The organism is Mucilaginibacter polytrichastri (assembly GCF_001911425.1).
In the GTDB taxonomy this organism is placed as follows: Bacteria; Bacteroidota; Bacteroidia; order Sphingobacteriales; family Sphingobacteriaceae; genus Mucilaginibacter; species Mucilaginibacter polytrichastri.
Genome location: NZ_MPPL01000001.1, coordinates 5,232,871 through 5,289,151, shown reverse-complemented (window position 1 = coordinate 5,289,151; position 56,281 = coordinate 5,232,871). Strand labels below are relative to the sequence as shown.

Sequence of the window (56,281 nt, the reverse complement as noted above, 5' to 3'; positions counted from 1 at the left end):
AAGATTTTAACATCTTTGAAAATTGTAATACCATGTCAGAAGCTCAATACTACTCCTTTACTTTAAAAATTCCTAAAGCCACCATAGCTCGCATACACGAGCATCGTCTTATCGATCCATTTAAAGGGTCGAATGAAGCATTTAGAAATAGTTTATGGAAAGATGCACCAGACACTGTTGAGCACCAATTCGGAGGCAGGTACGGTACACAGTTCAAAATTGTAAACGAGGTAGAGTCCTTTCTAAATGCGTTTCATGCGGTGCTTGACAACAGAGGCATCGACAAAATGCACCTTGACCCATTACTATACTTGATTTTATTTCTTCATGAGGACTTTGAGAAGCAGAGTATAGAAAACAACCGTTTTAACAGACTGCTTGACTATGCAAGGTTTATTATGGACTTCTCTAATAACTGTTGGTCGCATTTTGAGATGATGGAGAAGAAGCCTGAGTATAAGAAGGTCTTCGACGCATACACCCAGGAATATTTTTTCGCAAAGACTGAATTGCTTGAAACGATGGAGTATGAAGATCTGATAGAGTTCGTGCCTGAAGAGAAGAACCGGGAAGATATTGTTAAATATTTAAGAGTTGATGTGTTTGGTAAGGAGCTTTATGTTCCCGAAGATTTAACTTTTAATGTTACAGCGAACGAAGAAAGGTTGTTAAGAAGCATTTCAGGGGAACCGCTTAACAGTATTGAACTGCCAAAGAGATTTCGGGAACAACTCATTACCTATACCCTTACTGCAATGTTAGAGGAACATAAGCAGCATAACACGATATTCTACCAGGAGTTCGTTAAAAGCGACTTTGATATCACTGAAATGAAGAAGGTGTACAAGCAGTATAAGAAACGTGCATTAAGCAATCCTACATCGCTTGCAAGGGTTGGTGTCATGGTTGGTGACTACCTTAAAGAACAAAAAATTTATAAGACCAAAGCTGATATCGCCTCATTCCTATTTGAATACTTCGCGTTGTTCAAGGCATTTCGGTTGAGAAAACCGACACCGGTACCCGAAGACTACAGTTACCTCACACGATTCTACATGGATAATGGCATCACTACAGAGACTGTAAGGCTGATGATGAAGGATGTCGGGGAAATTTAGTTTTCAAAGAAAATCTTCACAAACAACTAATTTAAACTATTCTTACTGATAAACAGTGAGTTAATATAGCATTGCGTCCATCTATAGCCGGCTCTTTCAAAATCTTTTTCCCCTAAACTCTTTTGTAACACAGACAGGGACAACAGCTGACAACAAGATTGCTGCAGAGATCTTAATTAGAAGTACATCGGTCTGTCGGGATGTAGACTCTCCCAGGCATAGTGCATGAGTTTCCAATACTATTACAAATGAATAAAGTTTTTATGCGCCTACATGGCGCAAACGCTAAGTCTACCAAAGGTGGTAGCAGTATTGTTTTAACAGCGAAACAATTTCTTGGTAAAGAAGGTGACAAGCCTTACAGTAACCCGGATGAGTTTGTAAAATTTGCAGAAAGGCTCAGAGAGCCTGAGATCGAACAACTCGACGGCGTGTTCGAGTGCATGCAGAATGGTGATCGCACCATAGGCAGTATCGTGACCCGCTTAGACAAAGCAGATCGTCCGTACACCTTTGTTAACTTCCTTAAATCTAATGCTACCGTTGGGTTTAAATACATCCTGGAAGGTAACATGAAACAGTTTCTTAAAGACTATATGGATGGTCAGTTCAAGGTTGGCTTTACGCTCGACCAGTTGGTTGAAGAAGCAATGAACGACTAACAATTCACAATCACACCCGGCAGCGAGTCCGTTGCCGGGTTCCTTAAACATTAACTTAATACTATACCGAACAGTTCACGTGATGGAACTGAAAGCAATCTCATTATAAAATTTATGGAAACTAAAACATATTGGTTAGCACTTAACCAGTTCCTGGGTCAATTAGAACCTTTTAAAAGTGAAGGCATACCAACAAACAGTATCAACAACAAAGAGGTAACAGGATGTGGTGCAACTCACCTCGAATTATTCTTTAAACGCAACAGTCTGATTGTGGAACATAATTTACCTGTCATCATAGGGAAGTGCAATAAAATGAATGGCAAAGCGCGCAAGAACAAAGTTGTATTGGGTGTTTATGAAGATGTAACTGTTCAAGACATCAGGAATTATGTTGCCAACCGCAAAGGATATAAAAAGATAATCACCACACCTGAAAGCTTTTGGAAAGTGATAGAGGCAATCGGTGACAGCATCTATTCGGACTACTTCCTGTTATTCGATGAGTGCGAGAAAGCGGTACAAGACGTGGGCTTCCGCGAAGGTATTATTGATCCTATTGATGCTTTCTTTACTTTTAATGGTAAAGCATTCATCTCCGCAACTCCGATTATTCCAAGTGACCCGCGTTTCAAAGACTTCACTCACATCAACATCAAACCCGCATACAATCACGAGCAAGCGATAACAGTGTTTACAACTAATAACATTGTGTATCAACTTAAGTCCATATTGGATCAGTATAGCAGCACCAGCGCAGACAGAGATAGAAACTATTTCATCTTCTTTAAATCAACCAAGCGTATACGTAACATCATCAAAGGTTTGAAGCTTACCGATTATGCGGTTTACTGCTCTGAAACGAGTGCAAAGGACTTAAGACGAAACGGCATTGAGCATGCTTACGATCAGATCAACGACAAGTTTGCAAAATACAATTTCTTAACCAATCGCTTTTTCTCAGCAGTAGACATAGACTATGAGGATTACCATTGCGACCCCATCATCATTATTCTATCAGATGTAATTGCTGTGGAGCATTCTGTAATAGACCCCGCAACAGAAGCAGTACAGATCGTAGGAAGGTTCAGAAAGCCTGAACGGATAGAAGGTGAGGCGGATATCATTGTTAAAAAAGATGCTTATCACATATCAAATTACAACTCAAAGCTGACTAGCTTCAATGAAACAGAGGTTATGGCGATACTGGAAGATAAGCGAAAACTGCACGAGTTTATCTCAACCTTTAAACCAGTCTCTGATATCGAATACATTAACAGTTTCATTGACGAAATATTGAAAATCAATGGCTTTGGTTACTTCTTAAGAAAGGGAGACAGCAACCTGAATTATTTTATGGTGGACAACTTCAAGTATAAAGAGCAAGTGAAACTCTACTACCAAGCTTCCACTTCATTGATAGAGCGGTACAAAACAGTCTCTCATTTTACTGTTACAGAGGAATCAAAGTTTGTAGCGTATAGTTTAACCGACGAACAATTACAGAACATAAGCGATCAAACCGCTTATACTACAGTGAACGATTTCGTCAGTCAGCGGCTTAAAGAGATAATGGAAAGCGAAAGCACATTCAACCGCAGTGTGAACCTGCCATTATTGAGATTTAGTTACCCGGATCAGATGTCGGTCATAGACCAATATGGCTTAGAGAATGCCTCAAAATTAGATTACAACATCAACAAAATTTCCAAACAGATGGAGCAATCTCAAGGCTTGAAGCGGTTACTACCAATCATCAGGTACATACAGCGAACTTTTAAAATAAAAGGTTACACCAGTAAGGAGATAGAACCGTTACTTACTAAAGGAATTACAGAAACGGGCTTGACCGACCTCAAACCAACTATTCAACTACTTCGCAATGGTGCTATACTATCTGAGCGTACCAGGATTCGTAAAGATGAAAATGGCAACTGGTTAAGAGGGTATGAAGTGTTAGGATACGTTCACAACTTTTAACGTGTCCACTTTGTAAGTAAGGGTATATACCCCGTGTTAATCTCTGGACATAACTAATTGATTGAGTTAATTAATTTAATTAATTTTTTTGATGTCCACTTGTTAACTGAGGGTATATGCCCTTTTCTATTTACTGGACATGGTATCAGCAAATGGTATACCGCAATCTTACTTTTACTAATAGTTTAATCTCAATGGTTAGTGAATACTAATTTCATGATGAGAAAGTGTACTCACTTAAAAGAAGTTCCTTATTCAAGTCGCCTTCAGATACTTTAATTATGTGCTTTCTAATTTCAAAGCTTTCTACTAGTATAGGGCCTCTCATCAATACAGCATTTCTAGTTTTTGGATCTACAATAATCTTACCGGGAATCATTACTGCGCCTATGTAATATGCATCTATCTTGTAAAAGTTATCATGAGTTGTAATGATAACCTTACTGACGTTTCGTTTTGCTTTAAGTTCGTCGATCTTCTGATTAAGTTCTTCTAATGTTGTTATCATATTAGTATTGCGCAAAGTCAAAGTGAGTTGAAGTAATTATAAGATACGTCTAATATAAACAATATTGGAATCTGATAGCATAAAAGATTATATCTTCAAGCATGGCATAAGGGCACACCAGTATTAACGTTATTCTACAATTTTAATGCTAATCACGCAATGCATTAGATCATAGGTACCCATCCACATATGCGTATCTGTATCCAATTTCCCCCGCCCTTGAACTATTTAGAAGCGACTCATATATAGCCCACTGCTTTTGGTAACCATTTACCAATTTGAAAAGTTGTGCATGGTTTGAACATGACACTGGGTCTGATTACACGCCCCGAACCTTCACTCTGGAAAATTCATTTTATATATGGCTTGAGCACGCTCAGGCTGTTTGTCGATCCGCAAAAAGCGGACTTTATAGCGTAGCGCAAAGTTACCTCACAGCCTATCTAAGAAGCATGCCAACTGTCTCATCATCCTTAAAAGTTAACTTTTCCAATCACCCACTAACAACCTTTAACCATGCATTTTGAGTTCAATCCCAACAAGCTCTACAAGTTCATACCCGAAGAGCCTGAAACGCCTATAAGAAAATATCGCGTTGCTAAACGCTGGAAGGTTGCTAAGTACCATCACATGGGCAAGAACAACATTGGCATCAATTGGCTTCATGAGAAGCATTTCATGACCATCCGTAATAAAATCCGCAAGCTCTATGCACAGCAGAATGAATATTTCTATGACAGAGATTGGCGACATGATAACTCTGAGAACCCATGCACTATGCACATCATCGCATGCAGTACCTTATATATGGAATTAGAGTGTAACCATTTCTTTGAGTATGAAATACACTACCACATAGATGATAGTCCGTTTAAAGAGACCATTGCAGCCATGCTTGGAACTGTCGGCAAGGCTAAACCCATCGAACACAGCATGGCAAATTATTTCAAAGACATGAGGCAGTATTACAAAGACGATCCCAAATATTTCTCTATCCTCAGCTTTGATGCTGCACAGCAAGCTTAATTAACCCATTTCACATAACCCAATGAAGCCTGAGCGACAAAACCGTTCAGGCTTTTTCATTTTAAAAGTTAACCTAATGAGTACACCACTATCAGCGATCATCGATAAAATCTCAACCGGCACTTACGTACTCGTAGAGTGGCCATTTGTGCAAGAGCTTATGGAATACGATTGGTTCAGGCAAGAATGCTACTTACATCAAGCCTTTGGAGATCAGCCTTACCTTGATTCTGCCTACTTCGTTCCGCTAATCAGACTAATTGAAATCAACTACTTCAACCAATTACAATAATGAAAAGTACCATCACTACAGACCTACGAGGCTTAACTTATAATGATTGCGTTAAGGCAGCATATTTCGAGGTCTTAAAACAAACTAAAGCGTTATTGGCAACACTGCCTGAAGACCCGCATCGTTACAGCCTGATCCGTGAAGACAAGGTACCAATCATCGAGGGCACCATTGTTCACGAGTTCATCAACCCGTTACTATACATGCGCCTTGAATGTCATAAGGACGATAAGCTTGCCATCAACTTTGGCTGTGACAGCCAGCCCGGCTTCCTGGAATATGAACCATTGTCAGGGATGTTTCTACGCATTCTTTATAAGGTAACTATGTCAACTACCACAGCGATCAATATTGAGGATTGCGTCAGGACAGACTACATTGTAACTGAATGCTCAGAGTTCTACGAGTTCTTAGAGGAAGTCGGTCTGAAGAACCACATCTTCCATCACATTAAGCACAAGCCCAAAGCAATTAAAAGAAAATTGCGCAAGGTCGCTTAACCTATCACTGATACTGTTTACCTTTGCTCCAAATCAACACAGGAGGAACTAAATAGACAGTATCATTACTACTACATATCATTAAGATTATAAAGCGTTGCTTTATTTGTTCTGTACCAGGAATCGGCAAAATTCATAAGTATAACAGAACAAATGAGATCAACGTCCGGCGCGAAGCGTCTGGACGAAGACTTGTTTGTTGTTATACGGGCCCTTTGCCGAGCCTCTGGTACGATAAATTTAGTTTAGTCCAGGCGCTTCCGTGTTATAAACCCACCGATTGAGGACTAATCGGTAATAGAACCTTTTACCAATGTCCGTTAAAACCAAAGGCTGGTTGATCTATGCCTTCCTCGTTGCCTTATTCTATGCAGGCGTTTCTTTTACACAACTCAATTCTGATTTTACGATCTGGTCAGTCACCGCACGAACAGTATTCCTCATCGGCGTTATCCCACTTTGGATCGTCGCCATGTTCATTGCCGACCCTCCAGAATTGAAATAGGTGATCACTTGATAAAACTTCACGTGCTTTAAATAACAATTCTACATACACTTAAACTTTACAGATCAATCCAAATGAAGAAGATCGCTCTACTGGCTCTAACAGCCTTAACACTATTCTCATGCTCTAAAGGTGGCAGCAACGATGCTACACCAACTACACCTACGCCAACCTCCGTTACCATTGGTGGGACAGATTACCCTATTGTCAAAATAGGCACCAAGACCTGGACATCATCAAATTATAACGGTACTGGTGGTGTCAATTACGCATTTAGCTCAACGAACAATGCTACCTATGGTAAGCTCTATACAATGGCACAGGCTAAAGCAATTTCATTACCTATAGGTTGGAGGCTACCAACCCGACAGGACTTTATAGACTTGCTGAAAGCAGCAGGGACAACCTCAACAAATTCTGATGGTGACATTACAGTAGACGGCACCGCAAGTACCAAACTACGTTCCGTAACAGTCTGGACTTATATAAATGGAACGAATATGTTAGGCTTCAATGCCTATCCTGTTGGGGTAAGCTCTTACATTATCACTCGCACACCTCAACTGCCTGCATATTCTGGGGTTGGTCATTACACCGATTTCTGGGCATCTGACGTACTTGCAAGTACAGTGGAAGGTGGAATCAACACAACACATCATTATGCTTTAGAGCTTAGCAATTATAAGTTTACTGATGGTAGTACTGAGGATTATGCCTCAGTATTCAAAGGTAACACCGTGGATCAACTCTACTTTAGCTTGCGCTTTGTTAAAGACAATTGATTACGAGGCTTTACCTTTTAAAAGTTAACACGCAGTAATGGGGAGCTTACCTGATTGGGTAGGCTCTTCTTGTATCTACAGTATAACAAACTTTCAATGGTTTGTGCAAAAATGTTGTATCACCAATATAATATCTTCGGCACCGAGTACTACAAATGTGTAAAGCCGGAATACAAAGTTTGATACACCTACCATAAGCCCACACTTGCCTTCCCCGCTTCTGTTGCTTATATCGAATTGATTCCTTTGATAAAATGCATTACATTAGATGCTGTAATCATTACAGCGTGTTGCAATTATAAATGAATAAGATAACCTTTTGGCACGTATTCCGCTTCGCTTGCATTGCTTTAGTAGTAATTCTGTACTGGGTTAGCAGTAAAGGTCCGAGTGCAAAAGAACTAATACTGCAAGAGGCAGCACTTGAAGCATTTCATGGGACGGCTGACTCGATATATCATCAAACGCAGAACCATAATACTAAGACTGTGAGAGTATCTGATGGACATATTTTAGAACTTTGGTCAGAATGGGAAAATCTTATCGACGTTGGAGATTCGTTATATAAACTGAAAGGCAGTTTTCAAATCAAGGTACTTAAACGAAGTGGGAGGGTAACAGTGTTGGATTATAAAGAGATTGTAAGGACGTTTAAAAACTGAATGCGATCAGAACCATCATGAGCCCTCCCCGCTCGGGTTGCTTACAACGGGAAAGGCTCACTCTGTTCTTCATTGCCATAGCGCAGAGGCCATCCACACACCAGGAAGATAGGTGTTCGTCATTAGTAAGCTCAACATCAATATCGCCAGTCTTCGTTCACTTTAGTAAGCTTGCAGCACACTAAAGGTTCACTGTTAACACAGACTGTCACGATTGCTGCTTTTCGCAAAGTCATTCCTCACGGAACTTATCTCTGCCTTCAATAGCATTCCGCTACGCTGTATTACCATTTCATTCAGACAGTCCCCATATTAGGCTCGCCTGCGCCATCGCAAATGGCTTCAGGCTATGTCACGGGTTTCAGGCCTACGCTCATTCCCTTGCACGTCAAAACCAGCGCCAAGCCTTAGTGAAGCATTCTTCAGATCGCTCTTGCGAGCTTCTTTCTGAAGACCATTTGCTCAACTCGCAGTCGTCTCGCAGAACTACTCCTTTAACAAAATCCCCTCATATCCCCTAATGGACTGAAAACGACTTTGCTAATATTTGCTCAAACTAAATTACCGAACCAAGGTAACTTTAATAATAGTTTAAGCTTACTAAGCAATACTATATGATTCGATAAAGTTTAATATAAACACAAACAAGATGGCACTACATCATTAGGCAGTAATAAGTATTTCGTGCAAATACCGTTAAAACACCATAGTGTTCTTCAGTTAAGATTTTATATATTGGTGCATTAACACTAACTCCTTATTCATATATAATGCGCGTTTTACAGCATAACGATTTAGTCCTTTATTCGTCGATATTATTTAATAATTGTAAAGTCGATATTAATGAATGATTCTTATTCGATATTGCATATCTCAGACCTTCACAGGTCTCTGCATGATCCGATTTCAAATGATGAACTTTTGTCTTCGTTGATTCTCGATAGAGAGCGATATATCAAAGAAAGCCCTAAAATTCCTATCCCTGAGGCGATAATTGTCAGTGGAGATTTTATTCAGGGAGTTTCGTTGGGGTCGGCAAATTATCAAGCTAGTTTAAAAAATCAATATAACACTGCTTTAGAATTTCTCAATGAACTAACTAATAGGTTTCTTGATGGAGATAAATCTAAAGTTGTGATCGTGCCTGGTAATCATGATATTGATTGGAACACTGCCTTTAGTGCAATGAAACGATTAGAGAAAAGTGAAATACCTAAGGACTTTTCCCAACAACTGCTTAACGAACATTCACTTTTTCGATGGGACTGGAAAGAACAGGTTGCTTATAAAATAGTAGATACTGAACTTTATGAGAAACGCTTAGATGAATACTGGAATTTTTTCGAACAATTCTATGCGGGAGTTAGTGGTTTATTAAGTGTTAAGCCAAAGTCTGATGCCAATTTATATAAACTATTTGACGGTAAAATAGCCATAGCTGCTTATAACTCATGTTATGGAAACGATTGTTTTGCTTTTCATGGAATGATCCGTAAAGAAGTAATTGCCCGCAGTTATTTAGAACTAAAAGATATAGGATCATTCGATTTACTTATGGCGGTATGGCATCATAATATAGAGGGACCGCCTTACAGATCTGACTATATGGATATAGATGTTGTTAAGAGTATGATTGGAAGAAATTTTCGATTGGGTGTCTACGGCCACCAGCATAAAGCACAGGTAGCTCCATATCAAGTATGGCTTCCTGATCAGGAAAGAATGGCAGTTGTAAGTGCCGGCTCACTTTGCGCTGGCCGATATGATCTACCAACCGGAGTACCTAGACAATATAACATTTTAGAGATTTCCAAGGATTTAAAAAGCGTAAGGGTTCATGTTAGAGAAATGAGAATTTCCAATTTGTTTTCCCCTGGAAGATTTCATGAATTAGGAGGTAACAGTTATACAGACCTAAATTGGGAGAATTCTAAAAATGTCTTAGGCAAGAACGTAAATGTTGAAGGGGCTAAAATTAGAGAATTGACCGAAAGTGCAGAGTTCCTGTTAATGAATGGTAGCCCTAAAGAAACTATTAAGATTTTACTTAAACTAAACTTAAGTCAAGAAGGCTATCAACGACAGCTTTTCTTAAAGGCGGCCCAATCTGCTTCTGACTGGCCCAGTATACTTTCTGTAATTGACCCACCGTTAAACATCTTTGAGCTTATACTAAAAGTTGAATCTTTCAATAATATCCATAACTATTCTGAGGCAAAAAAAATGCTTGATACTTTTGGTGATAAACTAGGTTTGCCCAAGGCTACAGAAGACGAATTAAGAAAGAGAATTGAAATACAAATACAGATCACAAACCATGGCTGAAGCAAATAATAAAATTCCATTTTCCATAGAAATAAGCAGGGTAATTGAAGTTCTTGCTTCGCAAATATACCCAACACCTTTTGCCTTACTTAGAGAAAATGTTCAGAACTCTTATGATGCTATATTGCTGCGAAAATACCTGGGACAATCTTTCGATGCTCAAATTGATATAACTATTGAGCCTGGAAAAATTACTGTTAGAGACAATGGCATTGGCATGAGTAGTGAAGACTTGAGAAATCATTTTTGGCGGGCTGGCTCTAGTAGTAAAAATACTAAAGAAGCACAGGCAGCAGGTGTAGTAGGGACTTTTGGTATTGGAGCAATGGCTAATTTTGGCATTGCAGAGGATCTTATTGTCGAATCTGAAAGCGCTAAAAATGGAGAGCGAACATCATGTAGCGCTTCAAGATCAACACTCTCAGTAACAGAAGACTGCATAGTCTTTGAAAATATACCAACGACGGGGAATCCAGGTACATTTATTACAGCAGTTATACAGCCCGATAAGTTTATTAATGTTCAAGAAGCAGTAACATATATATCACAATTTGTAGGCCACCTCACAATCAATGTTAATCTTAATGGCATAAATGTAAGTCAAAGACCAATTGAAAATTCAATACCAACTTTTCCATTAACATGGGAGTTTAAAGAAAACAATGTTGATTTAGGTGAAGGTTTCTACGCAAGCATACAACTTACCGGAGCTTTCAATGGAGACATTAGAATAGTAGTAACAAACATCATTTATGGATCTCAGCAACTTGAGGGAAAAATGGTATTAAGACAAGGACAGTCGTCATTACAAACACTTCGTAGCGGTTTCGGACTAGCAGTTACTGCCGTTTCTTCTTCGTATCAATTAGGAGGAATCGCAGACTTTTTGTTTTTACAACCAACAGCGGGTAGAGAGGCTTTAACAACCGATAGTGTAAATTTATTGCAAAGAATAGTTACTCTATTGGACAGATTAATTTCCCTTAAAATTGGCAATAGGCCTGAGAGTAATTCAAACTCCTATTTTGTTTCTTGGGCAGCTCAACATCAACGATTTGATTTATGTTCCTATTTGCAAGCACGAATAGAACCGGGAAATTCCATTGCCTTAAGAGATTTAGTCACACGTTCTAAAATATCTCCCTTATTAGTATATCATGGAACAGACAATGCAACTATTCAACACGCATCAGAAGACCGCCCAATTATAATGATATCGAGAAATTATCCTCGAAGAGATTGTGAGCTTGGTTATTTAAGACAATTTTGTAATATTGAAGAGTTGTCGGATGAACCCAAGGTAATAAAACTTATACCTAATAATGACCTATCCATTTCTCAAAGCGCATTAGCTTTTAGAATTGCTTCAGTTCTATCAGTAGATTATTTTCTTGAAGCCGATATTAAATTCGGAGTAATCACGCATGGGTTACCAATTTTAGTAACCAATCAAAGTGTTCCAATTGAAATTTGTTTAGATCCAAACGGATCTAGCGTTCAATTAATCTTAGGCATTTTTGAAAATGAATACAATGCATTTGGCCACATGGTAAAAGATTTTGTTAGGAATGTCATTTTTCCTCGGGTGGCTGACTTGGTACCGAGTTCAACCAGGCAAGGCGCGGAAGCATTTCTAAAAACCATTAATCGAACGAGAGAAATTTTCGAATACGATAATGAGGATCTTGATAGTCTCACTTCAATCTGGCAAGATTATTTAATTGGAAGAGTATCCTTCCAACAAGCTTCAGATCGCGCTGGAAAGGCCTTAGTGAAAAGTTCCCAAATTTTAGATTTTAGTGCAACTGCTCATGTAAGAGACATTGTTCCTGACGTCTTGGAGAATGAAATAATAATTGGACAAAAAGAAGATGCTAATTTTGGCCCTTTACCTGCTATTCAACGTTTAGATGTTTCAACAGAAAGAAAAGTGTTAACGATTGATATAAATGAACAACCTCTGAAAGGATACAGGTGTTTTTTGGCAATAACAGATAAAATTAAAAATGAACGTGGCGATTTTTTCTTGCAGCCACATAGAACATCTATTGTATGGGGTGGGCAGAAGGCACTCTTTATTTTTGAGCATCATTCGGGACAATTCGGACTTTACTATGATCTTCAAACACAAAATCTCATAAGTGATGGTTCGGGTGGTGGAACATTTGAAACTTGTACCATTATCATGAAGAATAGAATTTTCATTCCTATTCCTCCTGCAATAGAACAGAGTTTCCTACCTCAACCAAACGAAAGAAAAAGATTTGAGGTAAAATGTGACATTTTATATATAGATAAGAATAATTGATAACCATAAATTTATCAACTATTAAAATAAATTGTCCGTGTACAGAAACCAAGCTTTTAACTTGGTTTCTGTATGAAAACTAAATTCGATTGGGTAAATGCAAAAATCTAATCCTTACATAAATCAATTTTCAAGTTTCTTTAGTAATTGATGAATTTCTCCCCATGTAGGTAATTTATTAGCTTCAAAGCTAGATGCATAATCAATAGCTGCTTTTAATTTAAGTTGGTTATGCTTTGACTTCTCTATTTCGAGTTCATCAACCCGTTTAATTAACTTCTCTAAAGATACTTGAAGGTTTTCATCTGATGTAAAGCCTGCTATTTGTTTGGTTTTGAGCATGCCAAGTTGTTTAGGTGTATCTGATTCCATTTTATAAAGTTTATACTTGAAAATACAATTATTAACTTATAATTTGAGTCTTCTAATGAAAAAATTTACATTCAATCGTAACTAATCTATTGCGCACATTTTTAGAGCAAATGGTGTTGGACGAACAGTATATAAATTATTATGTTCGGCACTTAGGTGGCTATCTGCTTATCGTAACTTTTAAAGATTGTAGGTCAGACGGCATGTACCAATCTTACATTTCCAAAATATCAGCTACTACAGTTGACTAAAAAAGGGGGGGGGATATATAACCCTAAAATTGAAGTAAAGTGTAGACTACAACGTGCAATGACATATCGCCACGCAACATTAAAAAGTACACGGTCAAATTGCCACTTAAGTGGTGTTTTAATAGTTATTTACCAATTATTTATCAGACTTAGCTTTTAAAGGATAATGGGTGAATCCTCAATCCTTTCCATCCTCAAATTGAACTTTTCCTACACTTTGACTTTAGGGGGTATAAAACCATGTTTTTCAAGTGAAGTGTAGGTGAAAATATCTCTCTAATAAACTTATTCTAATTCTTCATCCTCAATATATCTGTAGTAATCAATACTTTCTCTTAAAGGTAGTGGCATGCCAGGCTCAACAATAGACGCCGCTAGAAATTCTTTTTGAAACAATTCAATTGGATAATTTCCATCTGTAAGAAGTTCTATACCGAACAGACTAACATTACGCCTGAAGATTTTATAAACTAATTCTTCTTGATAAGATATACTATGATTACCATTCTGCAATGCTTCTTCATATTGTGTATTAATTATAAATCCAGTTCGATTACCAGTGACATCAGTTTCGATTTTAATTGCATCCATTTCCATAAATACAATATACAAATTTTCCTATTAAAAATATTAGGTTATGGAACAAAGGGAAGAATAGAATTATTCAGCAAAGTTACGCTTAATAGCTGCTGTAGCGTGCAAGAGCTTCCCGCATAAACACAGCCTCACTCACAGGCCTTCATTTATTCGTTTGCCATCTTGCACTTGATTGCTATAAGCGTGTAGAGCATCATAATTCTTTTATTCACTTAACTTCAAAACGTATGGGAAACTCACAACCGCTTCTGAAAGCCCTGGGCTTTACTTAACGCAAGCATTACAACAAGACATTCAATTATCGTAACTTAGTATTAATTAATGGAGTGCCGGTACTTTATAAGGTACACAGTTATAAGAAATGTTCGTTTAAACGTCATATAGAGGCTTTTTGGTCGTAGGTTCGAGTCCTGCTCCCGCTACCCAGAAAGAAAAGCCTTAGTAGAAATACTGAGGCTTTTTTGCGTTTAAGAGATTTTTCTTTGCTATTTGTTAATAACCCCTATGAATGTTAAAAACTCTCTCATAGAAGTACAAATCTATTATTCGTAAATTTATTACTTAATAATCTTGATTTAAGGGAATTATGAATAGCAATCTACTAGAATTATCAACTGAAAAGCTTCTTGAAAAATTTGGCGAAGGAAGCCACAAACCCGGCTCTGGCAGTGCAGCCGCCTTTCAAGGATTATTATCAGCTCAATTAATTTTAACTGTGATAGACCTTACAATCGATGAAAAAAGAATCGACTATCAATCTATTCGCCCACAACTTCAGATAATGTCCTCGGAAATCAACACTCGAATCTATCCAAGATTAAAAAAATTATTTCAACAAGATTCTGAGCAATTTGATGCCACCATACAATTACGTATAGCCAGAAATGTTGAAAAACAATTTAAAAAGAAACACGAATTAGAACAACAAGCCAAAGATGCACTTAAGCTGGCTACAGAAACACCAATCGAAATTGCAACCCTATGTATTGACTTAGCGAAAATTGCAACATTTACGTTTAACAATGCTTTTAGATCCGCCAGGGGAGATTCAGGTGTTGCCCTTAATAGTTCGGTCGCTGTTATTGCTGGATGTTTATCAGTGATTAATTTAAACCTTCTTTCTATCGAAGACGAAAAATGGATCAAGAAAACGGAACCTATTATAAAGAACCTAAAATTTCAATATGATGAACTACATTCACGAGCTAAAGACAGTCTTTTAGTCCTTGAAAAAGAAGTTGAAGCCAATCAATCCCTTCAAAAAGAAGTCAAAAGCCTTCAAACAATTAGATTGAAAAATACGAGGTTGAAGAATACTGATATTGAAGAAATCGCCAGAAACGTACAAAATATTTTATGGAAATATCGAAATACAATTTGGAAAAAGAAAAAACCAGAAAATCCACGAAAAATTTTAAACCCCAACATAGCAATTGAAAAATTATTAAATTATCAAGTCTTTAGACGGGAGACACTCGGGGCATATGATATGTTTGGTGAATCTGTAGAGATTGCAGGAATAATTGACAACGATAAAAAGATAGTTGGCATTTCTAAAAAGTTCCCAATTCATGTTCAAAATTTCACGTTAGCACATGAACTCGGACATGCACTTTTGCATAAGGAAACTGTTTTACACCGCGATAGAGCATTAGATGGGTCCAATAATATTCCAAGAGCAACTATTGAATTACAGGCAGATAAATTCGCGTCTTATTTTTTAATGCCAAAAAAGCAAGTAAAAGAATTATTTCAAGGAATATTTCAATTAGAGAGATTTTTTATCAATGAAGATAATGTTTTTGCCTTAACAGGTGGTAGCCTGACTTCATTTAAGTCCCAATGCAGAAATTTGCGAGAATTATCAAGAATTATCGCTTCAGCTGAATCGATTTATGGCATGCCGTTTAAATCCATGGCAGAAGTTTTTAATGTATCAATTGAAACTATGTCTATTAGATTAGAAGAACTTTGTCTAGTAGAATTTGGATCAATTGTTCCCGCTGCAATACCATTTAGCTAAACTTGATGACAATATTTTAGGTCATCGAGCGGCTTGGCCTTAATCCCGCTACCCAGAAAGAAAAGCCTTAGTAGAAATACTGAGGCTTTTTTGCGTTTAAGAGATTTTGTATATTGGCATAAGTGAAAATAAACCAATTAAAAAATTATGAAAGCAATTAACCCCTGGATCAACTTCAACGGCAATGCCGAAGAAGCTTTCACTTTTTACAAATCGGTTTTCGGTGGAGAGTTCGCAAAGATCATTCGGTTCAAAGACTTATCAGGCATGGATTTCCAGGTGCCGGAAAATGAAGCCGATAAAATCATGTACATTGCCTTGCCCATTGGCAGGCACAATGTGTTAATAGCCAATGATGTCCCCCAATTTATGGGTCGGGTAAACGAAAATGAAAACAGGTCGAAAATTGCAGTTAATGCCGACAGCCGCGAAGAGGCCGACAAAATATTTAACGGACTATCAGCAGGTGGAGATATTGAAGGGCCCATTGGCGATAGTCCTTGGGGTACATACGCTGGAATGTTTAGAGACAAATACGGCATCGAATGGATTGTAGAGTTCGACCCAAATAATAATTGACAATTATTCATTAAATACCAAACTTAATGAGATGCCAATCTCATCAGCAATCATATTATTTTGCAATGCGGTAAGTATATTCCACGACTGCTGACTTTCCGGTACATCAATATGCCATTTAACGCGGTTTACAGTTGTTTTGGCAGAAACATTAATAAGCTTGCCCTTTTTTACAATCGTTGCCTCAAATACAACAGGGTTGGTAATGCCCTTTATAGTAAGGGTTCCCGATACTTTATATAATGCTGACTGCCCTACACGGCTAATCTGCGTAATATTTATGGTAGCCGTTGGATATTGAGCCATCTTAAAGAATTTAGGCGTCTTTAGCTCATTATCCACCTTTTGGTTATCAGCGGCCAAAGCATGGTCGGTACTGTGCATATTATTCATATCCAGTGTAAAAGCACCACTATTGGGTTCGCCGCCAGGTGAATAATTTAAACTACCTGAGCTAAAGAGGATGTAACCATAATGGCCGCCCATCGTTTTCCTGGCATCCCACAAAATTTTACTTTGCTGCGTATTTAAACGATAGGTTTGCTGGGCAACAGCGCCAAGTTGCAACAAGACGAGCAGCATTAAAAACAAAGATTTTTTTAACATAATTACCGATATTTGTAACGCAAACCTATTAAGGCACAGCAGGTTTACCGCAATAATTATTGTAAATAAAATTGTAAATTTTGTAAAAATTAACGCCAAACCCCTTGACTACAAAAATCAAATACCTGTTAGGGCTCACATCCCTTTTATTGATCATCACCGTATGTGCGGCTTTTACCCTGACCCAGGAAAACAATTACGGTTTGGCCAGGCAGAAAATATTGTTCAGGGAGATTGGCCACGAAATACTGCTGTATTCGGGCGATAGTACTTCGAGGGTATTACCTGTACAAAAAATAGCCGAAAACGAATATCAGATCAGGTTTGAAAATGAATTTACCTTTCAATCAAACTCATTGGTTAAAATAATTAGCCGTACGCTTGCCAAAGAGAACCTGAGCCATAATTACGTTGTTAACGTATTAAATTGCACCGGAAAAGATATCATATTTGGCTATGCCATGGCAGATAATGTAAAAGATGATATTATGCCTTGCTCGGGCAGAAAGCAGCCAAAAAGTTGTTATGTTATCGATCTAAAATTCCAACAGAAGGGCTTTACCACTGTACAAAAAGGGTATAGTTTCGCAGGTGTATTTTTACTGGCATTTATGGGGCTCATAATTTCCGGCCCGGTGAAAAACAGAAAACAGATTGCACCAGCTAACAATACTGTTAAAGATGGCTATCAAATAGGGCATACCCTATTTAACCCTCATAAACGGCAATTAATTACCAAAGAGATAATCATTGAGTTAACAGCGAAAGAAACTAAGCTATTCCAAATTTTCGCTGGCTCGCCAAATGCCATCATTGAACGCAGCAGGCTTCAAAAAGAAATCTGGGAAGACGAAGGCGTAATTGTTGGCCGGAGTTTGGATGTATTTATCTCCAAATTAAGAAAGAAACTGGAACATGACCATTCTATTCAACTGATCAATATACACGGCAAAGGATATAAATTGAATATTGATGAGGCTACCCAAGTCAAAAAGCTTTAGTCGAAAAATCTGAAGCTTTTTTACGTTTTAGAATAACTATTGCTGAATTTTAAATCAATCAGCAGTGATTCATTCAAATTTAATATGTTTGAGTGTATGAATCAGCAACCTGCCCCTAAAAATTCTGTAACGCGTATCCTTACCGCGAGCCTCATCGGCACCACCATCGAGTTTTTCGACTTTTATATTTATGCCACCGCCGCGGTGCTGGTATTCCCTAAGTTGTTTTTCGCAGCGTCTGATCCTACTTCGGCTACGCTGGAGTCGCTGGCTACTTTTGCGCTGGCCTTTTTTGCCAGGCCACTTGGTGCGGCATTATTCGGGCATTTTGGCGATCGTAACGGGCGTAAAGCCACTTTAGTTGCAGCGCTGCTTACCATGGGCCCGTCAACAGTTGCTATCGGGCTTTTGCCGGGCTATGCCAAAATAGGCATTGCCGCACCAATATTATTGGCCTTGTTTCGGTTTGGGCAGGGTTTAGGCTTAGGCGGCGAATGGGGCGGTGCCGTATTGCTGGCTACAGAAAATGCCCCGGCAAATAAAAAAGCCTGGTATGGCATGTTCCCTCAATTAGGCGCACCTATAGGTTTCCTGTTATCCAGCAGCATATTTTTTATACTCAGCAAAACCATGAGCGAAAGCGATTTTATAAACTATGGCTGGCGCATCCCGTTTATTGCCAGCGCATTGCTGGTTTGGGTTGGGCTATATGTGCGAACAAAAATATCTGAAACGCCGGATTTTATGAAGATAGTTGACAACAACGAACGCTCTAAAGTGCCTTTTGCCGATGTTTTTGTTAAGCATACCAAAGCCATTGTATTAGGTACACTGGTTACCATTACTACCTTCCTGTTGTTTTATTTGATGACGGTATTTACCTTAAGCTGGGGCACCTCGGCTTTGCATTATCCTAAAAGCAATTTCCTGATCATACAAATGATCTCGATGCTGTTCTTCGGCATGGGGATCCCGCTGTCGGCAGTGCTGGCTGATAAATACGGACGCAACAATATGCTGATAGTGGCAACCATTTGTATTATGATATTCGGGCTAATTTTTGCCCCTTTATTTACTACAGGCAGCCTGGTAGTAACTGCGGTATTCCTGTCGCTGGGCATGTTTTTAATGGGGCTTACCTATGGGCCTATAGGCACCGCCCTGGCTGGTATATTCCCGGCCTCGGTACGTTATACCGGCGCATCCTTGGCCTTTACACTGGCGGGAATCCTGGGGGCATCGCTCACGCCTTACCTGGCAACTACATTGGCACACAATTACGGGCTTGCTTATGTGGGCTATTACCTAACGGTGGCGGCTGCGGTTACACTATTGGCTTTATTGGGCGCTAAGAAAATGATGAAACAGGAAGCCTGATAATTAAATATACTCCCACAACCCCATAAAGAAGCCTTAGCAGAAATACTGAGGCTTCTTTATGGGATTTTAAAGCGCATTAACAATTGCTTACAACCTTGATCCGAATTTAAAACAGCTAAAATTTTGGCTAAATACTTGTGTATTAATACATATCTACTTATTTTAGGATGTTGTTAAAACGATCTTTCCGCTGCTGCTATCTTTTTTTGAGTATGCTATTAATTGGCAATAAACATCTCAACAATTTAAAAGCCATTTTATGAAACGAAATTTATTTTTAAAATCATGCCTCACTTTGGGTGCTATCGCTGTTACTCCAATTAACATTATTGCAAAAACCATCTCAAAATTTAGAGTAAATGCCGGTTTTATGGTGGATGCCGGTAAAAGCCGGACTGATAAACCCATCTCCCTTTTTGAAGGCGATACCTTTATTACCAAGGTAGCAACAAAGGATACCGATGGCGATATATACGTTTACGAGTCATCACGAGTAAAAGAGGGCGGCCCCGCACATCACGTTCATTTTAGCCAGGACGAATGGTGGTACGTGCTACAAGGCGAGTTTCTGATTAAAATAGGAGACACAACCTATCAGGCTAAAACAGGCGACAGTGTTTTTGGGCCGCGCATGATACCACATAGCTTTGCCAAGATTGGCGAGGGAGAAGGCCGGTTATTACAGTTTTTTCAGCCGGCCGGCAAGATGGAAGAGTTTTTCACCAAATTAAGCGAAGGCATAGCTAAAACTATGACCGAAGAACAACAGGATAAATTTAGGGAAGAACATGGGTTTAAAAGAGTTGGCCCGCCGATAAAGAATTTTAAAAAAATGTAAATAGCCTCCCTATCTGATAAAGCCTCCTGCTTTTAAGCTGCTCACATACTGGAATAGTATTTGCATACATCACCACATGAAAGAGGAAACTATTAAAAAAGCGGCCAGGATACTGCTAGGCGCCAACCTTATATTTGCAGGAATAAGCCACCTTACCTTTACCCGCAAAGCATTTAAAGCGCAGGTGCCAGATTGGGTTCCTCTAAAAATAGACGATACTGTTGTAGCCTCGGGCATAGTTGAAATTGCCTTGGGCAGCGCCCTGCTGTTTACACCAGAAAAGCACCAGGAAACTGTAGGCAAAGTTGCAGCAGCCTTTTTTGTGGCTGTTTTCCCTGGCAATATTTCTCAATATACCCACAAGAGAAGTGCTTTTGGTTTAGATACCGATAAGAAAAGATTTTTAAGATTACTATTTCAACCCGTACTGGTTTACTGGGCGTTGAAAAGTACCGGCAAATAGTAGCAATACTTATTGCAAACCAAAGTATCATTATATCAATTTCAGACAACCGTTTATGTATAAACGGTTATGCTATTAATGCTGAATTCTTCTACGGTCTATTGTTCGCTGTTCGTTCCAGTATATTTTTCTTATTTCCGTAGTAAACTAAAATCTTTATTATTGTTGCGTCGAAAAAACGCAATACCCCCTTCACATTGCGTAAAACCAATTATATTTTATACCCGTTGGCTGCTGATAAGGCAACGACTAACCTTTAACCAATTTTAGCTATTTTACCGCAATGACTAAAGCTCCTGCTTATATCGAAACAAAAAACCATTATGAAATTCTCGACGGTTTACGTGGTGTAGCTGCGTTAATTGTGGTTATGTTTCACGTTTTCGAAACCTACTCGGGTACACGTTTCAAACAAATAATTAATCATGGTTATTTGGCTGTCGATTTCTTTTTCCTGTTATCGGGTTTTGTGGTAGCCTACGCTTATGATGACCGCTGGGGCAAAATGACACAGTGGGAGTTTTATAAACGGCGCCTTATCCGCCTGCAGCCTATGGTTATTATGGGCACAATAATTGGCGCTGCATTCTTTTACTTCCAGGGCGGGGCAACCTTTCCGCTGATTAATGAAACGCCTGTTTGGAAAATGCTATTGGTTATGATAGTTGGTTTCACAATGATTCCGCTGCCTATGTCGATGGACATACGTGGCTGGCAGGAAATGCACCCACTGAATGGGCCAGCCTGGTCGCTGTTTTTCGAATACATTGCTAATATTCTTTACGCGCTGGTTTTTCGCAAATTCTCTAAAAAAGTGCTTGCTGTATTTGTACTAATATTTGCTGTTATGCTTACCCATTATTTAGTATGGGGGCCGCAAGGCGATGTTATTGGCGGCTGGAGCATTAATGGCGCTCAGTTTAACATTGGCTTCACCCGGTTACTGTATCCATTTTTTGCAGGCATGCTGCTTTGCCGCATGGGCAAGCTCATCCATATTAAAAATGCCTTTACCATCTGTAGCTTATTAATTATCGCTATATTTTTTATCCCAAGAATTGGCGACGAGCAACACCTTTGGATGAATGGTTTGTATGAATCATTTTGTATTATTTTAATGTTCCCGCTTATTGTTGCCATAGGGGCCGGCGGTAATATAACCGGCAAGTTTGCCAAAAAGGTTTGTAAATTCTTAGGCGATATATCTTACCCTATTTACATAACCCACTACGCCTTAATTTATACTTATACCGCCTGGGTTGCAGATAATAAAATCCCGATAGGCTATGGCCTCGAAATTGGTACATTGCTTTTTGTAACAGCTGTTATTATTGCTTATGCATGCCTTAAACTTTATGATGAACCAGTGCGCGAATGGCTTAGAAAGCGTTTCTTAATGAAGCGTGCTTAATTTGATTGAATTATAAAGCCTCGGTTTATAATCGGGGACTTATTCGAATAAGCTTATCTTGTTATCAATACCTTTCTATTACTACTTAAGTATCGCCTCACAGGTATATCATAAACTACCATTACCAAATACGCTACGCCAACCAGCAGCAGCACGCTTGGTATAATAATGTAAAACATTTGGGCTATACCTGGTTTGTGGCTGTTAAAATAACTGGCCCATACCCATAATACGGCATAATGTGTCATGTATAACGGATAGGATATTTTACCGAAAAAATTACAGAGCTTTTTAAACCCGGCAGTTAATGCAGACCCGGCGCCCAGGGCAACCAACAGCGGAAAGTAGAATAATATAACCAGTGGCTCGGTAAGCCAGTTCCAGGTAGAAAACGGCATAACGAAAGCCAAGACCAATAATATCGACAGTGAGATAAAGCCCAGCTCGTTTTTAATAATCCAATTGGAGCGATACACAAGCAGCCCCGCTAAAAACGAATAGAAGATACGCGCACCACCATGCCAAAAGGTATCACCACTCCAACCGCCCATTAAGTTGCCTGCTTTATAACAAACCAAGCATAATATTACTGCCGCAGTTATGGTGAGGCCCATCAGCCATTTACGGCCAACTTTATACAGTATAAAAGCATAAAAAATATTAGCCACATATTCCCAGAATAACGACCACGCCGGCGCATTAAAACTAAACAGATTAAAATACCGGCCCGGCATAGCCGGATAGGGTATCAACAGTATAGAGCTTATAAATATCAGTATGAGTTTACCGGTGCTAAGTAATTCGGGCTTTATGTTAAAAGGGTCGAACAAATAGGTTAACAAGCCCAATATCGAACCCAAAATAACCAGCGGATGAAGGCGTATTATCCGCGACTTAAAAAATTCTACGACACCCATTTGGCCAATACGGTCGTCATAGGCATACCCAATTACAAAGCCGGACAAACAGAAAAAGAAATCGACCGCTAAAAACCCATGCCCTATAAAATCCTGACTATAGTCGCTAATTGCCACTTCCATAAAATGGAAAGTTACAACTGCCAGTGCGGCCACGCCTCGCAAGCCATCTAATATTTCAAAATGCTGCTTGGGTTTCAGAATTTTAAGGCCGGCTATTGGTGCGTTCATTAATTGGTTACTATCAAATTAATTTTGATAGTACAATAATATCATGAAAAAGCCCCTCGTCAAATTTTAAACATCAAAACCTGCTGTTATTTTCAGTCCGGTTAAAAAGACTCATTCAGATTCAGGAAGAATCCCCTGTTTCCAAATTTACCAAAGGCATAATCGAGCGCCAGGTTGGTACGTGTTGCTTTATTAAACAATACCCGTAAACCGGCACCATAACCCGGCTGAAATGTCTGGAATAGTTTGGTGCCCTGCTCGTCATCAGCGGTTTGCATGCTGGCAAAAGCAACCCCGCTCAAAAATTTATTTTTTGTAATCGGGAACCGGAATTCGGCTTCGGTATCGTTAAATTTTTTACCCTTAAAATACTGCGAAGTGTAGCCCCGGCCACTTCTAAAAGCGCCGTCGCGGGCTGTACCCGGCAGTTCCAGGTAAGGCACTTCGCCGCTAACCAGGTAAGAACCCCAGTTCCAAAAGGCGAGTACCGTTTCGGGATTCTCTTCAGACAGGCTGAAATATTTTCTGAAATCGGTTGTTATTTGTACCGCGCTTTTGGTGCTACCCATCCAGGTTTGGTTAACCCGCAAACCCAAATCTGCGTAAATACCTTTATAGGCACGGTTCTGATTGTCTCGGGTGGTGTATTGCATGTTAAAAAGCAGCCCATTTGCCGAATACTGTTTGTCATTAAAGCCGTGCTCTTTGTTATAAATTTTATATGGGGTTAAAGCGCTTGTATCTTTTTCGTTTATGCCTTTACGCACATCAAAAGACGCGCCCGCACCAATAAAAAGGCCTTCGGCAACTTCTTTATAAACCTTTTCCCTAACGTTGTAAAAGGTTGAATTAAGTACACGTACCTTATGGTTTGGGTTGGCCAATATTTGCTGAGCCTCCGTACCTCCCGAAACCTCCCTGCCAATGCCTAAGCCAAAATCGGGCGTAACAGATTTTGCCACTACGATATTACCCTGAAAATTCCATTTGTTACCGGGCGTGTAAATATTATGGTTGATGTAGAAATAAATGATCCCCTTGGTGGTGATAGATGCCGACGTAGCAGCCACCGACATAAATGTTGTTGGGTCTGTACCCAGCTTTCTGCCTGCTACTGCCTTTATACCTACCTGGAACCCAATAGTTGGGTTAGCCGCGATGTTTGGTATAATGGTGATGCCCGATGGTTTATGAAGCGAATCTGGCTTTTTATGGGGATGAATAATATCGCTCACCAGGTTGCCAAAATCATATTGTGTAGCCAGTGCGGCTTGTTCTTTTTGGTGGGCAATAAGCGCTTTTTTATGCAGGGAATCTTCTTTTAATGAATCAACCGCGGTTGCTACCTGGCTAAAAGCAAACTGATGGATGCCTGCAAACAGAAGCAGTAGTAACAAAAATTTATAGTTGGTGTTATACTGCACTTTGTAAAATAATAAATGTTCGAATTTCAAATTGTAGATCATCTTATACCAAATTCAAACCACTAAATACCCAGAATGTTTACAGTACCGCAACCAACAATACTTATATTATGGATTCTCAACGTTCAGAAACAGATATTTGATCTTTTAACTATAGGGTATTTATTATATTTAGTGCATAATTAACTCAAGCCCAATCAAACAATATTTCCAATATCACAAATGAACAAATTTGTAATACTATTCTTTCTGCTAATAGCCGTTAATACTTCAAGGGCACAAATAAATGCACTCACAGAGAACGGCAGGCAAGTTGTTTTATTTGATAATGGCACCTGGAAATATAGTGCAGATAGTACAGGCGGCAATCTTACCGATACAATAAAAACAAATCGGGCTAAGTTTGTAAAATCACCTTATGCTACCTTTCTTGTAAAAAGCAATACCGTTAATGTTGGTGTTTACATTAACCCGGCTAAATGGACATTCTCTCCGCATCGCGATAATGAAATAGTACCAGAATACCGGTTTAGCCTAAAATCAGGTAATGGGCAGGCGATGCTCGCCACAGAAAAAACACCGATTAACCTCAAAAACATGCGCAATATTGCATTAATTAATGCGCAAAAAGCGGCAGCGGATGCCCGGATTACCGGCCAAGAGTACCGGATTACAATAATCAAAAGATGCTTTATTTAGAAATGTCCGGAACTATTCAGGGTATTAAAATAAAATATCTAGGCTACTATTACTCTGATCAGAAAGGTACGGTTCAACTATTAGCTTACACCTCTGCAATGCTTTATAAAGAAGCCCGGGCAGAAATGGAAACATTTTTGAATGGCCTGGTTTTAATTAACTAAACCTTGATGAAGGTACCAGATGAACAATAAACTATATATGGTGTATTTATATATATGAGATTAAATTGTGGCGCTTATCTTCTGGCTATTAGTATTTTATCTTGCAATGCTACGGATAGCAGCTCAATGGCTGCATCCACAAATTCTTCTTCAGATAGCAGCCATCGTAACACGTCACAGATCACCATTATTTCAACAGGCAAAACAACACCTGCCGAACTCATAAACTTTGCCCGGTCGTTAAACGGCATTCCTTATAAATATGGCTCTACAAACCCAGCACAAGGGTTTGACTGCTCGGGCTTTGTTACCTATGTATTTAATCACTTTGATATAAGTGTATCCAGAAGCTCGGTCGACTTTACATTTGTTAAACAAGAGATTGATGTAAAAGATGCCCAACCCGGCGATCTGATCCTTTTTACCGGTACCGATAGCACCATCAAAACTGTGGGCCATATGGGCATAATTATTGCTGTAGATGAAGCCGGTCCCCGGTTTATTCACGCTACATCTGGCAAGGCACATGGCGTTACCGAAACATCATTATACCCAAAATATGCCGGGCGGTATATGAAAACCATTCGCATTTTTCCGCAAAACAACAGATAGTAAAACTACCCTCGTCTTTCTAGTGAGTATCCTTTATACGGGTATTTGATTTACATTTAAGAAATTTTATTTCTTTTTAAATAATTATCAAAACCAAATGATAAACAAATTGGTTATACTGATAACAATTTAAAGCGCATGTATCGCCATGAATGAACAAGATAAAATTTCCCGTCGTGCTGTAATTGGCGGGCTTGGTGCCACTTTAGCCACTGCAGCCGTTTCGCCTGTAATTGCAGCTACAGAAAACATCGCAAACAAATTTAAAACCTATGGACACACTACCCTTGCAAGACCCAACCACCAAATATCCCAAGCCCCCTTTTGAAGGGCAATCCCAACCATGGCCCGGCCTGGCCAGTAAAATGATTCCGCGGCCTGATCATGGCGAAACCAGCTATAAAGGCTCGGGCCGGTTAGCTGGCCGCAAAGCATTAATAACCGGCGGCGACTCTGGCATGGGCCGCGCCGCAGCCATTGCCTACGCCCGCGAAGGTGCAGATGTAGCCATTAATTACCTCCCCGCCGAAGAACCGGATGCCCGGGAAGTAATTGCGCTGATTAAAGCCGAAGGCCGTAAGGCCATTGCCATACCCGGCGATTTGCGCGAAGAAGCATTTTGCCAGCAGCTGGTAGAAAAAGCAGTTAAGGAATTAGGCGGATTGGATATTGTGGTTAACAATGCAGGCAGGCAACAGGCGCACGCTTCGATCCTTGATATTTCAACCGAACAATTCGATTGGACCATGAAGACTAATATTTACGCCCCCTTCTGGATTATTAAGGCCGCCCTGCCACATTTAAAACCCGGCTCGGTAATTATCGGCACTACATCAGAACAGGCTTATGACCCCACGCCCGATCTTTATGATTATGCGCAAACCAAGGCAGCCACCATGAACTATGTAAAATCGCTGGCCAAGCAGCTGGGGCCGAAAGGCATTAGGGTTAATGGCGTAGCACCGGGCCCAGTCTGGACACCCTTGCAAGTAAGCGGAGGCGCCAGCCAGGAAAAGCTGAAACAATTTGGCGGCCAAACGCCATTAGGCAGGCCTGGGCAACCAGCAGAACTGGGTTCTATTTATGTGCAGCTGGCAGCCGCAGATGCAAGTTTTGCAACCGGGCAGGTATACGGCTCGGCAGGCGGAGCAGGGCAGCCGTAAGCATTATCTTAATAATTAGCGTTAAAAGAAAATTGGATAGGATATAACCATTCAGTTTTCTTTTATTGTAATCAATTCATTAACTGAATGTTAAACCATAAAACATTTAAACGTAAATGATAGTTGCAAATAAAGTGAATTAACGTGCAAATTTATTGTACATTTGCAACCCCAACAAAAACATAGTGCGGGATGGAGCAGTTGGTAGCTCGTCGGGCTCATAACCCGAAGGTCATAGGTTCGAGTCCTGTTCCCGCTACCCAAATAAAGTAAAAAGCCTTTCAGAGCAATCTGAGAGGCCTTTTGCTTTTAAAGCATATCCCTTAAGGATTAAAAATCGGTATAATGATAAATTTTAATCGGCATACCAAAACTGCTCTTAAGTAACTGTATATCAGCTAATAGCATCGACGCTATATTTCGTCAAACTTTTAACGACAGGTGTCATGTTACATCATTTCAGGATGACTGGTTACAAAAAAGAGGGAAACTTCTCCTTGAACTTATCAAAGTACGCGTACCCTTATTAAATGAAAGCAACGTTTATGATGCATTTTCTGATGATTTTAACTTTGTAGTTGCGTTACCAATTTATTTGAACAAATGAACAGTCACTTTAGCGCATAAGCTACTGCTGTAAAATCTCCAATTAAGGTGAACTCCAATCGAACAATTTGGTCCCGGCCTTTTTAGTTTCAGCGGAACATTAAGCCTCCAAATTTCACGATACGGTAAAAACCGGCAAGCCATTGCAATGCAATTGTAATGAACAATTATATTTTACAGATATAAAAATACATTGATATAACTTGCTCATCAATAAACAAAAGGGTTATTAAACTCTAAATCACAAACCATGAAAACATTTAAATTTTACGCTTTTTTAATTTTAACCTTAATGGTTACAATTGGTGCCCGCGCACAAAGTGCAGACGAAAAACCAACTATTGTATTTGTACACGGCGTGTGGGCCGATGGCTCTTGCTGGGCCGATCAGATCTCTGCCTTACAAGCTAAAGGCTACCATGTAGTTTCTGTACAAAACCCCATAACTTCACTGGCAGAAGATGTAGCCACCACCAAAAGAGCCATTGACCTTATTAAAGGTAAAGTAATATTAGTAGGCCACTCCTGGGGTGGTTTTGTAATTACCCAGGCAGGTAACGACCCTAAAGTGGTAGGCCTGGTATACCTGGCTGCTTATGCACCAGACCTGGGCGAAAACATTTTAACCGTATCTGCCAACGCCCCGCAAACAGAACTGGGCAAATACTTTGTACCCTCAAGCGGTTTTCTATTTTTATCAGAAGAAGGCGTGAAAACCGTATTTGCTGCCGACTTAAGCGCGAAACAACAGGCCATGATCTATACCACGCAAGTACCCGCCTCGCAAACCGTATTTGCCGACAAAAGCGAAGCGCCTGCCTGGAAACAGAAACCAAGCTGGTACGTGGTTGCCAAAAGCGACAAAGCCATCCACCCAGATCTGGAACGCTTTATGTCTAAAAGAATGAAAGCCAAAACCATAGAGATAGAATCGAGCCACGTGGTGATGAACTCTCACCCTAAAGAAGTATTGAAGGTGATTGAAGAAGCCGCGAACTATAAATATTAACTGAAGCAATCACAATAATAAAATAAAGAAAGCCTTGAATCGAAAGATTTGAGGCTTTCTTTATTGACGGTATTTTTATAAGTTGGTAGGGGCTGGATGATATTGAGTTTGATTAAATAACTTACACGCTTATTTCAATACCAAAATTCTGTTTCTAATTTTCTATGGATAATATATTTGACAGCAATAATCTTTACCCGGGATACGATAACCCTTTGAAAGAATATTTTAAGGATTATTTTGACAGCGTATTTATCTGTTTTTCTCCTTTTTTCAAACTTAAAAATGGCACTGAAGAGTATACCAGTTTACAACAAGCAAAAGTTATAAGTTTAGAAGAATTACAGAAAAATAATGATGCATTCAAAAACCTTGACCCGAACGTTGAGCGGGTGATCTATACTAATAATAACTCTAGTTATCCGCAAGTGGAAGAAATAATTGATAACGGTACTCCGATAAAATGGCAGTATGTATTGGAACATACCCCGTTGAAAAACTTCTCCGAAATTAACTTAGCATTATGTACCTCTATCGGCGCACTTGGTCGCGACTTTAGAAGAATAGATCTGCAACAAAAACTCAATGCTTTCGCTGTAAGTAATTCAATTTATTATCCTACAGAGGGTCGTATCACCGCATTAAGTTTAATTCGTATTTATAATTGCTTAAAAACAATGGGGAAAGTGGATCTTGTAATTACTGACGAGTTTTTTCAAGACAGAAAAGTTATTAATTTAATCACATTGCCTTGTGTTGAATTTGTTTTATTGGTTAGAGGATACATGTATTTTTTCCCTATTGACAGAACATTATTGTTTACTATTGAATGGGATAGTTTCTATTTTCTGATCTGCGGAAACCAAGTACTCTTAGATGAAATTATTCCTAAATTTGAGTTTGAAGGCTTTTTTAGCAGTAATGAAACTATACATAATTGGTATTCTAACGAAGAAATTTAATACCCAGAGATATACTCCTTTCCAGCTTTAACAATTACCTTCTTAATGAAACGGACTACGATTAAGGCCTTTCTTTATATCAGGCAAATGTTATTTAATCTGTAATTTTGAGCAATCTGTATTTAACCCATTTTGCGTTACTTTTTTCATTTAGGATATCTCGGCACCAATTATAGCGGATGGCAAAAACACCCGGACGGCCCCGGTGTGCAGCAGGTTTTAGAAAATGCCTTAAGCCAGATCTTTAAAACGCCCTTATGGATTGTGGGCTGCGGCCGCACTGATGCCCAGGTACATGCCAGCCAATACTTTTTCCACCTGGATACCACACAAGCCTGGGATTTCGACCTGCTTTTCAGGCTCAATAAGTTATTGCCTAGTGATATTGCCGTTTTTGAGATCATACCGATGCCCGACGATGCTCATGCCCGCTTTGATGCCATAGAGCGGTCGTACGATTATTTTATTCATACCTATAAAGATCCCTTTCTGAGTAATTTCAGTTCCTACTACCTCATTAAAAATTGGGACATCGAGCAAATGAACCGCGCTGCCGGCCTGCTGCTTAAGTACAATGATTACCATGCTTTTTGCAAAATGCCCGACCGAAACACGCACACCATATGCCATATTAGCGAGGCGGGGGTATTTACAGACCAAACCGGTGATAAACTGAGGTTTCGCATTTCGGCCAACCGCTTTCTGGGGAAGATGGTCAGGATCATCACCGGCAAACTGATTGAGATTGGCACCGGGACTTTAAGCGTTGATGAGTTTGAATCGCACCTGATTGACCCTTTGTTGCTGCAAATTATTAAACCGGCTTATCCGCAAGGTTTATATCTTAGTAAGATCAAATACCCTTACCTCGATATTGCGCCATGCAGCACCTTTAGCCAGATGCTTGCAGGCGAAACTAACTGGAAAGCAATTAAATAACCTGCTAATTATTGTGCCTTGTTTTTAATCACCGGGTGATTCTCCAAACCAATTGGTTTGGCAAATTGCAAATCCCTAAGGTATTTATTGCTTAAATTATTTTGTTCGATACGGGCTTGAGACAAAGTTGCACTCACCTTTCTAATCAGTTTGCCCGATTTACTGTAGAGGCTAATGGCCAATTCATTATTAACCACACGCAGTTGCAGCGACGAGTTAGCATCAACATTAACCTGTTTTACCTCGTAAGGATAAACATCTATAATGGCCTTTACTGCACTTTTGCCACTAAAGCTGTACGAGTAATTCTTAACCGGCGAAGCCACATAGCCCGCCCTGATTAACCCGCTGCCCACCACCAGATTATAGTCAAGCCTTTTTATAGCATCGGGTATGCGGGGAGCGATAGTAATTACGCCATTAGCCAGATCAGGCCGGATACCCAGAAAATACTGGTACCAGATGCGCAATTGCTCCGCATTTGACCATGCCTGCAAGTACGCCCCCGTTAATCTCGGCCAGCGCTCGCCCTGGTGCGGATAGGCATCCAGGTTTTCGCTTAAACCACCCACTACGCCAAGCGTTAACGCCTGCCGGTTCATGTTGTTAAAGAGCTTGTAGGCCGTTTCTGTTTGCCCGGCCTCTATCATGCGCTGCATGGCAATACCGTTTAACCAGGGCCAGATGGTGCCGTTATGGTAGGCTTCATCTTTAGGGTAGTCGACTGTTAAATGAAATGGATGAAAAAACGGATCGTGCTTATCCAGTGTTGATACCCCCCACGGAAAAACCAGCTCCTGCCAAACCTTGTGTATCACCTGGTATTTAAGTGTACTGTCATTAATCATATCCAGTGCAAAAAGCTGATTAGGCCTTAGTGTAAACTCGGCTTTACCGTCTTTGGTCAACCTGTCGGCCAAATAACCCAGCGGGGTATTGGTATAGTCTTTTTCGAAATTGCTTTTCACCTTATTGGCCACCTGCTCCCATTTGCTTACACCGGCATTATCTTTCATATACCGGGCAAAATAGATACCTGCACGCAGCTGATTATACCACAATGCCTGGATATCATTAGCGCGCGTACCGCGTGGCGAATATGATACCAGTTTGCTATCGCGGGCATCCATCCAGGTTTCGTTATCCTCGTGCAGTAAATAGCCTTTATCATCCACCCAATATTTTAAGGCGCCTTCAATACTGTTTTTCACATTGGGGTATAGCTCTCTGATGAGCGATACATCGCCGGAGTATTTTACATAATCCTGCAATTCAATAATAAAGCGCGGCGTACCATCGGTGGTATGGTAATCTATATTCTGCGGGTTAATAATATTGGGCACCCTGCCAAAATATTTAGAGGTGGGGTCGGTTTGCTGGTATTGTGCAAAAGATTTTAAAATTCTTTTAGCGGTTTCAAACTGGCCGGTAACCAGGGTAGCGCCGGGTAAGGAGATAAATTCGTCGCGCCCCCAATATTCATTAAACCAGGGTAGGCCTGCATAAATACCGTAACCTTGCTGGTGGGTAACCAGCTGGTTGGTGGTGGTTTCGAGCCAGTTAAGGGCCAGTGTAAGCGAATCGTTACTACTGGTTGTGTAGGCATTATGCAGTAAAAAATCTTGCATGCGCTTAACCCGCTCTTTTTTAAACCGGGCAATATTAAGCTTGCTTTCCTTGATCAAGGCTGCCGCTTCGGCATTGGTTTTACCCACGGCTATAAAAAACTCACCGGCTTTGGCATCTGCATACACAATCTGGTCTTCGGGCTGTACAGACTGGCGGCCTTTGGCACTCACGGCAATTACATACTTACCCTCTACCGGCGAAAAAAAAGCGACATTGTTATTCTGACTCAGATACTTAATACCCTTACCCTTCAGTTGGATACCTACAGAACCGGTTGCCCCGGCCAGGCTAACTTCAATAACGTTTCTGTGGTCAAGCATCCAAAGCTCTTCGGTAAGCTTACCATGTTTGCGTACCAGTTTATAAGGATATACCCAAGCCTCTGCATCCTTATTATCTAGTTTCTGGCTGCCTGTAAACAGGTTATACCCACCAAATACACGGCTTTTGGCTATGTTCATCCCCTCAAACCAGGCATACTCCTGGTGATTGTTTTGATGGGTTTGGGTAAAATAGTAAGCAGCGTCCTGGTTGGTAAAAGATACTTCCCGGTTGGCATCTTTAGGCACCGTAATCTTCATGGCATCCAACAGGCGGGCATCGGCGTTTACTGCCTGCCCCTTGGTATTAATGGCAACCAGTGCAAGTTGTATAAATAGTATCCTGCTAATAATTCGTAACATGTTCTTTGGTTTATACGTTGGCTCCCTGGGCCGGAAAGCGCAAAGTAACTTATAAACACATTTAGCTACAAATAGATTTGTTATCAAATCATTAAAACAACAAAAGCCTTTAATCTTCCGACTAAAAGGCTCTCATGTATATTTTAAACTAAAATTATTGCAGCTTAACCGTAATATCGTAGCTATAGGCATTGCTGGTCATGTTGGGTTTTTGGTGATATACGTAATACAGCATATACTTTTTATCCTTATCAATACCCGGCAATACATTACCAATTACTTTTTTAACCTGCTCGTTCTCTTTTTTTATAGCTACGGTATCTCTCAGGTCAAACGATGTTAAATAACAAACTGCCGGGTAGGTACCACCCTTTACATTTTGATTGTCTATTCTAAAAATACGGGGCTGGGTAGTTACACCGGCAATAGCAAGCGGGTATTTATAACGGCGGTTTAAGTCGGTAACCAAGTTCTGGTAAAAAACATGCATATCATTTGTAAACAAAGATTTAAGCTCTTCGCTTGGGGTGCCACAGTCATGCGCCATAGCCATGCTGTTTGCGGCATCAATCAGGTAACCTTTGGCGTATTGTGCCTGAGCCTGTTTGTAAAGGGCAGCCGTTCCCTTGCCGTTTTCGGTATATTTTTCCAGTTCCAGCTTGTCAATCTTCCAGCCGTAATCAAACTTACCATACACCAGGGTGATCATAAATTTATTCTCCGGCTCTTTGAGGATCAGAAAAGCGATATACATTTCTTTGGCCACGGCGGCATAATCTAAATCAAGGCTATTGGTATTGGGGTTTTTAAAGGTGTTATCCTTAACGTTGTTAACCATATAATATTCTTCAATCAGGTTGTAAGACCCCTCCTTCATGCGGTTACCAATCAATTCCAAGGTTCTCTTATACCCGCTTTTACCAAGCAGATCTTTCGACAGCATATTCTCTGCCGCATCCTGATCGCCGGCTTTAATATTCTTTAACAGCAGGTCGTTAAGCGTATGAAAGTCTTTCCGCTTTCCCTCATCAATCTTATCATCTTTCCAGATGCCTGGCTTAAGCGGCACCAGGTTACAACTTTGCAAAGCAATAATAACGAGCAGTAAAATAAGTGTCTTTAATAATTTCATTATGGTTGAGGGATAGGGGTATTCTTAAAATTAAATCTTTAAAATTTAACAAACAGAACGAGGATCTGCAATACAATATTGCCATATACGCCGGCTAAAACATCATCCATCATTACACCCGTACCCGCGGGCAGGGCTTCCATTTTGCGGATATACAACGGTTTCAGAATATCAAAAAACCTAAATAGCACAAACCCGATGAGCAGTATATAAACATTAAGCGGTAAAAATAGCAGGGTTACCATCATACCGGCCACTTCGTCAATTACCACACGGTAACTGTCTTTACCCCAAAATGGCTCTACCTTGTTGCCTACATAAATGCCCAGCAGGGTAATGATTATGGTTAGTGCAAAAAATATCCAGGCATTTTGCGCGGCAGGTGTTTTCCAAAATAAAAAAACAAGTCCGCAGGTTACAGCAGCAGCAATGGTACCGCCGCCTTTAATGTAGCCGATGCCAAACCAGGAGGCAATTAATTTATTCATGGTGTAATTGTAAATATAAATTCTGTCAGATCAGCTTTTGTTCAGCACATTTTCGGCCTGTTCTGCAACTTCTGGTTTCAACATTTGCTTACGCGGAAAATTAAACAGCAGTGAACTTAGCACCGGCAATATGAACACAGCTACCGTAAATACGGAGATAAAAATATCGGTTCTCTCGCCATCCAATAGGCCGGCTATGGTGGTATGCGGGTAAAAATGGGTGTATAAAGATGCCGAAAGTTTAATACCCAGCACCCCGATCACTATAAAAGCAACGGTTTCTAAAAAGGTGAATTTCTCCATCAGCTTTACAAAAGCCTGCGCTACAAAACGCATGGCCAGTATACCGATAAACACACCTGTATAGATCAAAAATACATGATCGGTAAAGGCTACGGCGGCAAATACGTTATCTATAGAAAATGCCAGATCCATCACTTCTACCAGTGCTACGGTGGCCCAAAAGGCACCCATTAGCCCAACGGTATATTTGTATACCCAGCTTTTGCTTTTGTCTACCGCTTCGTCCGCATTGCTTCCGGCTGCTTTGCCCTTAAAATAACTGAAGGCCAGGTACAGCAAATAAAAGCCGCCCAAAGGTTTAAGCCACCATATTTTAACCAGCCATGCAGCCAGAAATAAACAGATGCCCCTAAAAACATAAGCGCCGATAATACCATAGCGCAAGGCTTTGCTGCGTTGGGCCGGTGGTAAATCAATCACCATGGTAGCCAGCACAGCCGCATTATCAACAGAGAGCAGGCTTTCAATAACTACCAGGTTTAGTATAATTAATAAACCTGCTTTAATATCGCTGCCCAGCAGGGCATGTAACACATCCATTTCTATAAAAATTACAAGGGTTAAAAATAGGTATATTAACTCATAGGCGTAAAGCAGCTCAAAACTATCGCATTGGTGTTGCCTTTCCTGTCTGCTCAAAACACACAGCATTGTCAATCTACACTGTTTAATTACCAAAACTTAAATAGGTTTGTTAGCTTACGCAAGAACAATATGGTTTTAAATCCATTATTTAATTTTAACGCATATTTTAAGGAAATGAAAAGTACAAGTTTAGCAATAGGGGTTGATGTAGGTGGCACCAATACCAAATATGGTGTTGTAAACCACCGTGGCGAAATATTAGATGAGGGCGCAGTGGCAACAACGCTTTTCCCCACCATCGAAGCCTTTGTTGATGGTTTGTATGAGCGCCTTTTGCCCATGATAAACAAGTTTGGCAAAGATGGCAACATTAAGGGTATTGGCATTGGCGCACCCAATGGCAACCATTTTACGGGCTGTATAGAAAACGCCCCCAACCTGCACTGGAAAGGTGTGGTACCCATTGCCAAACTAATTTCAGAAAAATTTAAAATACCCTGCGTATTAAATAACGATGCTAAAGCCGCAGCCCTGGGCGAGTTAAACTTTGGCGCAGCCAAAGGCATGAAAGATTTTATTATGATTACCCTGGGCACAGGCGTGGGTAGCGGCATTGTGGTTAACGGCGGTTTGCTCTATGGCGACAAAGGCAACGCCGGCGAACTGGGGCATACGGTGATCCGCCCGGGTGGGCGCGAGCATTGGTCTACCGGGTTAAAGGGTACTTTAGAATCCTATTGCTCTGCTACCGGTATTGCCATTACAGCCGTTGAGATGAAGAAAGACGCCAAAGAAGATACTTTATTGAAAAACTACGACGATAAAGACATTACTTCTAAGATAGTTTACGAATGTGCTACCAAAGGCGATGCCCTGGCCAAAAAGGTGTATGAATTTACGGGTGAAATTTTGGGCGAAGCATTAGCCAATTTTGTGATGTTTTCATCGCCCGAGGCGATCATCTTATTCGGTGGTGTGATACAAGCCGGCGACCTGCTGATGAACCCAGCCAAAAAAGCGATGGAAGAACACCTGCTCATTACCTTTAAAGACCAGGTTCAATTGCTGTTTAGCGAACTGAAATTTGCAGATGCTGCCATATTGGGAGCCAGCACGTTAGTTTGGGGATAAATAGCTTCTTCTTTTTGATATAGAAAGCCTTCGGAATAAAATCCGGAGGCTTTCTACAACATTTTATTTCACCTTTAGGCTATCTTCTATACGCAGGCTTTCCTTATGGATGGCATTTAATAAATCAGTCACAAATTCGGCAGACAGGCCTTCTTTTTTACCCGCCTCAATACCCTTATTCAGCACCTGTTGAAACCGCGCTGCCTGCAGAGATGGAATATTATTTTTTGCTTTATAAATACCAATCTCCTTAACCACTCTTTCCCTTTCGCCGAGTACCTGTATCAGCATTTTATCTAACGAATCAATTTTTTGTCGATTAATAGCCAGTGTGTTATCCGGGGCAGTTGTTTGGGCATAAGAACGGCAAAACCCCAGGCCCAAAATAGCTAATACGGTTAATGCAATGTGTTTTATTTTCATAGCAAATGTTTATTTAGTTAAACTTTATTGTTGGCATAAAATTGTAACATGCTTGTTACTATTATAACATTACAATGTTAAGGATCAAAACAAAACTATACCTATCCGGCTTTATCAAAATAAAAACCCCCATATGTCATTTGATCAATACCACGAACCACCAGAAGAATTATCGCAGGAAACACGCACATTTGCCCGCATGATCACATCGCTTTGCGAAGAAGCCGAAGCCATTAGCTGGTATGAGCAGCGCATTGCTGTTGAAACAGATAAAGATGCCAAAGCCATTATGCAAAATGCCCAGCAGGAAGAATTTAAACACTTCGGTATGGATTTAGAATTTCTGTTACGGAAAAAAGATGTTTGGCGCACAACACTCAAAGCCATCTTGTTTCAAAAAGGCGATATCGTTGAGCTAGGCAGCAAAGGCGAAGAAGCTGCTGAAAAATAAAAGCAAGCGCACTGCTTGTGTTTATGGTAACGCAAAGATCAACTATTACCATCAGCTAACAATTTGCTGATGGTAATAGTTGATCTTTGTATTCAATTTGATTGCACGTATACATGACTAAGCAGCGTTATTTTTTCCTGATACTCATTTTGGGTACCCTGGCTACACTAGGCCCGTTTTCTATAGATATGTACCTGCCGGGTTTCCCGGCTATTGCTAAATACCTGCACACTACTACAGCGCAGGTATCGCTTTCATTATCCAGTTTCTTTGTTGGGATCTCGGCCGGGCAATTATTATACGGGCCTTTGCTCGATCGTTTTGGCCGTAAAAAGCCTTTATATATAGGGTTGGTGATCTACATCATAGCATCCGTAGGCTGCTTGATGGTTAAAAGTATCGAAGCATTAATTATTCTGCGTTTTATACAGGCAATTGGTAGCTGCGCGGCGGCGGTGGCTTCTGTAGCCATGGTGCGCGACTTGTTTCCGGCTAAGGATAATGCCAAGGTATTTGCATTGCTGATGCTCGTTATCTCGGCTTCGCCTATGTTGGCGCCAACTGTTGGCGGGTATGTAACAGCAGCATTCGGCTGGCAATGGGTATTTATCCTTTTAGCCGTTATAGCGGGGCTAATCCTTATCGCGGTAATATTTAGCCTGCCCGAAAGCTATCAGCCCAATCCTAACTTTTCTTTAAAACCCAAGCCAATCGTCAAAAGCTTTTTATCAGTTATAATCGAGCCGCAGTTTTACACTTACGCTATTTCGGGGGCCTTTGCCTTTTCGGGCTTATTTGCCTATGTAGCAGGTTCGCCATTGGTATTTATGGATGTTTTTAAAGTAAGCGGCACCACTTACGGCTGGATCTTCGCTTTCCTTTCCATCGGCCTCATCGGCTCGAGCCAGGTAAGCAGCCTGCTGCTTAAAAAATTCAAAAGCGAGCAGGTGGTGCCAGCCGCTATGATAGCACAAGTAATTGTTTCGCTGGCATTTTTTGCCGGTGCTGCCATGGGTGGCTTCGGCCTGTACGGTACCATCGCCATGATATTTTTATTTCTGTGTTGCCTTGGGCTTACCAACCCAAACACGGCTGCACTTTCTATCGCACCGTTTTCGCATAATGCAGGCACAGCATCTTCTTTAATGGGGGCACTTCAATTAGGGGTTGGCGCACTGGCCTCATTTGGGGTAAGCCTTTTTAACAGTTCGTCGGCTATGCCAATGGCGGCTATTATGGCCATTACATCGGCCATTGCAATGCTGATATTATTTATTGGCCGCAAAAACATTAAGCATCATTTTACGCCCGACCCAAACGAAGTAATGGTGGCGCATTAATTATTTAAGGGCATCAAAACCATATTTGCCATCGCTCCAAAACTCATCGAGCGCAATAATACGGGGTTTTAAAAATGAGATCAGTTGGGGCCAGTCGTTGTTATCAAACACATTAACCGGGCTAATCTCCTTATAAATGCGGCTGATGGTTTTGCCGTATTCGTCGGTAGTGTGGAGCTGCCATTCCCACTCTTCATTAAGGGCGCTGTGCAGTATGTTCTTAAATTCTTTAAACTGCTCAAAAAACAATTCCTGGATACCGGCATCGGGATGGGCAATCTCAATGGCTATGCTGGCCGAGTGTTTATCGGCCTGCATCCTAAAGTATAAATGCTTAATACCGGTTTTATAATTTACCCAGTTAATCTTTAAGCCTTCGGCCGATAGCTGGGGTGATATATATTGCCCGAAAGCCGTCCAAAATGCCTGTTTTAATTGTGATGCCTGATCTTTAGAATACATGTTTTGATGCAGCCTTTATTATATTCTGCAAAAGTCTGCAATTATTCTTTATCTGCCGAATGGCTTTTAACCCTATAAAATTGCGCTAAAAACAAAAAAAACTATTCCTGATGCAAAAAAATTAATATGCGGTTAATGTTTTTCATTTAAATTTGGCTTAATATCTAAACACTTTTATGAAGAAAAGAAACTTATTACCCGGTTTATTAATAACCATTAGCACGTGTTTAACCCTAAACGCCAATGCCCAGCTAGGGGGCTTATGGCAAAAAGCTAAAGATAAGGCAGCCCAAAAAGCCGGCGAAACAATAGATAAATCGACCGATAAACCCAGTGATGGCAGTAGCAGTGCCCCGCACAAAAGCAACAGGGCGGTTGTTAACTCGGCCTTTGATTATGTTTCCGGCGATTCGGTGATTTATTCCGAAGATTTTTCTAAGTATGGTGTTGGTACTTCGCCCACATCATTTAAAACCAACGGCGCGGGCTCGGTTGTAACCGTAAATGGCGAACCCGGCAAATGGCTTGCCCTGCAGGATAATGCTACTTATAAGTTTACCCGCCAGCTATTTTATCCTAAGCATTTTACCATGGAGTTTGATATCCTGGCCTCGGCCGACCAGATCAGTGATATTTACCCGGTATGTTTTGGTTTTGCTACCGATAACAGCGTGAGGGATTATACCAATACCACCGGTGCATATGTAAACCTGCTATATTATAATAATAACCAAGTAAATGTGGGTAACAGCAAAACCAATAAATACGTGAACGGCACGTTCGATCTTTCTACCGATGCCAACCGCCCCATGCATGTATCTATAGTGGTAGACGGCGACCGGATGGTAGTATATTTAGATAAAACCAAGATGGCCGATACGCAGCTTTTTACCCCAACCGATGCCAAAAATTTTTACATCAGCGGCCCAATACAATACAAAAATGGCTCTAAAATATTGATCAGCAATTTAAAGATTGCAAAGTTTAAGAATGGTTAATAATATTTTAACGATCTGATTTTGATAGTAGTACCAAAATCAGATCATTAATTCCATTACTAAATTTTTGCTCCCAACTGCTTTAAAATACCCAGCTCGTCTGAGCTTCTCCAGCGCTCATTAATACTATAAAAATTAACCTAACATTAATAATTCCCGACTGTGCAGAGCCGCTTTGTAAATCGGAACGGCACAATCGGGGATTGCTTTGTCGTACCTCCGCGCAATGACGAAAAGAGAAAATCCAATCTGTTATGGGTAAGGAACTCGAAATATGCGGGCAGGCCTCTGCACCATTCTGCGGGTAACTCAGGATAACACATTAAATTACCGGCGCATCCACAATAGTCCTAAAGGTTAAATTCACTCTTGAGGTATTTACTTTTTTAGTTTTAGGCAGGGCATGCAGCCAGTTGGTTTGGGTGCTGCCCTGCATTACCAGCAAGCTGCCATTGGCCAGCATAATCGAAACCAACCGCTTATTCACCTTATGTTTCAGCATAAATTTCCGTTCGGCGCCAAGGCTTAAAGAGGCAATAACTGTATTACGGCCTAGTGAGCTTTCATCATCACTGTGCCAGCCCATGCCTTCGTCGCCGTTGTGGTAAAGGTTTAGCAAGCATGAATTAAAGGTGGTACCGGTTAATTTCTCAACCATTGCCTTTAACTCCAGCAACTCTTTAGTCCATAGCATGGATTGTTTGGTGGTGTTGGAGTAGGTGTAGGCATAAACAGCATCACCATACCAGGCAGCCTTGCGTTTGGTAATAATGTGCTTGCCGAATATCACCGCTTCATCGTTTTTCCATGCGATGGTATCGAGCAAAACCTGCAGGTAATGATTGGCTTCGACTGGTGGCATCATCCGGCCGTAATAATTTACCTCGCCATCAAAAGGCAACAGGTTTGTACTTGTTTCTGTATTAAATAAGTCCATTAACTTAATGCATCATGAAAAATTATACCCAGCGTATGGCGCTCGCCAGTATGCAACTCGCTTACACCGTGTTTCATACTTACGCGGTAATAACCTTTACTCCCTTTTACCGGCCTAAAGTTAGTGGTAAACAACAGCATATCGCCACGCTTGGGCTTTAACACTATAGCTTTAGATTGCGCTCGCGGAATTTGCTCAGTTAACACAAATTCGCCGCCTGTATAATCGCCGCCCGGTTCGTTTAAAAACAACACCAACTGCATGGGAAAATAGATATCGCCATACAAATCCTGGTGCAATGTATTAAAACCACCCTCACCATACTTTAATATCAAAACAGTGGGTTTGGTTTGCCCGGCTTCATGGCATTGAGCTTTTAGTTCTTCGTGTTGCAGGGGAAATATTGTGTCGATATTCAACACCTGCATCCATAGGTTTGCCACCTTAGCCAAGTGCGGGTATACCGTTTCCCTGATATTTGTAATAACATCCGGCAGCGGATAATTAAAATATTTATACTCGCCAATGCCAAAACGGTAACGCTCCATTACCACGGTTTTACGGTAATTATTGGAGGTATTATAACCCGCAATCAGGCTATTACACTCGTCTTTACTGAGCACCTCTTTTACAATAGCATATCCTTTATCATGGAGGATGTTGCTGATGCTATCCCAGTCTTGATCTTCAATTCTTTCTGTTATATTTTTCATTGCTGATGTTGTTTAACCGCTTGTAAGGCTTTCCATATTTGGTATATCCTGGGCATACAATGCCCACAAGGCCTGTATCCGGCATCGATAGCTTCCTCCTCGTCGAAGAAAAAGATGCGGTTATCCACTTTCATCCTTTTGCCTGACCGGCAGGTTAGCGTTCCATAAATTTTTGTTTTGGTGTACCCCCCTAACGTAATCTCGCCGGATTGGATAAGCTTAACGAGTTTGCGTTTTTGTGCGAAATCGGTTTGACCAAGTTGGTTGTGTAATAACATCCCCCCCTTTAAATCTCCCCTGACAATGGAGGTTTCTTTATGCACTCTCCCTTAGAGAGGGTTTGGATGAGCCATCTGCGCATTACACCGCCTTCGACGCTTCCCAACCAATCATTGCGTTTTTGCGCGAGCTACCCCAGTGGTACTGCCCAATCTCGCCGGTAGATTTAATTACCCGGTGGCAGGGAATCAGAAAGGCAACCGGGTTACCGCCCACAGCCGAGCCTACCGCCCTGTTGGCTTTCGGGTTTTGTAGCTGGATGGCTATGCCCGAATAAGTAGTAAGATCGCCCATGGGTACTTTCAACAATGTTTCCCACACCTTAATCTGGAATGGCGTGCCTTTGAGGTGAAGTTTAATCTCACTCAGCTTGCTCCAGTCTTTGGTGAAAATAAAGATGGCATTCTGCTGTATCTGGTCTAATACCTGTTGATAAATAGCATTGGGAAACCGGTTTTGTAGTTTGATAAATGCATCCTCGTAACCCTCGTCGGCAAAGGCCATATAGCAAATGCCCTTGTTGGTTGCTGCTACTAATAACGCCCCAAACGGGCTTTCGGCAAAGCTGTAATTAATCCGCAGTTGCTCACCACCGTTCTTGTATTCGCCGGGGGTCATGCCTTCAATTTTGATAAACAGATCATGCAGGCGGCCGGTGCCTGATAGGCCGGTTTCGTAAGCGGTATCAAATAGTGAAGCCTGTTTATCTTTCAGTATATTTTTGGCATGCTCTACGCTGATGTATTGCAAAAACTGTTTCGGCGTAACGCCCGCCCAGTCTTTAAACATCCGTTGAAAGTGAAAGGGGCTGAGGTTTACATGCGCCGCAGCTTCCTCTAAAGAGGGTTGGTGTTTATAGTTAATCCTGAAAAATTCGATGGCTTCTGCAATGCGGCTATAATCGAGTTTTTGCTGCGTTTCCATAATCTTTTAATAATTTAATGATACAAAAGTATGTGGCTAATGGCTGGCATAGAACCCGTTTCTTGCTATGTATAAATATACATTCTATAACTAAATATGTAACAATTGGCACTATCTTAGTCAAAGTGTAAATAACAACCTTTATTATCAATGAATACTAAATTGATTATGACCGTAACGGCGATATTATTTGCCATTATAGGTATCTTCCTAACCTTCGCACCCGATTACGTGATGACTTTATTGGGCATTAGCCCCAACAAGGGCATCGAACTCATTTTACAATTATTAGGTGCCGCCTATTATGCTTTTGCGATGCTTAACTGGATGGCCAAGGGTTCCATTATAGGCGGGATTTATAATAAGCCGATAGCACTTGCTAACCTTACCCATTTTTTTATTGGTGGTATGGCTTTAAGCAAGGCGGCATTTAGTAATAATACCTTACCAATAATTGTGGGAGTTTTGGGCGGTTTTTACCTGGTATGCGCTTTAATATTCTGGCTGATAATGTCTAAACATCCCGGCAAAGAATCAGCTGATTAATACATTTAACTGTGTAGGCAACCACAGATATTAGAATTCGCTGTAATCAATAAAGGCGGGGTTGAGATTATTTAATTATATTTAGTCCTCAAACCCCGCCTTCGCATGAAAAAACTTCTTTTTCTGTTGCTATTCATTTCTTGCTCTGCTTTTTCGCAAACCATTAGGGTACATATTGATGGCGTGCTCCACACCACTGATCTGGATGGCAGACTGTTGCTGCTAATGTCTAAAAATAATAAAGCCGAACCCCGTTTCCAGATCAATGATGCGGCGGGCTCGCAACTGGTTTTCGGGATGGATGTAACAGGATGGAAACCCAATACCACACAGCTGATAGATATACAGGCCATTGGCTACCCTTTGGAACGGTTAAAAGATGTGCCCGAAGGCGATTATTATGTACAAGTACTGTTGCACAAATACGAAACATTCCATTTAAAAACCGGGCAAACCGTAAAGCTGCCTATGGACCGCGGCGAAGGCCAGCACTGGAACGAAGCGCCGGGTAATATTTATTCGGCACCTATAAAAATTCACTTTAACCCGGCAAAGGCCGGCGAGATCCAGCTTAGCATTACCCAAACTATCCCACCGATAAAACAGCCGGAAGATACCAGGTACATTAAACACATCCGCATCCAGAGTAAACTGCTTACCGAGTTTTGGGGCAGGCCGATGTACATTGGGGCTAATATATTATTGCCCGGCGGCTTTGATGAGCACCCTAATGTCAGGTATCCATTGGCTATTTTCCATGGCCACTTTCCGGCCGATCTGGAGGGTTTCCGCACTACACCACCGGATGCCAATTTAAAACCCGACACCTCGGAAAGATTCCACATTACAGGCTACAATAAAATTGTACAGCAGGAGGCCTATGACTTTTACAAGCAGTGGACAGGCCCTAAATTTCCGCGGGTTATTGCGATTGAAATTCAGCATGCCAACCCGTATTATGATGATTCGTACGCGGTAAACTCGGCCAACTTAGGCCCCTATGGTGATGCCATTACTTATGAACTGATCCCGGCGGTGGAAAAACAATTCAGAGGCATTGGCAAGGGCTGGGCCCGCTTTATGTATGGCGGCTCTACCGGTGGCTGGGAAGTTTTGGCCGCGCAGGTTTTTTATCCCGACCAATACAACGGCTGCTATGCCGCCTGCCCCGATCCGGTTGATTTTCATCACTATACCACAATTGATATTTATAACGACAAAAACGCTTACTATCCCGAAAGCGACTTTAAGAAAACGCCCCGCCCCGGCGAACGTAATTACCTGGGCCATGTGTTAACCACCGTAAAAGAAATGAACCAGCGCGAACTGGCCCTGGGCAGCCGCACCCGCAGCGGCGAACAGTTTGATATCTGGGAGGCCGTATTTTCGCCCATGGATGCAGACGGCTATCCTAAACGGATCTTTGACAAGTATACCGGTGCTATTGATACCTCCGTTGCCCGCTACTGGCGCGATAACTTCGACCTTACCTACATCATTAAACGCGACTGGCCCAAAATAGGTAACCAGCTGAAAGGTAAGATCCATATTTATGTGGGCGATATGGATACGTATTATCTCAACAATGCTGTTTATAGTGCCGAGGACATGCTAAAAAAGCTCGATAACCCCAACTGTAACTGCGTAATTGATTACGGCGACCGTGCCGAGCATTGTTGGAACGGCGACCATACCCAGCCCAATTATATCAGTAGGCTGCGTTACCACCAGATGTTTATTAAGCGCTGGGCCGAAGAGGTAAAAACACGCGCGCCCAAAGGTGCAGATCAGCAATCGTGGCGATATTAGATTTTGTTAAATAAGGTTAAAATACCCCATTTCGTATTTACACCTTGCAGATATTAGCTAAGTTGCGTTAAACTTAGACTATAAGCTATGACGAAAATCCTGTACCTGTTGTTGGCAACTTTGCTATCGGTATCCTTATTTTCTTGCCATAATCCTGCTGAGAATATTGATAAGGTTGAGATAGAAAACCAAGGCGTTAATATTGCTTACAACGATAAAGGCAAGGGCGATACTGTTTTACTATTTGTGCATGGCTGGTGTATTAACAAAGGTTACTGGGCCAATCAGCTTGCTTACTTTAGTAAAAAATACAGGATTATCACGATAGATCTGCCGGGTTTCGGGCAATCGGGCAAAAACAGGTCGCGATGGAATGCGCGGGCCTTTGGCGGCGATGTCAATGCGGTAATGACTAAACTTAATTTAAAAAATGTAATACTGATAGGCCACTCTATGGCCGGTAATATTGTTGTTGAAGCCGCCGTTAACGACCCCAAACGGGTTATTGCTTTAGTTGGGGTTGATAACTTTAAAAGTGTGGGTGTTGGCCTGCCACCAACTGTAAAAGAAAAAGCAGCATACGACAAAGCGATTGATAGCCTCAACCACTTTTTTACAGCCATAGCTACCGACTATATCAGCCATCAATTATTTTCTAAAACTACCCCTGATAGTATTAAAAAGCGGGTAATGCATGATGCCTTGAGCAGTGATACCAGCATAGCAGCAGCCTGCATGAAACGCGACGATCTGGACGAAACCACCGAACTAAAAAATGCCGGCAAAACATTGTATCTCATCAATAGCGATGTAAACCCAACTAATGTTTCGGGCATGCAAAAACTGCACATGCCCTTTAAGCTATTTTATATGCATGGCACGGGCCATTACCCCATGATAGAGAAACCTGTAGAATTTAACAATCAATTGGCACAGGCCATTAAAAGCATGCACAAATAATTATTACACAATTTTTATGTTGTACTTGGCCAGTAAACCGGCGACACCCTGGGCCGAAAAGCTGGCCTTTTTCAGGATGTTTATTTCCGGGTCCATGGTGTAGTTGTAGGCGGTAATAAAGTTAACCGAGGTAAGATCGGTACGGCTGAAAACGGCATTATTAAGATCTGTTTGCTCGAAAACCGAGCCGGTAAGGTTAGCCTGGCTAAAACTTACTTCCTTTAATGAGGAATGAGAAAAATTGGTTTTCACCATCTTTTTACCCATAAAAGAAGCATAATCCAGCATACAATTGTTAAAAGCCACACTGAACAGGAAATCCTGACACTCGCTAAAATTTACGCCCAGTATCTTGCAATTCTTAAACTCGGCATTGCTCAAGGTTGATCCTTCGAGTTTCATCATGGTTAAATTGCAGCCTTCAAAAACACAATCTAAAAACTTATTGTGCACAAAATTACTGTTGGAGAAATCACACTTTTTAAATTTACAGCTTTGAAATTCCCGCCCCTTAACCAGTTTATCGGCATAAACAATATCTTCAAAAACCTTGTTGTCGTGTACTAATTCTTCCATTGCTGCTACTATTTTGGAGTAGGCAAATGTATACAATTACGGCTTTTATGTCAGCCTTAAGTTACATTAAGCGGCTTATTGATAGCCCCGTTAATAAACATTTAAAACCTGCTGATAATCAATTAATAAAAGGTATCTTTAAGAAAATCCTGTTAATACGTCTTTACTTAGGCATTCCGTTTTCTGATACGAAATATTTAAGCGTTAGCTAATACCATCTTCAGATAAACTATGGAAAAGCATAATTTCACCAAGTATTACCGTGTTTATAAAAACGACACCAGGGTAACTGAAGTTTCCACCAACGATTTCATGCTGCCCACAACCAGGCACTTTAAGGCAAGCTGGGTTACAGGCCCGCCGGTTGATGTGTTGTGCACCATCCCATCTTATTATTCTTTACCGGCAGATGATGCCATGTACTATGGCTATACCAGTAAAGTTAAAGCAATGGAAATGGCTAAAGCTACTGCGGTGAGGCATTTTAACGCCATGATAAAAGAAGGCGAAAAGGGGATTGATAAATTAATGCAGTACCGGGCCGACCATTACACAGACCTAAACATTACCCTGCTGGAAACTAATATTAACAGGCCGGAGAATAAAAATTAACACCAAATAATACAAGCATATGAGCAAAGACAAAGGAGGCAGAGAAGTTAAAAAAGCAGCTGCCGTTGGACCTAAAAAATCCGGATCAGATTATCAGTCTGGTAAAAAATCGGTATCTCAGGATATCAACACCCCTAAAAAGAAATAATGTCAAATCAATCAGTAGAGTTTCAGGCTAAAATGTATGTGTACGATCTAAACAATTGTGCCAAAGAATTCGGTTTTAAACCCGACGAAAATTGGGAACTGAGCTTAGCCAGCGCATCAGAAGCCATCGACATCGAAAAAAAATACTATCCAACCATTACCACCAAGGTTTTACCCGAAATACTGGGCGAACTGATGCGCGTAGTAAAGGTTAAACTAATTGAAGCTAAAGCAGGTTTCGAACGTAAATTTGATAGTGGTGTTACTTCATCAGGTCGCGATTTGCAATACCTGGTTGCTTTTAACCCAAAAAGAGTGCGCCCTTAAACGCACCCTGTTTTCAGATCAATGATTTAAGCTTGGCCTGTATCATCGGGCACAAGCTTAACCACTGGTTTTATACCGGTACCTTCCAAACTCATCTTAAAAATCATGGAATAGCATGTGTTGTTAAGCATAAATAATGCTACATTAGAGCATCCTATTAAACTCCTAATCATGGTTATAAAACAAATCCCGGTTCAGAAAAACGTAATGAATATTTTTTATATCATTATGATTGTATTCTTTATCATTAAGGTAGGGATATGGGGTTACCAATTTGGGCAATGGTTAAAAGTTCATTAATAGGCCAATTACTAGTATAGCATTCTAAGGCATCCATATTTTGCCAGATAACCTTATAGGATAAAGTCATTTAAATTATCCGCATATTTTCTACTATTATTACTAATACAATCTACCTTTTACAAATGCAAAACAACAGCAACATCAAACGTATGGTTACATGGGCGTTGTTAACTAATATGCTGATATTAGTTGGCTTGGGTAATGGCACAGGCTTTATGGTGATAGTAGAAGCCATATTAATTCCCCTTTTACTTAACGATACCTTTTATTTTTCGCTTAGCGATACCTATGCACAACTATTACCAACAGCCGCTCTATTATCGCTCATTGGGCAGGTGTTAATGATTATCAGCCTGTTTAGGCAAAGCAAATTAAGCCAGGCCTTGCTAATTGTTCCAGGTTTATTGTGCTGTTATGGCGGGCTGCTTTATTTAACCATTAATGCCGGGCACAATAATGAAGCACTAACCGGTATGATAACCGCTGTGCCTTTTGTATGTGTATCTGCATTGCTGCTCTATAATATCACCAGCAACTATGCCTACAAACTCGACGAATTTTTGCAAGGCAGCGAACGCTATCACCTGCCCGATTAAAGATCTACCCTGAAATTAAGGTGCAGATGCGTATTATCACTATTCGCTTTATTAAAGTAGGCCAGTAATAGATATACCATACATTTTACCGTGTACTCATAATCTGCCTGCGATACCTTTAACGCAAACACCGCATAATAATCATCAGCCTGCTGTATGCTAAAGTTATTGCCCTGGTTTGTTACGTTTTTTATTACCACCGCGCCGTTAAGCATCGATGCTTCATACCCTTTCGTTAAGGCATACACCTCAAACGCTTTAAGGCCTTCTGTTATCATAAAGCCTTGGTTATATTAGATAGTAACTGTAGAAACATCAAAGCACGTAAATGTTTTATATTGATAATCAGCCATGTATTTATTTAGCATATTGCTGTATTATATTAACAAGCCGGCAAACAAGCGGGTAAATTAACCTAAGCTTTTTTACCTTTAACTATAAGGCAACAATCTGCGCTCCCGGTAGCGCGTTGCTATTACCTCATAAAAACCAATTGTACTTATGGAATCATTCTCTAAATTATCGCGGCGCGGGTTTATACGCAACAGTTTATTGGGCGCAGGTGCGTTAACATTGGGTTCAAGCCTGTCTGCCATGGCCAACTTTTCGGGCCAGCCAAAAAAGAAACTGGGCATTGCATTGGTAGGCCTGGGTGGTTACAGCAAAGGGCAATTAGCCCCGGCATTACAGCAAGCGCAAAACTGCTACCTGGCAGGCATTGTAACAGGTACTCCACAAAAAGCGACAGATTGGGCACAGCAGTACAACATCCCCCAAAAAAATATTTATAACTATCAAAACTTCGATAGCATAGCCAACAACCCCGATATTGATATTGTGTATATCGTGCTGCCTGTTTTTATGCACAAAGAATATACTATCCGTGCGGCTAAGGCTGGTAAGCATGTAATTTGCGAAAAGCCGATGGCTCTTAATGCGCGCGATTGCGAGGAGATGATAGCCGCCTGCAAAAAAGCAAACCGGATGCTCTCTATAGGCTACCGCCTGCACTTCGAACCACATACCATTGAGGTAATGCGACTGGGGCAGAAACAGGTTTTCGGCAAATTAACCGCCCTCGAAAATGCTAATGGGTTTACCTATCGTGGCGACCCGAATGCATGGCGGCTAAAAAAAGCCATGAGCGGCGGCGGAGCCTTAATGGATATGGGTATTTACGCCATACAAGGGGCGCGCTACACTACCGGCCTGGAGCCAATTGCCGTAAAAGCCACCCAGGAGAAAACCCGGCCCGACTTTTTTAAAGAGGTAGATGAAACCATATTTTGGGAACTGGAGTTTCCCGGGGGATTAAAAACCAAGGGCAAATCGAGCTATAACAATAACTGGGGTTACCTGAAAGCCGAAGCAGAGCACGGGTATTTTGAACTGGAGCCAGCTTATGGATATGGGCCTATATTGGGTAAAAGCACTAACGGCGCAATAGATTTTCCGCAAATTAATCAGCAGGCGGCACAAATGGACGATTTTGCCAAATGTGTAGCCACTAATAAACCAACCCGTGTACCCGGCGAAGAAGGAATGAAAGACATGCGTGTGATTGATGCCATTTATCGTAGCCTTGATTCGGGCAAGTGGGAGAAGATAACGGTGTAAGTAAAGATCAGTAAATAGTACCATATGTGCGCCGATTATTGCCAGCGTTGATGGTACATGATGGGCTAACTTCGTGGTATTAAAACAATAACCCATGGAACAGAAATTACCCCTGCCACCATTTAATGCAGTTACAGCCAAACAAAAGGTACAAATGGCCGAAGATACCTGGAATAGCCGCGACCCCAACCGGGTATCTTTAGCTTATAGTGTAGATACCGAATGGCGCAACCGTTCGCAATTTATTAACGGGCGTGCAGAGGTGGTGGAGTTTTTAACTCAAAAATGGCAGCGCGAATTAGATTATAAACTCACAAAAGAGTTGTGGGCTTTTACCGGTAATAAAATAGCCGTACGTTTCGAATACGAATGGCATAACGCCAATGGCCAATGGTTTCGCGCTTATGGTAACGAGAACTGGGAGTTTGACGAAAACGGCCTGATGAGAAAAAGATATGCCAGTATTAATGATGTTGAAATTAACGAAGCAGATAGAAGACTGTGATAGTTGAAGCTAATTTTATAAATTAGTATTACACCATTTAACCTTTAACATGGCCTTAACCGTTCTGGTAAAGCAAATTGCAATTGCTGCGTATAAAACTACCGAACTGCGATACATTGAGGCCAAAAACGCCGTCCCTAATGCCATCCTGATATTACCCGCCTTGGGCGTGCCGGCCAGCTATTACGACAGGCTATTGAAAAGCCTGGCAAAAAACAACAGGCATTGCGCCGTGATAGATCTGCAGGGACAAGGCAACAGTTCTGTAGCCGCCGGCAAAGATGTAAATTACGGGTACTATGATTTACTAACCGAAGACATCCCTGCAGCATTAACAGCAGTAACTGCCTTGTTTAATTCGCCAATTGACATTTTGGGGCATAGTTTAGGCGGGCAACTTGCGTGCCTGTACAGTTGTTTAAAAGATGAACGCTTAACAGGGTTAATACTTTGTGCCACAGGTTCTGTATACTACCGTGCGTGGCCCGGCATGCAAAAATTAAAGGTATTGGCAAGCACCCAGTTTGCCCGTGTTTACGCCCGCATTGCAGGCTATTTTCCGGGCGCTAAGTTTGGTTTTGGCGGCAATACCTTTCAAAGGCTTATTAATGATTGGGGCAGGCAAGCGCTTACAGGCAAATACCGCATTACAGGCAGCCCCATCAATTGGGAACAGGAACTGCGAAAAGTAAAACTGCCCGTATTAGCCATCCATTTAGATTTTGATTTCCTGGCACCACCCGGCGCCGTATTGCATCTCTGCAACAAGCTAACAATGGCTAATAAAACTATTTATTGCATAGCAAACTCAGGCTTAACTCATTTTAGCTGGGTGCGGCAGCCGGCTATTTTGATAGAAAAAATAGAGCACTGGTATCTGCAACGTTAAAGATAATTACTCACCTCAATTAAATTCAAATCCGGGTCGCGGAAATAGATGGATACTATTTTACCTGTGGCACCCGTACGCTCAACCCGGCTGGCAATTAAGTTTAGGCCTTTGCCAATTAACTCCTGTTCAACTCTGGCAATCGGGGTATCTGTTATAAAACAAAGATCGGCCGAACCAGGTGTTGGGCGGTTTGCTTTGGGATCTATCTCATTACCCTTTTGGTGCAGGTTTATTTTTTGATTGCCAAATTTCAATGCCTTTCGATTATCGCCAAAGGTTTCCACAACCATACCCAGCACCTCGCTATAAAACTTACAGGTAGCATCTACATCGGCAACGGTTAAAACTAAGTGGTCGAGGCGGTTAATTTCCATACCCCTGTTAACAGCAATTAGCAGGCAAAGTTTAGGACTGTTTAATTTGATTATTCTTCCCAGATCAGGGATATCTGCATTACACAAAAACTTAAGTATTATTGCATTATACTATCTATAACACCATGAGTATAAAAGTAGTGGCATTTGACGCCGACGACACCCTTTGGGTAAACGAGCCGTATTTCCGCAAAACAGAAGAGGCATTTTGCAGGCTTTTGGAGGGCTACTTGTCGCTCCACGACCTGGAACGTGAACTGATGCGTACAGAACTGGATAATTTACCGCTTTATGGCTATGGCGTAAAAGGGTTTACGCTCTTTATGGTTGAGGCCGCTATCCGCATCACTTCGGGCACGCTAAGTGTAGAAATTATAGACAAGATCTTAGACCTTGGCAAAAGCCTGCTGAACGAACCCATTGAATTACTGGGAGGGGTAGAAGATGTGCTGGAAAGCTTACAGGGCAAATACCGGCTTGTTGTAGCTACCAAAGGCGATCTGCTGGACCAGGAGCGCAAGCTGCGCAAATCTGGCCTCAGTAAATATTTTCACCATATCGAAATCATGTCTGAAAAGGATGATGCCAATTACCTTAAATTAATCCGCCACCTGGATATACAGCCGGAAGAATTACTGATGGTTGGCAATTCGCTCAAGTCTGATATATTGCCGGTGCTTAACATTGGCGGTTGGGCCATCCATGTACCCTACCATATTACCTGGGCCCACGAACAGATTAATCATACCATCGAACACGAGAAATTTAATACTGTAGAACATATCAGCGAGATACTGACAGCGTTATAGACTAAATGCAAGGAAGTTGGATATCTACGATGCGGTAAAACTATCCTGACATTGTTAAAATGCGGGATTTACTGAACAGATAGACGATGATTTAATGCACGGGAGGGTAAACTTAGAAAACCAGTCTGATCAATTAGTCCTGCACCAATGTTTGTTCAATGTTATTACTTAATATCTGTATGTATTGTGCCATTATTTCGGTTTTGTAGCGTTTTATGTGCTGCTCATCTGTAAATTGCAGGGTTTGTATTTTGCCCTGTATATATACCAGCTGCCCTTTTTTTAAAACATTGTCGGCATCTACATAATTGTGAGGTATCTTAACCTGGTGCCATTCAATATGCTCAACACTGGCACCATTTTTTTTAATAAACTCCGTAGTAACCATAGGGAAACATAACATGTCAGGCTCGTTAGCCACCGAATGCAAGTATGGTTCTTTGCCTATGTGCCCAACCAAAAAAACTTTATTAATTCCGGAGTTACTTAACATGCGTTCCGGATATTAAAATTTAAATAAATAGGCGTTGCATTGCCGGCAGTAATATGGGTAAATTGGGATAAGCGAAATTCATAGCCTTTCATTGTCAGAAAGCCTGATGAAACGGGAGGCAGTTTACATATGCTGAGTATTTTTAATACCTCTACGCTGTTAATGGCTTCGCCAACTATCTTAAATCCATGATCTTTCTTCAGCAGTGATTTAACCCTATTTACAACAATTTTACAGTTTTCTACTAAAATGACATTTATCATATTAATAGTTAAACAACAGTAATGCCTATGGGTTTGCCAAAAAATAATTAAAGGCGTTCAGCCTCAGCACATAAGCTTATTAAATACAGTATATTTAATGTAAATGCTAATTAATAATATAGACGCAATTTTACAATATACCTAAAAGGCACAACCAAAAGATTAAAAGGTTGATTTTTGAAAAGAAATGTCCGGGACGAAAGCTGCTGAAACTTAGCTATTTTTTATAATAATACTTTCAATTACATTAACAACATGCTCGCATTTATCGGTAGCCCGCTCCAGCGATGCCAATATTTCGCTGTATTTAATTACTTCCAGCGCATCTGTTTCTGTATCCAGCAATTGGGCAAGGGCTTTGTTATGCACCTGATCTGCAAAATGCTCTAACTGTTTAATATTGGTGCAGTAATCTGTAATGGTATCAACGTTTTTAAGGTCGTTTAGGGCCTCTACACATTTGGCAAGCAGGGTGCAACAATCAACAATTATACCGGCAAGCTCTTTAATAGGTGGGTTTACCTGTATGTTGTAAAAGTTAATACGGCGGGCCGCAACATCAATAAAGTCTGACACACTGTTTATTGACGATGCCAGGGCATACATATCGTCACGGCTAAAAGGCGAAATAAATGCCTTGCCCGATACCACCAATACCTGATGTTTAATACCATTGGCTTTCTCTTTTAACCTGCTGATGTGGTTAAAATTCATTTTCTGGTCTTGAAGATCTTCTGATCCGGTGGCCTGATAAAGCAATGCGGCCATATCATAACTATTGCTAGCCGCCTGGTTAAACATATTGTAAAAGATCTGATTATTATTGGGTAAGGCTTGACCGAATATAGACGTTTTCATCAACTATTATTTATGGCTGTAAGATAGCGAATCTATTACGCTTTGATACAACACTATTTATATATGTATAAGTACTGCCGCGACAGGTTATTAAGCGCAAAGAAACCCATAAAATTTTATGGTTTCACATAAATTTTATGTTAATCAATTGTTAAGTATTGCCCATTCAGGATATCTCTATAATTAATCAAGTACTATTTGCCAGGTTGCTATTATTGCCAAGGTTATCATATTTAAACTTTTAAGAAACCTACTTGTCATATTGGTGTTATCTGATAACAATATAAATTATACATTAATACGTATTTAAAACACTTATGGCTATGAAAAACTTAAAAGTATTATTAGTTCCGGCTTTGTTGAGTATGTTTTTTGTGCTCACCTCTGCAAAAGACGCAGGTAAAGAAAACGAGCGGATTGCAAAATCGACAACCGTATTGCATGATTTTGCCAAGATGAAGGAAAGCATCCCATCAGATCTTTTAAAACAATCAGAAGGGGTTATTATTATCCCAAACATGATTAATGCAGGTTTGGCAGTAGGCGGCAAACGCGGTAAAGGCGTTGCCATGGTAAGGTTAGCAGATGGTAAATGGAGCAACCCGGTATTTGTAACCTTTACTGGCGGTAGCTTTGGTTTACAGATAGGCGTACAATCTGTTGATTTGGTATTGGTATTTAGACACAAAAGTGTATTAACCAAAGTAAATAGCGGCGAGTTCACTATTGGTGGCGATATATCTGCAGCTGCCGGGCCGGTTGGGCGTAGTTCAACTGCCAGCACAGATATTAAGCTTGATGCCGAAGTATACTCGTACTCGCGCAGCAAAGGCTTATTTGCCGGGCTAAGTATTAATGGCTCAAATATATCAATTGATAAAAGCGCCAATGCCAAATTTTATGGCGAAGCAGATTCAAATTCAAAAGTAATATTTGAAACAGGTAAAAGCCCATCTACAAATGTAACTGCATTAAAAGCAGCCTTAATTATGTAAAACTGGCTTATGCTAAACAGTAACGGCTGTTAAAACAAACGTAACAGCTAAACACAGATAAAGTATAAAGCAAAAAAACACCAGTCTAAGTAGACTGGTGTTTTTTTTATATTAATAACGGCTTCCGCCTCTGCTGTTACCACCACCTTTTGAACCGTAGCTTCCGCCACCGCCGCCGCCGCTGTTACCGCCACGGCTAAAGCCGC

63 protein-coding genes and 1 tRNA gene are annotated in these 56,281 nt (G+C 40.8%); 42 read left to right on the top strand and 22 right to left on the bottom strand.

Annotation, left to right across the window (positions count from 1 at the left end; translation table 11 throughout):
* The first annotated feature begins 32 nt into the window (after positions 1-32).
* The 3 genes from RG47T_RS22890 (at position 33) to RG47T_RS22880 (ending at position 3,760) form a co-directional block, all read left to right on the top strand.
* The gene (locus RG47T_RS22890) at positions 33-1,118 is read left to right on the top strand and encodes a hypothetical protein (RefSeq protein ID WP_074492113.1); all 1,086 of its coding nucleotides are present in this window, start codon (positions 33-35) and stop codon (positions 1,116-1,118) included.
* A gap of 248 nt (positions 1,119-1,366) precedes the next feature.
* Positions 1,367-1,780 carry a hypothetical protein gene (locus RG47T_RS22885; RefSeq protein WP_074492111.1) on the top strand — a complete coding sequence of 138 codons (414 nt, stop codon included), beginning with the start codon at positions 1,367-1,369 and terminating at the stop codon, positions 1,778-1,780.
* Between the two features lie 273 nt (positions 1,781-2,053).
* A complete protein-coding gene (locus RG47T_RS22880; RefSeq protein WP_171972586.1) occupies positions 2,054-3,760 on the top strand; it encodes a hypothetical protein in 1,707 nt (568 codons plus the stop codon).
* A 214-nt stretch (positions 3,761-3,974) separates the two neighbouring features.
* Here the strand turns inward: RG47T_RS22880 and RG47T_RS22875 are convergent, their stop codons facing one another.
* On the bottom strand, positions 3,975-4,268 hold the full coding sequence (locus tag RG47T_RS22875) for a hypothetical protein (protein WP_074492106.1): 294 nt from the start codon (positions 4,266-4,268) through the stop codon (positions 3,975-3,977).
* A gap of 516 nt (positions 4,269-4,784) precedes the next feature.
* On the opposite strand from RG47T_RS22875, the gene RG47T_RS22870 reads away from it, so the two are divergent.
* From RG47T_RS22870 to RG47T_RS22835, 7 genes are all read left to right on the top strand, one after another.
* Entirely contained in the window at positions 4,785-5,294 is a 510-nt protein-coding gene (locus RG47T_RS22870; RefSeq protein ID WP_074492104.1) for a hypothetical protein, read from the top strand.
* Between the two features lie 22 nt (positions 5,295-5,316).
* Positions 5,317-5,586, top strand: a complete 270-nt coding sequence (locus RG47T_RS22865; protein WP_074492102.1) for a hypothetical protein — start codon at positions 5,317-5,319, stop codon at positions 5,584-5,586.
* A complete protein-coding gene (locus RG47T_RS22860) occupies positions 5,586-6,086 on the top strand; it encodes a hypothetical protein (protein WP_074492101.1) in 501 nt (166 codons plus the stop codon). Before RG47T_RS22865 ends, RG47T_RS22860 begins: the two co-directional genes overlap by 1 nt.
* A gap of 313 nt (positions 6,087-6,399) precedes the next feature.
* Entirely contained in the window at positions 6,400-6,591 is a 192-nt protein-coding gene (locus RG47T_RS22855) for a hypothetical protein (protein WP_074492099.1), read from the top strand.
* A 74-nt stretch (positions 6,592-6,665) separates the two neighbouring features.
* On the top strand, positions 6,666-7,373 hold the full coding sequence (locus RG47T_RS22850) for an FISUMP domain-containing protein (protein WP_074492098.1): 708 nt from the start codon (positions 6,666-6,668) through the stop codon (positions 7,371-7,373).
* A gap of 1,505 nt (positions 7,374-8,878) precedes the next feature.
* Positions 8,879-10,360 carry a metallophosphoesterase family protein gene (locus RG47T_RS22840; RefSeq protein ID WP_074492096.1) on the top strand — a complete coding sequence of 494 codons (1,482 nt, stop codon included), beginning with the start codon at positions 8,879-8,881 and terminating at the stop codon, positions 10,358-10,360.
* On the top strand, positions 10,353-12,668 hold the full coding sequence (locus tag RG47T_RS22835) for an ATP-binding protein (protein ID WP_074492092.1): 2,316 nt from the start codon (positions 10,353-10,355) through the stop codon (positions 12,666-12,668). The genes RG47T_RS22840 and RG47T_RS22835 overlap by 8 nt, the downstream gene beginning before the upstream one ends.
* Before the next feature lie 123 nt (positions 12,669-12,791).
* Here the strand turns inward: RG47T_RS22835 and RG47T_RS22830 are convergent, their stop codons facing one another.
* Positions 12,792-13,040, bottom strand: a complete 249-nt coding sequence (locus RG47T_RS22830; protein ID WP_074492090.1) for a hypothetical protein — start codon at positions 13,038-13,040, stop codon at positions 12,792-12,794.
* Positions 13,041-13,576: 536 nt separating this feature from the next.
* Complete coding sequence (locus tag RG47T_RS22825) at positions 13,577-13,888, bottom strand: hypothetical protein (protein WP_074492088.1); 312 nt, start codon at positions 13,886-13,888, stop codon at positions 13,577-13,579.
* A gap of 586 nt (positions 13,889-14,474) precedes the next feature.
* Here RG47T_RS22825 and RG47T_RS22820 point away from each other — a divergent pair.
* Both RG47T_RS22820 and RG47T_RS22815 read left to right on the top strand, forming a co-directional pair.
* On the top strand, positions 14,475-15,911 hold the full coding sequence (locus tag RG47T_RS22820) for a cyclodeaminase/cyclohydrolase family protein (RefSeq protein ID WP_074492086.1): 1,437 nt from the start codon (positions 14,475-14,477) through the stop codon (positions 15,909-15,911).
* A gap of 147 nt (positions 15,912-16,058) precedes the next feature.
* Positions 16,059-16,490: a VOC family protein gene (locus tag RG47T_RS22815; protein WP_074492084.1), complete on the top strand. Its 432-nt coding sequence runs from the start codon at positions 16,059-16,061 to the stop codon at positions 16,488-16,490.
* 3 nt (positions 16,491-16,493) lie between these two features.
* Here the strand turns inward: RG47T_RS22815 and RG47T_RS22810 are convergent, their stop codons facing one another.
* Positions 16,494-17,096 carry a YceI family protein gene (locus RG47T_RS22810; protein WP_139235696.1) on the bottom strand — a complete coding sequence of 201 codons (603 nt, stop codon included), beginning with the start codon at positions 17,094-17,096 and terminating at the stop codon, positions 16,494-16,496.
* A 104-nt stretch (positions 17,097-17,200) separates the two neighbouring features.
* Between RG47T_RS22810 and RG47T_RS22805 the strand changes: the two genes are divergently transcribed.
* From RG47T_RS22805 to RG47T_RS22785, 5 genes are all read left to right on the top strand, one after another.
* Positions 17,201-18,097 carry a winged helix-turn-helix domain-containing protein gene (locus RG47T_RS22805; RefSeq protein ID WP_074492079.1) on the top strand — a complete coding sequence of 299 codons (897 nt, stop codon included), beginning with the start codon at positions 17,201-17,203 and terminating at the stop codon, positions 18,095-18,097.
* A gap of 96 nt (positions 18,098-18,193) precedes the next feature.
* Positions 18,194-19,474, top strand: a complete 1,281-nt coding sequence (locus RG47T_RS22800; RefSeq protein ID WP_074492076.1) for an MFS transporter — start codon at positions 18,194-18,196, stop codon at positions 19,472-19,474.
* 262 nt (positions 19,475-19,736) lie between these two features.
* A complete protein-coding gene (locus RG47T_RS22795) occupies positions 19,737-20,315 on the top strand; it encodes a cupin domain-containing protein (protein ID WP_074492074.1) in 579 nt (192 codons plus the stop codon).
* A gap of 76 nt (positions 20,316-20,391) precedes the next feature.
* A complete protein-coding gene (locus RG47T_RS22790; protein ID WP_074492072.1) occupies positions 20,392-20,778 on the top strand; it encodes a DoxX family protein in 387 nt (128 codons plus the stop codon).
* Positions 20,779-21,061: 283 nt separating this feature from the next.
* Entirely contained in the window at positions 21,062-22,189 is a 1,128-nt protein-coding gene (locus tag RG47T_RS22785) for an acyltransferase family protein (RefSeq protein WP_074492070.1), read from the top strand.
* A 53-nt stretch (positions 22,190-22,242) separates the two neighbouring features.
* On the opposite strand, the gene RG47T_RS22780 is transcribed toward RG47T_RS22785, so the two are convergent.
* The gene (locus RG47T_RS22780) at positions 22,243-23,337 is read right to left on the bottom strand and encodes an acyltransferase family protein (protein ID WP_074492069.1); all 1,095 of its coding nucleotides are present in this window, start codon (positions 23,335-23,337) and stop codon (positions 22,243-22,245) included.
* A 101-nt stretch (positions 23,338-23,438) separates the two neighbouring features.
* Entirely contained in the window at positions 23,439-24,734 is a 1,296-nt protein-coding gene (locus RG47T_RS22775; RefSeq protein ID WP_245770828.1) for a BamA/TamA family outer membrane protein, read from the bottom strand.
* 249 nt (positions 24,735-24,983) lie between these two features.
* Here RG47T_RS22775 and RG47T_RS22770 point away from each other — a divergent pair, with 249 nt between their 5' ends.
* From RG47T_RS22770 to truA, 8 genes are all read left to right on the top strand, one after another.
* Positions 24,984-25,460, top strand: a complete 477-nt coding sequence (locus RG47T_RS22770) for a hypothetical protein (protein ID WP_074492067.1) — start codon at positions 24,984-24,986, stop codon at positions 25,458-25,460.
* Positions 25,448-25,624 carry a hypothetical protein gene (locus RG47T_RS26220; protein ID WP_171972585.1) on the top strand — a complete coding sequence of 59 codons (177 nt, stop codon included), beginning with the start codon at positions 25,448-25,450 and terminating at the stop codon, positions 25,622-25,624. Before RG47T_RS22770 ends, RG47T_RS26220 begins: the two co-directional genes overlap by 13 nt.
* 126 nt (positions 25,625-25,750) lie before the next feature.
* Positions 25,751-26,236, top strand: a complete 486-nt coding sequence (locus tag RG47T_RS22765; RefSeq protein ID WP_171972584.1) for a C40 family peptidase — start codon at positions 25,751-25,753, stop codon at positions 26,234-26,236.
* A gap of 272 nt (positions 26,237-26,508) precedes the next feature.
* Entirely contained in the window at positions 26,509-27,399 is an 891-nt protein-coding gene (locus tag RG47T_RS22760; RefSeq protein WP_074492065.1) for an SDR family oxidoreductase, read from the top strand.
* A 186-nt stretch (positions 27,400-27,585) separates the two neighbouring features.
* Positions 27,586-27,662, top strand: a tRNA-Met gene (locus RG47T_RS22755).
* Positions 27,663-28,255: 593 nt separating this feature from the next.
* A complete protein-coding gene (locus RG47T_RS22750; protein ID WP_083627499.1) occupies positions 28,256-29,014 on the top strand; it encodes an alpha/beta hydrolase in 759 nt (252 codons plus the stop codon).
* Between the two features lie 164 nt (positions 29,015-29,178).
* A complete protein-coding gene (locus tag RG47T_RS22745) occupies positions 29,179-29,976 on the top strand; it encodes a DUF2711 family protein (protein ID WP_074492063.1) in 798 nt (265 codons plus the stop codon).
* 132 nt (positions 29,977-30,108) lie between these two features.
* Positions 30,109-30,915 (top strand): tRNA pseudouridine(38-40) synthase TruA, encoded by an 807-nt coding sequence (gene truA / locus RG47T_RS22740; protein WP_074492061.1) that lies wholly within the window; start codon positions 30,109-30,111, stop codon positions 30,913-30,915.
* Between the two features lie 8 nt (positions 30,916-30,923).
* Here truA and RG47T_RS22735 read toward each other — a convergent pair whose 3' ends face one another.
* The 4 genes from RG47T_RS22735 to RG47T_RS22720 all read right to left on the bottom strand — a co-directional run bounded on the left by RG47T_RS22735 (position 30,924) and on the right by RG47T_RS22720 (position 35,690).
* The gene (locus RG47T_RS22735; protein ID WP_074492059.1) at positions 30,924-33,227 is read right to left on the bottom strand and encodes an amylo-alpha-1,6-glucosidase; all 2,304 of its coding nucleotides are present in this window, start codon (positions 33,225-33,227) and stop codon (positions 30,924-30,926) included.
* 154 nt (positions 33,228-33,381) lie between these two features.
* A complete protein-coding gene (locus RG47T_RS22730; RefSeq protein WP_074492057.1) occupies positions 33,382-34,359 on the bottom strand; it encodes a hypothetical protein in 978 nt (325 codons plus the stop codon).
* A 38-nt stretch (positions 34,360-34,397) separates the two neighbouring features.
* Entirely contained in the window at positions 34,398-34,847 is a 450-nt protein-coding gene (locus tag RG47T_RS22725) for a phosphatidylglycerophosphatase A family protein (RefSeq protein WP_074492055.1), read from the bottom strand.
* 30 nt (positions 34,848-34,877) lie between these two features.
* Complete coding sequence (locus tag RG47T_RS22720) at positions 34,878-35,690, bottom strand: TerC family protein (RefSeq protein ID WP_074493685.1); 813 nt, start codon at positions 35,688-35,690, stop codon at positions 34,878-34,880.
* Between the two features lie 219 nt (positions 35,691-35,909).
* Here RG47T_RS22720 and RG47T_RS22715 point away from each other — a divergent pair, with 219 nt between their 5' ends.
* Positions 35,910-36,866 (top strand): ROK family protein, encoded by a 957-nt coding sequence (locus RG47T_RS22715; protein ID WP_074493683.1) that lies wholly within the window; start codon positions 35,910-35,912, stop codon positions 36,864-36,866.
* Positions 36,867-36,929: 63 nt separating this feature from the next.
* Here RG47T_RS22715 and RG47T_RS22710 read toward each other — a convergent pair whose 3' ends face one another.
* Positions 36,930-37,289 (bottom strand): chorismate mutase, encoded by a 360-nt coding sequence (locus tag RG47T_RS22710; protein ID WP_074492053.1) that lies wholly within the window; start codon positions 37,287-37,289, stop codon positions 36,930-36,932.
* 133 nt (positions 37,290-37,422) lie between these two features.
* On the opposite strand from RG47T_RS22710, the gene RG47T_RS22705 reads away from it, so the two are divergent.
* A complete protein-coding gene (locus RG47T_RS22705; RefSeq protein WP_074492051.1) occupies positions 37,423-37,740 on the top strand; it encodes a ferritin family protein in 318 nt (105 codons plus the stop codon).
* A 113-nt stretch (positions 37,741-37,853) separates the two neighbouring features.
* Complete coding sequence (locus tag RG47T_RS22700) at positions 37,854-39,080, top strand: multidrug effflux MFS transporter (protein ID WP_074492049.1); 1,227 nt, start codon at positions 37,854-37,856, stop codon at positions 39,078-39,080.
* Here RG47T_RS22700 and RG47T_RS22695 read toward each other — a convergent pair whose 3' ends face one another.
* Entirely contained in the window at positions 39,081-39,542 is a 462-nt protein-coding gene (locus tag RG47T_RS22695; protein WP_074492046.1) for a DUF4268 domain-containing protein, read from the bottom strand.
* Between the two features lie 176 nt (positions 39,543-39,718).
* On the opposite strand from RG47T_RS22695, the gene RG47T_RS22690 reads away from it, so the two are divergent.
* Positions 39,719-40,540, top strand: coding sequence for a hypothetical protein (locus tag RG47T_RS22690; RefSeq protein WP_074492044.1), 822 nt, complete (start codon positions 39,719-39,721; stop codon positions 40,538-40,540).
* 322 nt (positions 40,541-40,862) lie between these two features.
* On the opposite strand, the gene RG47T_RS22685 is transcribed toward RG47T_RS22690, so the two are convergent.
* From RG47T_RS22685 to RG47T_RS22670, 4 genes are all read right to left on the bottom strand, one after another.
* Complete coding sequence (locus tag RG47T_RS22685; protein ID WP_074492041.1) at positions 40,863-41,477, bottom strand: alpha-ketoglutarate-dependent dioxygenase AlkB family protein; 615 nt, start codon at positions 41,475-41,477, stop codon at positions 40,863-40,865.
* The gene (locus tag RG47T_RS22680; RefSeq protein ID WP_074492039.1) at positions 41,477-42,190 is read right to left on the bottom strand and encodes a 2OG-Fe(II) oxygenase; all 714 of its coding nucleotides are present in this window, start codon (positions 42,188-42,190) and stop codon (positions 41,477-41,479) included. The genes RG47T_RS22685 and RG47T_RS22680 overlap by 1 nt, the downstream gene beginning before the upstream one ends.
* Entirely contained in the window at positions 42,187-42,468 is a 282-nt protein-coding gene (locus tag RG47T_RS22675; RefSeq protein ID WP_074492037.1) for an Ada metal-binding domain-containing protein, read from the bottom strand. The genes RG47T_RS22680 and RG47T_RS22675 overlap by 4 nt, the downstream gene beginning before the upstream one ends.
* Positions 42,469-42,550: 82 nt before the next feature.
* Positions 42,551-43,393, bottom strand: coding sequence for a bifunctional helix-turn-helix domain-containing protein/methylated-DNA--[protein]-cysteine S-methyltransferase (locus RG47T_RS22670; protein ID WP_074492035.1), 843 nt, complete (start codon positions 43,391-43,393; stop codon positions 42,551-42,553).
* 150 nt (positions 43,394-43,543) lie between these two features.
* On the opposite strand from RG47T_RS22670, the gene RG47T_RS22665 reads away from it, so the two are divergent.
* The 3 genes from RG47T_RS22665 to RG47T_RS22655 all read left to right on the top strand — a co-directional run bounded on the left by RG47T_RS22665 (position 43,544) and on the right by RG47T_RS22655 (position 46,708).
* Positions 43,544-43,939 carry a hypothetical protein gene (locus RG47T_RS22665; protein WP_074492033.1) on the top strand — a complete coding sequence of 132 codons (396 nt, stop codon included), beginning with the start codon at positions 43,544-43,546 and terminating at the stop codon, positions 43,937-43,939.
* 105 nt (positions 43,940-44,044) lie between these two features.
* Complete coding sequence (locus RG47T_RS22660; protein WP_074492032.1) at positions 44,045-45,748, top strand: alpha/beta hydrolase; 1,704 nt, start codon at positions 44,045-44,047, stop codon at positions 45,746-45,748.
* An 87-nt stretch (positions 45,749-45,835) separates the two neighbouring features.
* On the top strand, positions 45,836-46,708 hold the full coding sequence (locus RG47T_RS22655; RefSeq protein ID WP_074492030.1) for an alpha/beta fold hydrolase: 873 nt from the start codon (positions 45,836-45,838) through the stop codon (positions 46,706-46,708).
* A 3-nt stretch (positions 46,709-46,711) separates the two neighbouring features.
* Here the strand turns inward: RG47T_RS22655 and RG47T_RS22650 are convergent, their stop codons facing one another.
* Entirely contained in the window at positions 46,712-47,284 is a 573-nt protein-coding gene (locus tag RG47T_RS22650) for a pentapeptide repeat-containing protein (protein ID WP_074492028.1), read from the bottom strand.
* A 231-nt stretch (positions 47,285-47,515) separates the two neighbouring features.
* Between RG47T_RS22650 and RG47T_RS22640 the strand changes: the two genes are divergently transcribed.
* The 5 genes from RG47T_RS22640 to RG47T_RS22630 all read left to right on the top strand — a co-directional run bounded on the left by RG47T_RS22640 (position 47,516) and on the right by RG47T_RS22630 (position 49,269).
* Complete coding sequence (locus RG47T_RS22640; protein WP_074492024.1) at positions 47,516-47,896, top strand: hypothetical protein; 381 nt, start codon at positions 47,516-47,518, stop codon at positions 47,894-47,896.
* Between the two features lie 19 nt (positions 47,897-47,915).
* Positions 47,916-48,044 (top strand): hypothetical protein, encoded by a 129-nt coding sequence (locus tag RG47T_RS27010; RefSeq protein ID WP_262493259.1) that lies wholly within the window; start codon positions 47,916-47,918, stop codon positions 48,042-48,044.
* Positions 48,044-48,370: a hypothetical protein gene (locus RG47T_RS22635; protein ID WP_074492023.1), complete on the top strand. Its 327-nt coding sequence runs from the start codon at positions 48,044-48,046 to the stop codon at positions 48,368-48,370. Before RG47T_RS27010 ends, RG47T_RS22635 begins: the two co-directional genes overlap by 1 nt.
* 171 nt (positions 48,371-48,541) lie before the next feature.
* Entirely contained in the window at positions 48,542-48,670 is a 129-nt protein-coding gene (locus RG47T_RS27005) for a hypothetical protein (protein ID WP_262493258.1), read from the top strand.
* A gap of 125 nt (positions 48,671-48,795) precedes the next feature.
* A complete protein-coding gene (locus tag RG47T_RS22630) occupies positions 48,796-49,269 on the top strand; it encodes a hypothetical protein (RefSeq protein WP_074492020.1) in 474 nt (157 codons plus the stop codon).
* Here the strand turns inward: RG47T_RS22630 and RG47T_RS22625 are convergent.
* Positions 49,266-49,547: a hypothetical protein gene (locus RG47T_RS22625; RefSeq protein ID WP_074492018.1), complete on the bottom strand. Its 282-nt coding sequence runs from the start codon at positions 49,545-49,547 to the stop codon at positions 49,266-49,268. The two genes, RG47T_RS22630 and RG47T_RS22625, sit on opposite strands and share 4 nt — an antisense overlap.
* A gap of 223 nt (positions 49,548-49,770) precedes the next feature.
* Between RG47T_RS22625 and RG47T_RS22620 the strand changes: the two genes are divergently transcribed.
* The 3 genes from RG47T_RS22620 to RG47T_RS22610 all read left to right on the top strand — a co-directional run bounded on the left by RG47T_RS22620 (position 49,771) and on the right by RG47T_RS22610 (position 52,280).
* Positions 49,771-50,886: a Gfo/Idh/MocA family protein gene (locus RG47T_RS22620; RefSeq protein ID WP_074492015.1), complete on the top strand. Its 1,116-nt coding sequence runs from the start codon at positions 49,771-49,773 to the stop codon at positions 50,884-50,886.
* Positions 50,887-50,980: 94 nt separating this feature from the next.
* Positions 50,981-51,391 (top strand): nuclear transport factor 2 family protein, encoded by a 411-nt coding sequence (locus RG47T_RS22615; protein WP_074492013.1) that lies wholly within the window; start codon positions 50,981-50,983, stop codon positions 51,389-51,391.
* A 49-nt stretch (positions 51,392-51,440) separates the two neighbouring features.
* On the top strand, positions 51,441-52,280 hold the full coding sequence (locus tag RG47T_RS22610; protein ID WP_074492011.1) for an alpha/beta hydrolase family protein: 840 nt from the start codon (positions 51,441-51,443) through the stop codon (positions 52,278-52,280).
* Here RG47T_RS22610 and RG47T_RS22605 read toward each other — a convergent pair.
* The gene (locus RG47T_RS22605; protein ID WP_074492009.1) at positions 52,277-52,657 is read right to left on the bottom strand and encodes a VOC family protein; all 381 of its coding nucleotides are present in this window, start codon (positions 52,655-52,657) and stop codon (positions 52,277-52,279) included. The genes RG47T_RS22610 and RG47T_RS22605 overlap by 4 nt on opposite strands.
* Before the next feature lie 125 nt (positions 52,658-52,782).
* On the opposite strand from RG47T_RS22605, the gene RG47T_RS22600 reads away from it, so the two are divergent.
* Positions 52,783-53,466, top strand: coding sequence for an HAD family hydrolase (locus RG47T_RS22600; protein WP_074492007.1), 684 nt, complete (start codon positions 52,783-52,785; stop codon positions 53,464-53,466).
* Positions 53,467-53,599: 133 nt separating this feature from the next.
* On the opposite strand, the gene RG47T_RS22595 is transcribed toward RG47T_RS22600, so the two are convergent.
* The 3 genes from RG47T_RS22595 to RG47T_RS22585 all read right to left on the bottom strand — a co-directional run bounded on the left by RG47T_RS22595 (position 53,600) and on the right by RG47T_RS22585 (position 55,080).
* The gene (locus RG47T_RS22595) at positions 53,600-53,959 is read right to left on the bottom strand and encodes a single-stranded DNA-binding protein (RefSeq protein ID WP_074492005.1); all 360 of its coding nucleotides are present in this window, start codon (positions 53,957-53,959) and stop codon (positions 53,600-53,602) included.
* Entirely contained in the window at positions 53,953-54,222 is a 270-nt protein-coding gene (locus RG47T_RS26885; protein ID WP_074492003.1) for a helix-turn-helix domain-containing protein, read from the bottom strand. The genes RG47T_RS22595 and RG47T_RS26885 overlap by 7 nt, the downstream gene beginning before the upstream one ends.
* 213 nt (positions 54,223-54,435) lie before the next feature.
* Positions 54,436-55,080 carry a DUF47 domain-containing protein gene (locus tag RG47T_RS22585; RefSeq protein ID WP_074492001.1) on the bottom strand — a complete coding sequence of 215 codons (645 nt, stop codon included), beginning with the start codon at positions 55,078-55,080 and terminating at the stop codon, positions 54,436-54,438.
* 323 nt (positions 55,081-55,403) lie between these two features.
* On the opposite strand from RG47T_RS22585, the gene RG47T_RS22580 reads away from it, so the two are divergent.
* Positions 55,404-56,075: a lipid-binding SYLF domain-containing protein gene (locus RG47T_RS22580; RefSeq protein WP_074493680.1), complete on the top strand. Its 672-nt coding sequence runs from the start codon at positions 55,404-55,406 to the stop codon at positions 56,073-56,075.
* Positions 56,076-56,281: the final 206 nt, after the last annotated feature.

Bases quoted from the DNA above. Each gene is read 5' to 3' on its own strand.
- RG47T_RS22890 (WP_074492113.1), top strand. From the start codon at position 33: ATGTCAGAAGCTCAATACTACTCCTTTACTTTAAAAATTCCTAAAGCC.
- RG47T_RS22885 (WP_074492111.1), top strand. From the start codon at position 1,367: ATGAATAAAGTTTTTATGCGCCTACATGGCGCAAACGCTAAGTCTACC.
- RG47T_RS22875 (WP_074492106.1), bottom strand. From the start codon at position 4,268: ATGATAACAACATTAGAAGAACTTAATCAGAAGATCGACGAACTTAAA.
- RG47T_RS22870 (WP_074492104.1), top strand. From the start codon at position 4,785: ATGCATTTTGAGTTCAATCCCAACAAGCTCTACAAGTTCATACCCGAA.
- RG47T_RS22865 (WP_074492102.1), top strand. From the start codon at position 5,317: ATGAAGCCTGAGCGACAAAACCGTTCAGGCTTTTTCATTTTAAAAGTT.
- RG47T_RS22860 (WP_074492101.1), top strand. From the start codon at position 5,586: ATGAAAAGTACCATCACTACAGACCTACGAGGCTTAACTTATAATGAT.
- RG47T_RS22855 (WP_074492099.1), top strand. From the start codon at position 6,400: ATGTCCGTTAAAACCAAAGGCTGGTTGATCTATGCCTTCCTCGTTGCC.
- RG47T_RS22850 (WP_074492098.1), top strand. From the start codon at position 6,666: ATGAAGAAGATCGCTCTACTGGCTCTAACAGCCTTAACACTATTCTCA.
- RG47T_RS22840 (WP_074492096.1), top strand. From the start codon at position 8,879: ATGAATGATTCTTATTCGATATTGCATATCTCAGACCTTCACAGGTCT.
- RG47T_RS22835 (WP_074492092.1), top strand. From the start codon at position 10,353: ATGGCTGAAGCAAATAATAAAATTCCATTTTCCATAGAAATAAGCAGG.
- RG47T_RS22830 (WP_074492090.1), bottom strand. From the start codon at position 13,040: ATGGAATCAGATACACCTAAACAACTTGGCATGCTCAAAACCAAACAA.
- RG47T_RS22825 (WP_074492088.1), bottom strand. From the start codon at position 13,888: ATGGAAATGGATGCAATTAAAATCGAAACTGATGTCACTGGTAATCGA.
- RG47T_RS22820 (WP_074492086.1), top strand. From the start codon at position 14,475: ATGAATAGCAATCTACTAGAATTATCAACTGAAAAGCTTCTTGAAAAA.
- RG47T_RS22815 (WP_074492084.1), top strand. From the start codon at position 16,059: ATGAAAGCAATTAACCCCTGGATCAACTTCAACGGCAATGCCGAAGAA.
- RG47T_RS22810 (WP_139235696.1), bottom strand. From the start codon at position 17,096: ATGTTAAAAAAATCTTTGTTTTTAATGCTGCTCGTCTTGTTGCAACTT.
- RG47T_RS22800 (WP_074492076.1), top strand. From the start codon at position 18,194: ATGAATCAGCAACCTGCCCCTAAAAATTCTGTAACGCGTATCCTTACC.
- RG47T_RS22795 (WP_074492074.1), top strand. From the start codon at position 19,737: ATGAAACGAAATTTATTTTTAAAATCATGCCTCACTTTGGGTGCTATC.
- RG47T_RS22790 (WP_074492072.1), top strand. From the start codon at position 20,392: ATGAAAGAGGAAACTATTAAAAAAGCGGCCAGGATACTGCTAGGCGCC.
- RG47T_RS22785 (WP_074492070.1), top strand. From the start codon at position 21,062: ATGACTAAAGCTCCTGCTTATATCGAAACAAAAAACCATTATGAAATT.
- RG47T_RS22780 (WP_074492069.1), bottom strand. From the start codon at position 23,337: ATGAACGCACCAATAGCCGGCCTTAAAATTCTGAAACCCAAGCAGCAT.
- RG47T_RS22770 (WP_074492067.1), top strand. From the start codon at position 24,984: ATGAACAAATTTGTAATACTATTCTTTCTGCTAATAGCCGTTAATACT.
- RG47T_RS26220 (WP_171972585.1), top strand. From the start codon at position 25,448: ATGCTTTATTTAGAAATGTCCGGAACTATTCAGGGTATTAAAATAAAA.
- RG47T_RS22765 (WP_171972584.1), top strand. From the start codon at position 25,751: ATGGCTGCATCCACAAATTCTTCTTCAGATAGCAGCCATCGTAACACG.
- RG47T_RS22760 (WP_074492065.1), top strand. From the start codon at position 26,509: ATGGACACACTACCCTTGCAAGACCCAACCACCAAATATCCCAAGCCC.
- RG47T_RS22750 (WP_083627499.1), top strand. From the start codon at position 28,256: ATGAAAACATTTAAATTTTACGCTTTTTTAATTTTAACCTTAATGGTT.
- RG47T_RS22745 (WP_074492063.1), top strand. From the start codon at position 29,179: ATGGATAATATATTTGACAGCAATAATCTTTACCCGGGATACGATAAC.
- RG47T_RS22735 (WP_074492059.1), bottom strand. From the start codon at position 33,227: ATGTTACGAATTATTAGCAGGATACTATTTATACAACTTGCACTGGTT.
- RG47T_RS22730 (WP_074492057.1), bottom strand. From the start codon at position 34,359: ATGAAATTATTAAAGACACTTATTTTACTGCTCGTTATTATTGCTTTG.
- RG47T_RS22725 (WP_074492055.1), bottom strand. From the start codon at position 34,847: ATGAATAAATTAATTGCCTCCTGGTTTGGCATCGGCTACATTAAAGGC.
- RG47T_RS22720 (WP_074493685.1), bottom strand. From the start codon at position 35,690: ATGGATGTGTTACATGCCCTGCTGGGCAGCGATATTAAAGCAGGTTTA.
- RG47T_RS22715 (WP_074493683.1), top strand. From the start codon at position 35,910: ATGAAAAGTACAAGTTTAGCAATAGGGGTTGATGTAGGTGGCACCAAT.
- RG47T_RS22710 (WP_074492053.1), bottom strand. From the start codon at position 37,289: ATGAAAATAAAACACATTGCATTAACCGTATTAGCTATTTTGGGCCTG.
- RG47T_RS22705 (WP_074492051.1), top strand. From the start codon at position 37,423: ATGTCATTTGATCAATACCACGAACCACCAGAAGAATTATCGCAGGAA.
- RG47T_RS22700 (WP_074492049.1), top strand. From the start codon at position 37,854: ATGACTAAGCAGCGTTATTTTTTCCTGATACTCATTTTGGGTACCCTG.
- RG47T_RS22695 (WP_074492046.1), bottom strand. From the start codon at position 39,542: ATGTATTCTAAAGATCAGGCATCACAATTAAAACAGGCATTTTGGACG.
- RG47T_RS22690 (WP_074492044.1), top strand. From the start codon at position 39,719: ATGAAGAAAAGAAACTTATTACCCGGTTTATTAATAACCATTAGCACG.
- RG47T_RS22685 (WP_074492041.1), bottom strand. From the start codon at position 41,477: ATGGACTTATTTAATACAGAAACAAGTACAAACCTGTTGCCTTTTGAT.
- RG47T_RS22680 (WP_074492039.1), bottom strand. From the start codon at position 42,190: ATGAAAAATATAACAGAAAGAATTGAAGATCAAGACTGGGATAGCATC.
- RG47T_RS22675 (WP_074492037.1), bottom strand. From the start codon at position 42,468: ATGTTATTACACAACCAACTTGGTCAAACCGATTTCGCACAAAAACGC.
- RG47T_RS22670 (WP_074492035.1), bottom strand. From the start codon at position 43,393: ATGGAAACGCAGCAAAAACTCGATTATAGCCGCATTGCAGAAGCCATC.
- RG47T_RS22665 (WP_074492033.1), top strand. From the start codon at position 43,544: ATGAATACTAAATTGATTATGACCGTAACGGCGATATTATTTGCCATT.
- RG47T_RS22660 (WP_074492032.1), top strand. From the start codon at position 44,045: ATGAAAAAACTTCTTTTTCTGTTGCTATTCATTTCTTGCTCTGCTTTT.
- RG47T_RS22655 (WP_074492030.1), top strand. From the start codon at position 45,836: ATGACGAAAATCCTGTACCTGTTGTTGGCAACTTTGCTATCGGTATCC.
- RG47T_RS22650 (WP_074492028.1), bottom strand. From the start codon at position 47,284: ATGGAAGAATTAGTACACGACAACAAGGTTTTTGAAGATATTGTTTAT.
- RG47T_RS22640 (WP_074492024.1), top strand. From the start codon at position 47,516: ATGGAAAAGCATAATTTCACCAAGTATTACCGTGTTTATAAAAACGAC.
- RG47T_RS27010 (WP_262493259.1), top strand. From the start codon at position 47,916: ATGAGCAAAGACAAAGGAGGCAGAGAAGTTAAAAAAGCAGCTGCCGTT.
- RG47T_RS22635 (WP_074492023.1), top strand. From the start codon at position 48,044: ATGTCAAATCAATCAGTAGAGTTTCAGGCTAAAATGTATGTGTACGAT.
- RG47T_RS27005 (WP_262493258.1), top strand. From the start codon at position 48,542: ATGGTTATAAAACAAATCCCGGTTCAGAAAAACGTAATGAATATTTTT.
- RG47T_RS22630 (WP_074492020.1), top strand. From the start codon at position 48,796: ATGCAAAACAACAGCAACATCAAACGTATGGTTACATGGGCGTTGTTA.
- RG47T_RS22625 (WP_074492018.1), bottom strand. From the start codon at position 49,547: ATGATAACAGAAGGCCTTAAAGCGTTTGAGGTGTATGCCTTAACGAAA.
- RG47T_RS22620 (WP_074492015.1), top strand. From the start codon at position 49,771: ATGGAATCATTCTCTAAATTATCGCGGCGCGGGTTTATACGCAACAGT.
- RG47T_RS22615 (WP_074492013.1), top strand. From the start codon at position 50,981: ATGGAACAGAAATTACCCCTGCCACCATTTAATGCAGTTACAGCCAAA.
- RG47T_RS22610 (WP_074492011.1), top strand. From the start codon at position 51,441: ATGGCCTTAACCGTTCTGGTAAAGCAAATTGCAATTGCTGCGTATAAA.
- RG47T_RS22605 (WP_074492009.1), bottom strand. From the start codon at position 52,657: ATGGAAATTAACCGCCTCGACCACTTAGTTTTAACCGTTGCCGATGTA.
- RG47T_RS22600 (WP_074492007.1), top strand. From the start codon at position 52,783: ATGAGTATAAAAGTAGTGGCATTTGACGCCGACGACACCCTTTGGGTA.
- RG47T_RS22595 (WP_074492005.1), bottom strand. From the start codon at position 53,959: ATGTTAAGTAACTCCGGAATTAATAAAGTTTTTTTGGTTGGGCACATA.
- RG47T_RS26885 (WP_074492003.1), bottom strand. From the start codon at position 54,222: ATGATAAATGTCATTTTAGTAGAAAACTGTAAAATTGTTGTAAATAGG.
- RG47T_RS22585 (WP_074492001.1), bottom strand. From the start codon at position 55,080: ATGAAAACGTCTATATTCGGTCAAGCCTTACCCAATAATAATCAGATC.
- RG47T_RS22580 (WP_074493680.1), top strand. From the start codon at position 55,404: ATGAAAAACTTAAAAGTATTATTAGTTCCGGCTTTGTTGAGTATGTTT.